At 59.4% G+C, this 48,680-nt stretch carries 45 protein-coding genes and 3 tRNA genes; 28 read left to right on the forward strand and 20 right to left on the reverse strand.

Translation table 11 applies throughout. From position 1 onward, the window contains the following. Positions 1-104 precede the first annotated feature (104 nt). The gene (locus AB5Y76_RS08885; RefSeq protein WP_005335659.1) at positions 105-425 is read right to left on the reverse strand and encodes an SMR family transporter; all 321 of its coding nucleotides are present in this window, start codon (positions 423-425) and stop codon (positions 105-107) included. Then, complete coding sequence (locus AB5Y76_RS08890; protein WP_005335660.1) at positions 422-808, reverse strand: multidrug efflux SMR transporter; 387 nt, start codon at positions 806-808, stop codon at positions 422-424. Before AB5Y76_RS08890 ends, AB5Y76_RS08885 begins: the two co-directional genes overlap by 4 nt. A gap of 157 nt (positions 809-965) precedes the next feature. Here AB5Y76_RS08890 and AB5Y76_RS08895 point away from each other — a divergent pair, with 157 nt between their 5' ends. From AB5Y76_RS08895 to ppa, 3 genes are all read left to right on the forward strand, one after another. Then, positions 966-1,847, forward strand: a complete 882-nt coding sequence (locus AB5Y76_RS08895) for a LysR family transcriptional regulator (protein WP_005354677.1) — start codon at positions 966-968, stop codon at positions 1,845-1,847. Positions 1,848-1,956: 109 nt separating this feature from the next. Beyond that, the gene (locus AB5Y76_RS08900) at positions 1,957-3,537 is read left to right on the forward strand and encodes a DUF3369 domain-containing protein (RefSeq protein ID WP_263718338.1); all 1,581 of its coding nucleotides are present in this window, start codon (positions 1,957-1,959) and stop codon (positions 3,535-3,537) included. Positions 3,538-3,753: 216 nt separating this feature from the next. Then, entirely contained in the window at positions 3,754-4,284 is a 531-nt protein-coding gene (gene ppa, locus AB5Y76_RS08905) for an inorganic diphosphatase (RefSeq protein WP_005335667.1), read from the forward strand. A 28-nt stretch (positions 4,285-4,312) separates the two neighbouring features. Here the strand turns inward: ppa and AB5Y76_RS08910 are convergent, their stop codons facing one another. Further along, positions 4,313-4,660 (reverse strand): hypothetical protein, encoded by a 348-nt coding sequence (locus AB5Y76_RS08910; RefSeq protein ID WP_201904453.1) that lies wholly within the window; start codon positions 4,658-4,660, stop codon positions 4,313-4,315. 139 nt (positions 4,661-4,799) lie between these two features. On the opposite strand from AB5Y76_RS08910, the gene AB5Y76_RS08915 reads away from it, so the two are divergent. From AB5Y76_RS08915 to AB5Y76_RS08965, 11 genes are all read left to right on the forward strand, one after another. After that, positions 4,800-5,690, forward strand: a complete 891-nt coding sequence (locus tag AB5Y76_RS08915; protein WP_005354684.1) for a hypothetical protein — start codon at positions 4,800-4,802, stop codon at positions 5,688-5,690. A gap of 220 nt (positions 5,691-5,910) precedes the next feature. Beyond that, entirely contained in the window at positions 5,911-6,453 is a 543-nt protein-coding gene (locus AB5Y76_RS08920) for a YtfJ family protein (protein WP_005343253.1), read from the forward strand. A 44-nt stretch (positions 6,454-6,497) separates the two neighbouring features. Beyond that, positions 6,498-6,797, forward strand: a complete 300-nt coding sequence (locus AB5Y76_RS08925; protein WP_199427620.1) for a DUF2607 family protein — start codon at positions 6,498-6,500, stop codon at positions 6,795-6,797. Positions 6,798-6,829: 32 nt separating this feature from the next. Continuing rightward, positions 6,830-7,444 (forward strand): DUF2796 domain-containing protein, encoded by a 615-nt coding sequence (locus AB5Y76_RS08930; RefSeq protein ID WP_368177712.1) that lies wholly within the window; start codon positions 6,830-6,832, stop codon positions 7,442-7,444. Positions 7,445-7,448: 4 nt separating this feature from the next. Then, positions 7,449-8,138, forward strand: a complete 690-nt coding sequence (locus tag AB5Y76_RS08935; protein ID WP_005354693.1) for an ABC transporter ATP-binding protein — start codon at positions 7,449-7,451, stop codon at positions 8,136-8,138. Next, positions 8,132-9,379, forward strand: coding sequence for an ABC transporter permease (locus AB5Y76_RS08940; protein ID WP_263718336.1), 1,248 nt, complete (start codon positions 8,132-8,134; stop codon positions 9,377-9,379). Before AB5Y76_RS08935 ends, AB5Y76_RS08940 begins: the two co-directional genes overlap by 7 nt. 32 nt (positions 9,380-9,411) lie before the next feature. Further along, positions 9,412-9,885, forward strand: coding sequence for a DUF3299 domain-containing protein (locus AB5Y76_RS08945; protein WP_026034852.1), 474 nt, complete (start codon positions 9,412-9,414; stop codon positions 9,883-9,885). A 104-nt stretch (positions 9,886-9,989) separates the two neighbouring features. Further along, entirely contained in the window at positions 9,990-10,850 is an 861-nt protein-coding gene (locus AB5Y76_RS08950) for a TIGR03899 family protein (protein WP_042079971.1), read from the forward strand. 276 nt (positions 10,851-11,126) lie between these two features. Continuing rightward, a complete protein-coding gene (locus tag AB5Y76_RS08955) occupies positions 11,127-12,764 on the forward strand; it encodes a PAS domain-containing methyl-accepting chemotaxis protein (protein ID WP_263718335.1) in 1,638 nt (545 codons plus the stop codon). Positions 12,765-13,168: 404 nt separating this feature from the next. Further along, the gene (locus AB5Y76_RS08960) at positions 13,169-13,528 is read left to right on the forward strand and encodes a hypothetical protein (protein WP_216956337.1); all 360 of its coding nucleotides are present in this window, start codon (positions 13,169-13,171) and stop codon (positions 13,526-13,528) included. A 347-nt stretch (positions 13,529-13,875) separates the two neighbouring features. Next, on the forward strand, positions 13,876-14,787 hold the full coding sequence (locus AB5Y76_RS08965; RefSeq protein WP_263718334.1) for a hypothetical protein: 912 nt from the start codon (positions 13,876-13,878) through the stop codon (positions 14,785-14,787). Positions 14,788-15,249: 462 nt separating this feature from the next. Here the strand turns inward: AB5Y76_RS08965 and cysC are convergent, their stop codons facing one another. The 5 genes from cysC to cysG form a co-directional block, all read right to left on the reverse strand. Then, positions 15,250-15,840: an adenylyl-sulfate kinase gene (cysC, locus tag AB5Y76_RS08970; protein ID WP_263718333.1), complete on the reverse strand. Its 591-nt coding sequence runs from the start codon at positions 15,838-15,840 to the stop codon at positions 15,250-15,252. Positions 15,841-15,971: 131 nt separating this feature from the next. Then, the gene (locus tag AB5Y76_RS08975) at positions 15,972-17,696 is read right to left on the reverse strand and encodes an SLC13 family permease (protein ID WP_263718332.1); all 1,725 of its coding nucleotides are present in this window, start codon (positions 17,694-17,696) and stop codon (positions 15,972-15,974) included. A 4-nt stretch (positions 17,697-17,700) separates the two neighbouring features. After that, positions 17,701-19,128 carry a sulfate adenylyltransferase subunit CysN gene (cysN, locus tag AB5Y76_RS08980; protein WP_184235738.1) on the reverse strand — a complete coding sequence of 476 codons (1,428 nt, stop codon included), beginning with the start codon at positions 19,126-19,128 and terminating at the stop codon, positions 17,701-17,703. A 12-nt stretch (positions 19,129-19,140) separates the two neighbouring features. Next, positions 19,141-20,127 carry a sulfate adenylyltransferase subunit CysD gene (gene cysD, locus AB5Y76_RS08985; RefSeq protein ID WP_263718330.1) on the reverse strand — a complete coding sequence of 329 codons (987 nt, stop codon included), beginning with the start codon at positions 20,125-20,127 and terminating at the stop codon, positions 19,141-19,143. An 18-nt stretch (positions 20,128-20,145) separates the two neighbouring features. Continuing rightward, the gene (gene cysG, locus AB5Y76_RS08990) at positions 20,146-21,594 is read right to left on the reverse strand and encodes a siroheme synthase CysG (protein WP_263718329.1); all 1,449 of its coding nucleotides are present in this window, start codon (positions 21,592-21,594) and stop codon (positions 20,146-20,148) included. Between the two features lie 197 nt (positions 21,595-21,791). On the opposite strand from cysG, the gene AB5Y76_RS08995 reads away from it, so the two are divergent. Both AB5Y76_RS08995 and AB5Y76_RS09000 read left to right on the forward strand, forming a co-directional pair. Next, positions 21,792-22,715 carry an SPFH domain-containing protein gene (locus AB5Y76_RS08995; protein WP_005335703.1) on the forward strand — a complete coding sequence of 308 codons (924 nt, stop codon included), beginning with the start codon at positions 21,792-21,794 and terminating at the stop codon, positions 22,713-22,715. Further along, positions 22,712-23,167, forward strand: a complete 456-nt coding sequence (locus AB5Y76_RS09000) for an NfeD family protein (protein WP_179902546.1) — start codon at positions 22,712-22,714, stop codon at positions 23,165-23,167. Before AB5Y76_RS08995 ends, AB5Y76_RS09000 begins: the two co-directional genes overlap by 4 nt. Positions 23,168-23,236: 69 nt before the next feature. Here AB5Y76_RS09000 and AB5Y76_RS09005 read toward each other — a convergent pair whose 3' ends face one another. Continuing rightward, positions 23,237-25,342 carry a methyl-accepting chemotaxis protein gene (locus tag AB5Y76_RS09005; RefSeq protein ID WP_263718328.1) on the reverse strand — a complete coding sequence of 702 codons (2,106 nt, stop codon included), beginning with the start codon at positions 25,340-25,342 and terminating at the stop codon, positions 23,237-23,239. A 140-nt stretch (positions 25,343-25,482) separates the two neighbouring features. On the opposite strand from AB5Y76_RS09005, the gene nadA reads away from it, so the two are divergent. Beyond that, a complete protein-coding gene (gene nadA / locus AB5Y76_RS09010) occupies positions 25,483-26,556 on the forward strand; it encodes a quinolinate synthase NadA (protein WP_263718327.1) in 1,074 nt (357 codons plus the stop codon). 70 nt (positions 26,557-26,626) lie between these two features. Here nadA and AB5Y76_RS09015 read toward each other — a convergent pair whose 3' ends face one another. Continuing rightward, positions 26,627-27,493: a D-hexose-6-phosphate mutarotase gene (locus tag AB5Y76_RS09015; RefSeq protein WP_263718326.1), complete on the reverse strand. Its 867-nt coding sequence runs from the start codon at positions 27,491-27,493 to the stop codon at positions 26,627-26,629. 86 nt (positions 27,494-27,579) lie between these two features. After that, positions 27,580-28,575 (reverse strand): type I glyceraldehyde-3-phosphate dehydrogenase, encoded by a 996-nt coding sequence (gap, locus tag AB5Y76_RS09020; protein ID WP_005335708.1) that lies wholly within the window; start codon positions 28,573-28,575, stop codon positions 27,580-27,582. Between the two features lie 347 nt (positions 28,576-28,922). On the opposite strand from gap, the gene malQ reads away from it, so the two are divergent. From malQ to msrB, 4 genes are all read left to right on the forward strand, one after another. Next, positions 28,923-31,112, forward strand: a complete 2,190-nt coding sequence (gene malQ, locus AB5Y76_RS09025; protein WP_263718325.1) for a 4-alpha-glucanotransferase — start codon at positions 28,923-28,925, stop codon at positions 31,110-31,112. An 82-nt stretch (positions 31,113-31,194) separates the two neighbouring features. Then, a complete protein-coding gene (gene glgB, locus AB5Y76_RS09030; RefSeq protein ID WP_263718324.1) occupies positions 31,195-33,372 on the forward strand; it encodes a 1,4-alpha-glucan branching protein GlgB in 2,178 nt (725 codons plus the stop codon). Beyond that, positions 33,372-35,528 (forward strand): glycogen debranching protein GlgX, encoded by a 2,157-nt coding sequence (gene glgX, locus AB5Y76_RS09035; protein WP_263718322.1) that lies wholly within the window; start codon positions 33,372-33,374, stop codon positions 35,526-35,528. The genes glgB and glgX overlap by 1 nt, the downstream gene beginning before the upstream one ends. A gap of 68 nt (positions 35,529-35,596) precedes the next feature. Beyond that, the gene (gene msrB, locus AB5Y76_RS09040) at positions 35,597-35,983 is read left to right on the forward strand and encodes a peptide-methionine (R)-S-oxide reductase MsrB (protein WP_040068248.1); all 387 of its coding nucleotides are present in this window, start codon (positions 35,597-35,599) and stop codon (positions 35,981-35,983) included. Between the two features lie 73 nt (positions 35,984-36,056). On the opposite strand, the gene chrA is transcribed toward msrB, so the two are convergent. Then, positions 36,057-37,223: a chromate efflux transporter gene (gene chrA / locus AB5Y76_RS09045; protein ID WP_263718321.1), complete on the reverse strand. Its 1,167-nt coding sequence runs from the start codon at positions 37,221-37,223 to the stop codon at positions 36,057-36,059. 67 nt (positions 37,224-37,290) lie between these two features. Further along, on the reverse strand, positions 37,291-37,737 hold the full coding sequence (locus tag AB5Y76_RS09050; protein ID WP_227095266.1) for an NUDIX hydrolase: 447 nt from the start codon (positions 37,735-37,737) through the stop codon (positions 37,291-37,293). A 206-nt stretch (positions 37,738-37,943) separates the two neighbouring features. Here AB5Y76_RS09050 and AB5Y76_RS09055 point away from each other — a divergent pair, with 206 nt between their 5' ends. Together AB5Y76_RS09055 and AB5Y76_RS09060 are read left to right on the forward strand one after the other, a co-directional pair. Next, positions 37,944-38,171, forward strand: coding sequence for a hypothetical protein (locus AB5Y76_RS09055; protein ID WP_040068243.1), 228 nt, complete (start codon positions 37,944-37,946; stop codon positions 38,169-38,171). Between the two features lie 145 nt (positions 38,172-38,316). After that, entirely contained in the window at positions 38,317-38,634 is a 318-nt protein-coding gene (locus AB5Y76_RS09060) for a hypothetical protein (RefSeq protein WP_005343224.1), read from the forward strand. Between the two features lie 131 nt (positions 38,635-38,765). On the opposite strand, the gene AB5Y76_RS09065 is transcribed toward AB5Y76_RS09060, so the two are convergent. Continuing rightward, the gene (locus AB5Y76_RS09065) at positions 38,766-39,242 is read right to left on the reverse strand and encodes an Lrp/AsnC family transcriptional regulator (RefSeq protein WP_005304871.1); all 477 of its coding nucleotides are present in this window, start codon (positions 39,240-39,242) and stop codon (positions 38,766-38,768) included. Between the two features lie 311 nt (positions 39,243-39,553). Then, positions 39,554-40,177 carry a metalloregulator ArsR/SmtB family transcription factor gene (locus AB5Y76_RS09070; protein WP_263718320.1) on the reverse strand — a complete coding sequence of 208 codons (624 nt, stop codon included), beginning with the start codon at positions 40,175-40,177 and terminating at the stop codon, positions 39,554-39,556. Between the two features lie 106 nt (positions 40,178-40,283). Here AB5Y76_RS09070 and AB5Y76_RS09075 point away from each other — a divergent pair, with 106 nt between their 5' ends. Further along, the gene (locus AB5Y76_RS09075; protein ID WP_263718319.1) at positions 40,284-41,513 is read left to right on the forward strand and encodes an MFS transporter; all 1,230 of its coding nucleotides are present in this window, start codon (positions 40,284-40,286) and stop codon (positions 41,511-41,513) included. A 110-nt stretch (positions 41,514-41,623) separates the two neighbouring features. Continuing rightward, positions 41,624-42,442, forward strand: a complete 819-nt coding sequence (locus AB5Y76_RS09080) for a Cof-type HAD-IIB family hydrolase (RefSeq protein ID WP_263718318.1) — start codon at positions 41,624-41,626, stop codon at positions 42,440-42,442. A gap of 51 nt (positions 42,443-42,493) precedes the next feature. Here the strand turns inward: AB5Y76_RS09080 and AB5Y76_RS09085 are convergent, their stop codons facing one another. Further along, complete coding sequence (locus tag AB5Y76_RS09085; protein WP_005362971.1) at positions 42,494-43,057, reverse strand: DUF2799 domain-containing protein; 564 nt, start codon at positions 43,055-43,057, stop codon at positions 42,494-42,496. A 206-nt stretch (positions 43,058-43,263) separates the two neighbouring features. Here AB5Y76_RS09085 and AB5Y76_RS09090 point away from each other — a divergent pair, with 206 nt between their 5' ends. After that, positions 43,264-44,103: an isopenicillin N synthase family oxygenase gene (locus tag AB5Y76_RS09090; protein ID WP_139462040.1), complete on the forward strand. Its 840-nt coding sequence runs from the start codon at positions 43,264-43,266 to the stop codon at positions 44,101-44,103. 211 nt (positions 44,104-44,314) lie between these two features. After that, positions 44,315-45,628 (forward strand): sodium-dependent transporter, encoded by a 1,314-nt coding sequence (locus tag AB5Y76_RS09095; protein ID WP_263718316.1) that lies wholly within the window; start codon positions 44,315-44,317, stop codon positions 45,626-45,628. A gap of 3 nt (positions 45,629-45,631) precedes the next feature. On the opposite strand, the gene AB5Y76_RS09100 is transcribed toward AB5Y76_RS09095, so the two are convergent. Then, entirely contained in the window at positions 45,632-46,351 is a 720-nt protein-coding gene (locus AB5Y76_RS09100; RefSeq protein ID WP_263718315.1) for an ABC transporter substrate-binding protein, read from the reverse strand. A 431-nt stretch (positions 46,352-46,782) separates the two neighbouring features. Between AB5Y76_RS09100 and AB5Y76_RS09105 the strand changes: the two genes are divergently transcribed. Beyond that, the gene (locus AB5Y76_RS09105) at positions 46,783-48,096 is read left to right on the forward strand and encodes a sodium-dependent transporter (protein ID WP_263718314.1); all 1,314 of its coding nucleotides are present in this window, start codon (positions 46,783-46,785) and stop codon (positions 48,094-48,096) included. Between the two features lie 311 nt (positions 48,097-48,407). On the opposite strand, the gene AB5Y76_RS09110 is transcribed toward AB5Y76_RS09105, so the two are convergent. The 3 genes from AB5Y76_RS09110 to AB5Y76_RS09120 form a co-directional block, all read right to left on the reverse strand. After that, positions 48,408-48,483, reverse strand: a tRNA-Val gene (locus AB5Y76_RS09110). Between the two features lie 16 nt (positions 48,484-48,499). Further along, positions 48,500-48,575, reverse strand: a tRNA-Lys gene (locus tag AB5Y76_RS09115). A 24-nt stretch (positions 48,576-48,599) separates the two neighbouring features. After that, positions 48,600-48,675: transfer RNA gene (locus AB5Y76_RS09120), tRNA-Val, on the reverse strand. Between the last annotated feature and the right edge of the window lie 5 nt (positions 48,676-48,680).

Here is a 48,680-nt window from a genome sequence, read left to right on the forward strand (position 1 = left end):
GCGTTGAAATACAGAACCCCCGATGCGGTACATAGGGGGTTCTGAGTAGAGAAATGTTAGTTGAAAATGTGTAAACCTATTTCAGGACTAGACACTTCAGGTTATCAGGCGGTAGTCAGCATAACGACAGCCAGCGCCATCACCATCATGCCAGCCCAGCCGATGGGCTTGAGGCGCTCACCGAAGAAGAGCAAACCGCCCAGCGCCGTACCGACGATGCCGATAGCCCCCCAGGTGGCGTAGGCAACAGCCAGGTCAATCTGGCCGCCACTTACCGCTTCCGAGAGCAGGGTAAAGGCGCCGAGTACCAGCATGATCCCCAGGAAGCCCCACCCCTTGTAACGAAAACCCTTGGAGCGGTTGATAGCCATGTTGGCGCCGATATCGATCAGTGCGGCACCCAGTACAATCACAAACGGACTCATGCTGTGGCCTCCGCTTCTACTGACTTGTCTGCAGGCTCATCATGGGTCTCTCCCATGGTCACCATAACAATCCCCACTATCGCGAGAGCCAGGCCAATCAGCTCCTGAACGGTCACATCGTAACCAAGGAACATGACCGACACTATGGTGATCAGGGTGATCCCGAGCCCCTCCCAGAGCGCAAACGCAATACCAATGGAGATTGTTTTGGCGGCTTTAGCCAGCAACCAGTACGAGAAACCGATCAACAGCCACATCGGGATGTAATTCATCCAGCCAGCTCCCTGCTCGGGGATCATGGCCATGCTGGAGGTACCGGCGACCTCGGTCACGATGGCGCCGGTCAAAAACAGCCGGGCCAGAAACATACGACTTAATAACATATAAGATGCCTTTGTTGCTTCGACGGGAGAGATGGTAAACGGGGAGAAGCAACTCGCGACAATCGCTCAGCGTCGACTATTCCGACGCCACAGGTTTGCCTTGCCTTGGTTCGGCACGCTAAGGTGATGGTGAAAAACTCTGCCATGGCCTGTAAACATGAAGCTATATCAGATAGAACTCTTTGTAGAGTCAGCCAATAGCGGCTCTATTGCCAACACCGCCCGTCGCCTCGGCAAAAGCCGCAGCGCCGTCAGCACCGCCATCGCGGCGCTGGAAGTTGAGCTTGGCGTCGAACTTTTTGAACGAGGCGCCAATCAGAGTCGCCTGACCGAGATCGGCGAGCTGGTGCTTGATGATTGCACTCGCCTGCTGCAGGCAGCCAACAGCCTGCAGCAGAAGTGCAAACATTACGCCTCGGGGGCCGAAGTGGCGCTGCGGGTTGCCCGCGATGACGCGATTCCCGAGCCGGTGTGGCGCGAGATGCTGGCCAGCCTGCACAATCAGTTTCCCGGTACCAGTATCTCGCTGGTGCTCGCCTCCCCACCCGAACTGCCGGCGCTGGTGGAAGAGGGGTTCGTCGATGCCGCTTTTGGCCTTATTACCGAAGATCAGGAACGCAGCGGCCTCAATATCGACGTGCTCAACCCGATCCGCACCCTGATGGTGGTGGCACCCAGCCATCCGCTGGCCGGACTGAAGCGGGTCAAACAGCAGGATCTGACCGATCACACCCAGGTCACCCTCTCGTATGTAGATGAATTTTCGGTAAAAAGCCTGCTACCTGTGGGAGGCCAGCATATCGGCCTCTCCAGCTTCGAGTTGATGCGCAATGCGGTGCTGGACGGACTGGGCTGGGCGGTGCTCCCCTCGCCACTGATCCAGAGCCAGCTGCGACAAGGCTCCCTGCTGACCCTGAAACACAAGTTCAGCCTGCAGTGGCGGGATTACGGGGTCTATCTGGCGGAAAACGCCTATCACGGCAAGGTGTTGGCCTGGTTGAAGAAGTCTATCCAGGGGTATCTGGAACCTTTCGAGTAGCGATAAAGAGGCGGAGCCAGCTCACGATATCTACTTATCCTGATGATCCGAGCGGATGTGATCGTGCATACTGTTCACATACTCATTGAGCGCCGGAGGCGTAACCGATATGAGCAGTGCCCAAGACAAGGACGATATCTTGCTGGACGACGACATCATCGAACTCGATGATGAGGAGGTCGTGGTCCCCAAGGCACTCAACCCATGGCAAGTGCTGATCGTGGATGATGAGCCGGATATCCATCATGCCACCCGCCTGGCCCTCTCCAACATTCACTACAAATCCCGTCCGCTGGAGCTGCTCAATGCCTACAGCGGCGCCGAAGCTGGCCGCATGCTGGAGGCCAATCCCAGGATTGCGCTGATCCTGCTCGATGTGGTGATGGAGACAGAAGACGCAGGTCTGCGGCTGGTGCACCGGATCCGCAACGAAATGCACAACTCGCTGGTGCGGATCGTGCTGCGTACCGGCCAGCCCGGCCAAGCACCCGAGCAGCGGGTGATCCTCGATTACGACATCAATGACTACAAGACCAAGACCGAGCTGACGGTACAAAAGCTCTACACCACTGTCATCGCATCCCTGCGTTCATACGAAACCCTCAGTGCCATCGACAAGAGCCGTCAGGGGCTCGGCAAAATTCTGGAAGGAGCGGGCGATCTCTACCATCTTCATTCACTCAAGGAGTTTGCCTCTGGCGTGCTGAAACAGATCAGCGCCATTCTCGATGTGGGCACCGAAGGGGCTATCTGTGCCGAGCGCCGTCCTGGCGAACAGGGGCTGGAGATCCTCGCCGCCACCGGCGACTACGAGACTCTGCTGGATGATGGCAAGATCACCGACTTTCCCACCCTCAATGACTCGGTCCTGAAGGCACTGGCGGCGCGCAGCAACCGCTTTGAACACCCTCAGGATTCACTCTATATCGCCGCCCAGAATGGTCGCGAGTTCGTGTTGAGTTTTACCCCGACCCAGCCCCTCGATCCTCTCGAGTGCGATCTGCTGGATGTCTTCTGTCAGCGCATATCGGCGGCCTACGACAACCTCTATCTCTACAACCAGTTGCTGCGCGCCCAAGAGGCCACCGTGGTGGCGCTGGCGGCGCTGGCGGAGTTTCGCGACTCCGATACCGGCGAGCATGTCTTACGGGTGCAGAAGCTCTCGGATGCCATCGTGGCCGAATTGAAGCAGATGGCGGCCTATCCCGAGCAGCTGACCCCGGAGTTTGTCGAAATGATCGGTATGGCTTCCATCCTGCACGATGTGGGCAAGGTGGGCACCCCGGATCATATCCTGCACAAGCCGGGGCGTTTCGACCCGGAAGAGCGGGCCATCATGGAGCAGCACGCCGGTATCGGCGCCAATATCCTGCACAAGGCGGGCGAAATGGTGGAGGGAACCAGCTACCTCTCTCTCGGCGCCGAAATCGCTCGGGGCCACCATGAGCACTTCGATGGCAAGGGCTACCCGCATCAGCTGTCTGGTCAGCAGATACCCCTGTCGGCGCGGATTGTGGCGGTAGTCGATGTATTCGATGCCCTGCTCAGCAAGCGCCCCTACAAGGAGCCCTGGACGCTGGCGCAGACCATGGAGTATATCCAGTCCCGCTCCGGCACCCAGTTTGACCCTCATGTAGTGACAGCCCTGTCGCGACTGGTCAACGAATCGAGACTCCCCTACTCGCTCTGACCCCCTTTGCTCGCAACTCCACATGCCCTGCCGGTGACCAAGGTCAGCGGCAGGGCATCAAAACAGCCGTTTTGTTGCATCCCGCACACATCAAAGTGCCGCAAAGCGGAAACATCCCCCTTCTTTGTTAGCGATATCCGCTGAAATATGGTCATTTAACATCACATCGCTATAATATCGGCCTGCAAACCTGATACTAACAACGAAGGAATTATCATGAGCCTGAACCTGGTACCGGCCGGCAAGAGCCTGCCCGACGATATCTATGTCATCATCGAAATCCCGCAGAATGCCGACCCGATCAAATACGAAGTCGACAAGGACAGCGGTGCTATTTTCGTCGATCGCTTCATGTCTACCCCGATGTTCTATCCGTGCAACTACGGCTACGTGAACGCGACCCTCTCTCTGGATGGTGACCCCGTCGACGTACTGGTTCCGACCCCCTACCCGCTGCTGGCCGGTTCCGTCATTCGCTGCCGTCCAGTTGGCGTGCTGAAGATGACCGACGAATCTGGCGAAGATGCCAAGATCGTTGCCGTACCGCACTCCAAGCTGACCAAGCAGTACGACCACATCCAGGATGTGAACGATCTGCCGGAACTGCTGAAAGCCCAGATCCAGCACTTCTTCGAGCGCTACAAAGAGCTGGAAGCGGGCAAATGGGTCAAGGTGGAAGGTTGGGGCGACAAGGCCGCTGCCGAAGCCGAGATCAAGACCTCTGCCGAGCGTTACGCTGCCAAGTAAGCGTCACCCGGTTTGTAAAAAAGGCGTCTTATGGCGCCTTTTTTGTCGGTGTTTGCGGCAGCTGACCGGCTGCATCTTCGGCAGGATTGCCCTGAATGTATATTTCACGGCCATCTTTCTGGTAGGGACGATAGTAATCACCGCCACAGCGATAGCCGCCGCCCGGCTGGCTCATCAGCTCGCAGTTGACCGGCAACACCTCCAGCCACTTGATGGCCTGCTGGTAGCGCAGCCACTCCTGCCATTCGTGCTCGCGTGCCAGCTGATCACGCAGGGCAAAGGTATCCGCAGTGGACATCCCCTTGTTGACGATCACCTGACCCGCCATGGCTGGCAGGCTGAGCAGCCCAAACAGCACTATGATCCAAGGCTTCATAACCCCTCCAGAGTGACTTAATTTCACAATTAAATTAAAAGTCACATCAATCTGTTATCCAGATCACAAAACGAAACATCACCAAAGTGGTGCCGGCTCACCTAGTTGTTAATTATCGTCCACGGCAGGAAGCACCACCATGAAGCTGACCCCCGCGCTGTTGCTCAGCCTCACTCTCAGCACCACCCTTGGCGCCACAAGCAACGCCAGCGAGATCAACATGAGCTGGCAGTGGCAATCCACCGATGGCCAGCGCAAGCACTTCCAGCTGACCACCGACGACCAGGTGATGGCCGCCAGTCGCCACGAGATGAGCCTGCTAAAGGCTTCCCTCACCAATCCGCTGGAGACCCTTTACGCCTACATCAGCCCGCGGCTCTACAACAGCATCAACCTGATCAACCAGAGCAGCCCAGAGACCGCTACCAAATTTCGCAATCTGGAGCAGGCCTTCACCCTGCGGGACGACAGCATGGAGTCGCTGCTGTTTTGGCAAGCCTACCAGCAGTATCAGGAGGATGCCTTCTACCAGATGAGGGTGATCCCCTGCGTCCATCCTGCCAATCGCAAACTGCCTTGCGTGCGACCCGATTACTCCCAGCTCTTCTACCACTTCAAAGGGCATCTCAAGCCACTGGCGCAGCAATTTGCCGCCAAGGATCTCGCCACCAGCGTCAGCCTGCTACAGGAGTGGCTGAACGCCATCCCCACCCAACCGGAGCAGCTGGATCACTTCGCGCCGCCGCTGCAGGCGTTGCAGGATAACAAGGCCGACAGCGACGAGAAGGCGCTGCTGATGGCCAGTCTGCTGGCGGAGCTGGCGCCGCAATATGTGCTCAGCATCATCTATCCGGATATCAGCATCGGCAGCGTCTCCCCTGCCTGGCTGGCCATTACGGCAGACAGCGGCGTACCCGGTGATGTGGTGGTGATCAACAATCAGCGCCATGTGCTGCTGACCGGCTCGTCCCTGCTGGCCCAACAGATGACCATGGCCAAGATCCCCCTCATCAGCGAGTCGCTCTACTGACGCAGACAGCTCAGACCAGCAGCCAATTCATTGATTTTTATCGATGTCATGCCATCCTAGCCGCCCTTGCCAGCCAACCACCTGACTGGCGGGGCGCCGACGCTTCTGAATTGCGATCTTATTTAACACTTTTTAAACAGATCCGATCAGTTTAGGATGAAGCTCGCCCATTCCCTCAATCCGAAACTCGTTATAACATAACAAATGGAGTGTCATCAGGATGAAACATCTCGTACTTACTTTGGCGCTGCTGCCATCTCTGGTCTTTGCTCACAACTTCAAGGATGGCAACCCGGTGCCGCTGGTCAATGTCAGCGACAAGGGTGAGCTGGTACTGAACGGCAAGGATATCGGTTACCAGCCGTGGCAGAGCACCTCGCTCACCGGCAAGGTGTTCCTGATCCAGCATATTGCCGGTCGCTCCAGTGCCAAGGAGCTGAACGCCCCGATGATCGAGGCGATCAAGGCCGCCAAGTTGCCGCAAGACAAGTACCAGACCGTTACCGTCATCAACAGCAATGACGCCATCTGGGGCACCTCCGGCTTCGTGAAGAGCAGTGCCGAGGACAGCAAGAAAGAGTTCCCCTGGTCCGCCATGGTGCTGGATGCCAAGGGCATGGCGCGCAACGCCTGGGATCTGACGCCGGAAAGCTCGGCGATCATCCTGCTGGATAAAGAGGGCAAGGTGCTGTTTGCCAAAGATGGCCAGCTCGATGCCAACAACATTGCTACCGTGATGGGGCTCATCAAGTCCCATCTCTAAGTCAGAGAGAAAGGGCGCTGATGGCGCCCTTTCCATAAGGGTCTATGGGTCGTATCAAGCTGAAAATCTGGATCTTGCTGCTGGGCTGGTTATGGCTGCAGCCTGCCCTTGCCCGGCACCAGTTTGAATCTGCCCTGCCCGGCCACGACGACCATCACTGCCTGGTTTGCGCCCTCCATCTGGATGGCAAACAGGTCATCACCGCCACCCCCTATTGTTTCCCCGGTTCGACCTCTGTTCTGCCCGCAGTTGCAACCATGCAGCGCTCGGCGGATACCGCCACGCTTCACAGCTATGCCATCCGTGCGCCGCCCGCCTCTGTTTTTATCTATCCCTTTGTTTAAGTTCACTATTTGTTTTGAAAAAAGGATTAAAGATGAAAGCAGTTACTCTGTTGCTGGCGGTAGCCACCTTTGGCGCACACGCAAATCACGACGAACACGAGAGCCACAGCCACGGCGCCCACGAGCATGGCCACGGCCACCTCAATCTGGTGGTCGATGGCAACCAGCTGATGATCGAGCTGCAGGCACCCGCAGCCGATCTGGTGGGCTTCGAGCACGCCGCCAAGAGCGATGAAGAGAAGGCGCAGTATGCCAAGGCGGTCGCCCGCCTCCAGCAGCCTGACGCCCTGTTCCGCTTCGACCCGGCCGCTGGCTGCAAACTGACCCAGCAGGAGCTGCAAGCCGCCAAAGAAGAGCATGATCACGACCATGACCATGACCATGACCATGACCATGACCATGACCATGACCATGACAAGGCTGCCAGCGACAAACATGAAGACCACCATGATCATGACGAAGCGGGTCACGCCGATATGGGCGCCATGTACACCTACAGCTGCGCCACGCCAGCCAAACTGACCGGCCTTGAGGCGACCCTGTTCAGCGTCTATCCGAGCCTTGAGAAGCTGAGCGTGCAGGGGATCCTGCCCACTGGCCAGACCGCTGGCGAGCTGACCCCGTCCGCCAACAAGCTGAGCTGGTAACGCCATGAAAAAAGCCGTGGTTGAGATCCGCGATCTGGCCTTTGCTTGGCCAGGTGGCGACGCTGTACTCGATCTGCCCGCCCTCACCATCCGCGAGGGTGAGCGGGTCTTTATCAAGGGCCCGTCAGGCTCCGGCAAGTCGACCCTGCTCGGGTTGCTGGCCGGGATCCAGACCGCCAACCACGGCACCCTGGAGGTGCTGGGCCAACCATTGGCCCGGCTCTCTGGCCGTGCCCGTGACCACTTCCGGGCGGCCAATCTGGGTTATATCTTCCAGCAGTTCAATCTGCTGCCCTTTCTTTCGGTGCAGGACAACGTGACCGCTGCCCTCACCTTTTCGCCCGCCAAACGGGCCCGCCTGCAAGGGAGTCCGGAGCAGGAGGCGCGCCGTCTGCTGGCGGAGCTGCAACTGCCGGATGAGGCGCTGCATCGCCCCGTCCATGCCCTCAGCATTGGCCAGCAGCAGCGGGTTGCCGCCGCACGGGCGCTGATCGGCTCGCCGCCACTGGTGATCGCCGACGAGCCCACCTCGGCACTCGACACCGACAACCGGGCGGCCTTTATCAAGCTGTTGTTCGAGGAGTGCGACAAGCAGGGCTCGACCCTGATCTTCGTCAGTCACGATCCTTACCTCGAACCCCTGTTCCCACGGGTGGAAAACCTGCAACAACTTAACCGGAGGGCTACGTGCTAAAGCTCGCCCTGCAAAGTCTCTGGGCCCGTCGCCTCACCGCCGGGCTCACCCTGCTGGCCGTTGCCATCAGCGTCACCCTGTTGCTCGGGGTGGAACGGGTGCGCACCCAGGCCCGTGAAAGCTTCTCCAACACCGTCTCGGGTACCGATCTCATCGTCGGCGCCCGCTCCGGTCAGGTGAACCTGCTGCTCTACTCGGTGTTTCGCATCGGCAACCCCACCAACAACGTGGGGTGGGACTCCTATCAGGCCATCAAACAGAAACCGGGCGTCGCCTGGACCATCCCGCTTTCGCTTGGTGACTCCCACAAGGGATTTAGGGTGCTCGGCACCAATGGCGACTACTTCACCCACCTGAAGTACGGTCAGCAGCAGTCGCTGCAACTGCGGGAAGGGCGGCCGTTCGAGACGCCGTTTGAAGCTGTACTCGGCGCTCAGGTGGCCGAGAAGCTCGGCTATCACCTCGACCAATCCATCGTCATCGCCCACGGCGCTGGCAACACCTCGTTCAGCCAGCACGACAATCTGCCATTCAAGGTGGTGGGTATTCTGGCGCCGACCGGTACGCCCATCGATCGCACCATCCATGTGCCGCTGGCGGGGATAGAGGCGATCCATCTCGGTTGGGATACCGGCCGTCACAGCAAGAACGTGACGCCGGAGCAGGCGCTGGCGCAGGATCTCACCCCGAAAACCATCACCGCCTTTATGGTGGGACTGAGCAACCGGATCCTGGCGTTCCAGCTGCAGCGCAGCGTCAACACCTATCCCAAAGAGCCGCTGATGGCGATCCTGCCGGGCGCCGCCCTGCAGGAGCTGTGGAGCCTGATGAGCGTGGCGGAAACCGCCCTATCGGTCATCGCCGGTTTTGTGGTAGTCGCGGGCCTGATCGGCATGCTCACTACCCTGCTGGCTGGGCTTAACGAGCGGCGCCGGGAACTCGCTATTTTGCGATCCCTCGGCGCGGGCCCTGCCCACCTGTTCCTGCTGCTGGCGCTGGAGGCCATGACGCTGACCACGGTCGGTATCGCTCTCGGGGTCGCCGTGCTCTATCTGGGGCAGGGGCTTGCCTCGCCCTGGCTGCTCAGCCACTATGGCCTGCAACTGAGTCTGGGGCTGCCGAGCACCTACGAGTGGCAGTTGTTGGGGGTAGTGTGGCTGGCAGGCATGGTGATTGGCCTGCTCCCTGCTGCCCGCGCTTACCGCTACAGCCTGAGCGATGGCATGAGCATTCGCGTCTAGCGAGACGCCCAAAAATAGAAACAGAAGGACAGATGATGAAGTGGAAAATTGTGGCGCTGCTCGCCAGCCTGCTGGTGCTGCCCGCCCTGGCCGCCGATTACAAGACCATCGACTGGGATGTGCTCATCCCGGAAGGGGAGAAACTGCTACCACCGCCCCAGGTCAATCACGAAGATCCCATGTCGGTGCCGCAACCGGTGGGCGGGGTAAACAAGAAGCTGGACAACCAGGATGTGCGCATTCCAGGCTTCGTGGTGCCGCTGGAAGGGGATGCCAAGAAGATCACCGCCTTCCTGCTGGTGCCCTACTTCGGCGCCTGCATCCATGTGCCGCCGCCCCCCACCAATCAGGTGATCTATGTGAGCTACCCCAAGGGTGCGCCGGTGGATGACCTGTGGGATGCCATCTGGGTGAAGGGCAAGATGCGCACTGTCAGCTCCAGCCACGAGATGGCCACCGCCTCCTATTCGATGGAAGCGGTCGAGGTGAGCGTCTACGAGGAGTAATCCTTCCGTTGCAAAAAAAGCGGCCTCCACGGAGGCCGCTTTGTTATCTTGGCATCCAGGTTGGAGTAACATTCAGCTCCAGAACCTGTGCGAATGGAGTCAGCATGGCAGACCTCCCCCCCCCGAAAAAAGAGAGTTCGATCCTGAGCAGCCAGGAGCAGACCCTGCGTCTGGCCCGCAGTCGCGGTATCGACGGCATGCTCACCCGCAATACCGACAGCACCTTCGAACAGCGCGCCACCTTTCGCCATCTGGCGGATCAGGCCGCCCGCCAGCGCAATCTGGAAGCCATCATGGTGATGGCCTCCCGCCACTGTGAAGAGACCGCGGCTGGCGGCGAGATGGACAGCGACTGGCTGACCCGCTTCCTGCAACTGGCGGAAGATATCAGCATGGTGCCGATGCAGCAGCTGTGGGGGCGGATCTTCGCGCTGGAAGTCGCCACCCCGGGCCGCTTCTCCATCCGGGCGCTCGCCACCCTCAAAGAGATGACCCAGCGCGAGGCCCAGCTGTTCCAGCGCATCTGTTCACTGACCTGCCACTACACCGGCAGCGACGAGCAGCGACTGCTGCTGGGGCTGCACAAGGGGGCCACCCTGCTGAGTCGTGCCAAGGCAACCCGCCTTGGCCTTGGCAAATACCGACTGCCCTACAACGCCCTACTGCAACTGTTTGAGCTCGGGCTGCTGCATCGCGCGGAGCTGGAGTCCGGCCCACTGCCCGCCGATGGGGTCGAGCTGGAGTTTGGCAACCAGCGCTGGCGGCTGCAGTGCAAGCAGAACAACATCACCCTCCTCTACTACCGCCTCACCCCGGTGGGCAACGAGCTCGCCCAGCTGCTGCAAGAGTCGCCGCTCGAGGAGTACCTGCAGGATCTGAAAACCGTGCTGGTGCAGGGGATCCAGATTGAAGTGATGCAGCTCGTCAGCACCCCCTCCTCACCCGCTCCCGACCCTCTCCCCTGAGCTCTGGCGGGGCAGCTGATGCCCCGTCGGTTCGTGGTTCCTTCGCATCAAGCTGCTGGCTCCAAGCTTATGGACTTGTCCAGAATTGGTTGCAAATTGCAGATGCCGCAGAGACACACCCCGTCAGATCCGTTGCATATTGCAAACAGCAACGATCTTTTCCTGCCAAAACGACACTAATAACACATCAATCATTAGCTTTTGCCAGCTGGCCCGCCCTTTGCACATGTCTTGATGCAGATCAAAACTTAACCATCACAGCTCGGGAGCAAGGCCATGAGAATCAATCAACCGGTTACCCAAAGAGAACGTCTCTATCCAGACCACCAGAGCCTGATTTCCACCACGGATCTGGAGAGCCGCATCACCTACGCCAACGAGGAGTTCTGCGAGATTGCAGGCTTCTCGCTCGACGAGCTGGTGGGGGAACACCACAATCTGGTGCGTCATCCTGACATGCCGAAACAGGCCTTTGCCGATCTGTGGAACCATATTCGCGAAGGCAAGAGCTGGATGGGGCCGGTGAAAAATCGCTGCAAGAGTGGCGATCACTACTGGGTCAGCGCCTTTGTCACCCCCATCAAGGATGCCAGCGGCCGGGTGGTGGAGTATCAGTCGGTGCGCACCGCCCCGAGCGAGGAGATCAAACAGCGGGCCGAGAAGGTCTATGCCGACCTTCGCAACAACAAGCTGCCGCTGGCGCTCAAGTTGCCCACCTTCTCCCATACCCTGACCATCAACCTCTGTCTGCTGCTGAGCCTGCTCGCCATGTTTGCGCTGGGCTACAACCACGACATGAACTGGCAACTGGCGCTGGTCGCCCTGCCGCTGGCGATAGCGGCCATCACCCTGAATGCCCTCTCCCGCCGCCTCGGCAAGCTCAACAAGATGGCCCGCAGCCGCTTTGACAACCCGCTGATGCAGCTGCTCTACACCAACAAGGTGGACAACATCGCCGCCATCGAACTCTCGATGGTGATGAATCAGGCCGAGTTCAACGCCGTGCTGGCCCGCACCCAGCAGACTTGTAGCAAGATCCTGCAGGCCGCCGAAGGGGATCTGCGCAACGCCGAATCCATCACCGACAACCTGCAACAGCAGCAGGCCGAAACCAATCAGGTAGCCACTGCCGTGACCGAGATGTCGGAATCCATTCGCGAGGTGTCGCAAAGTTCGACAGACTCCTCCAGCCTGCTGGATGAAACGGCCGTGCTGTTCAAGAGCGGCAACAGTAGCGTGGCCGAAACCGTGGCTGCCGTGGCAGGCATGAACAGCGAGCTGACCACCTCCAAGAGCGTGATCAGTGCGCTGGTCGGCCACTGCCGCGATATCGATGGCATCCTCGATGTGATCAACAACATCGCCAACCAGACCAACCTGCTGGCCCTCAACGCCGCCATCGAAGCGGCCCGGGCTGGCGAAGCGGGTCGCGGCTTCTCGGTGGTGGCCGATGAGATCCGCACCCTCGCCATCAAGACCCAATCCTCGACCAGCGAGATCCAGAAGATGATCACCGAGCTGCAAACCAGCGCCGGGGATGCAGAACAGGCGATGGAGAAGGGCTGCCAACTCTCCGAAAGCTGCCAGCAAAAAGCCTCGGCGACCGGCACCATACTCCAGCAGATCAACGATATGCTGCAGCAGGTCGCCTCCGGCAGCAGCCAGATTGCCCAGGCGGTACAGGAGCAGTTCCACGTCACCGCAGAGATCAACCGCAACGTACTCAGCATCAAGACCCTGGCCGATGACTCCAGCGTCGGCAGCCAGCACGCCGTGCACGGCATCACCCAGCTGGTAAACCAGTTGAGCGATCTAGACCGGCTGGTACGCCAGTTCCAGAAGGGCGCTCCGACAAGCCAGAGCCGCTACGAAGTGGCCACCACCCGCGCCGTGCCGGTACGCCAAGCCAGATAACCACTACCCAAACAATCACCGCAGAAAAACCCTATGGGCCCAAGGGCACATAGGGTTTTTTAGTGTCTACCAACAAGAGGCGATACTCCCGCTTTCACCGTCCGATTTTCCCCAGCTCTGATGGACGCATCTGTTGAAAATTCATATCGCCCCCGTAACTGAGTAGTTTGTTGATCTTGCTCAGGAAATTTTCCACATCTACTTTCTTCCGCAGCCCCATTCGGTAACATAGCCGCTTGGCAACCTCTTGCAGGAGTCAGCCATGAGCCAAACCAGTGCCAAAACGCAGGTAACAAGTAGCAGACTGGAGGCTGACATTCAGGGGCGGTAGCGTGGTTTTTGTAAGTTGGCACAGCGCGTAGCAAAGACCAACAGACAAGTTCTTCAGCGTTAAAGGGAAAAATATGGATGTCATTAAGGCTTTAGAAATCATCTCAGCATTGTCAGAAGGTGTTAATCCTGAAACCGGTGAAGAGTTATCTGAAGAAAGCTGCTTCAATCAGCCGAAAGTCATTCGAGCTTTATTTATCGCAAAACAGAGCCTCGAAGCATCAATCATTTCTGAAAAGCGTAAATCTGATTTACCAGAAAATGCTGGGAAGCCGTGGAAGCCAGACGAAGATGAGCTATTGGCAAATAGCTTTGATTCAGGCTTAGGTGTTGATGAATTATCAAGAATCCATAAAAGAACAAAAGGTTCCATTGCCTCCAGGTTAGTTCGTCTAGGTAAAATAAATGAGCGTTCCGATATTTATACTCGGTAGCCTCGCTCTTGTAGGTTGGCGCAGAGCGTAGCGAAGCCCAACAAACGAGCATTATCACCTCAACCAGAGCGGGATAAAGATGGATTGGGCCGATCGAGAACACAAATTTTTAGATACGTTTCGCGATAAACGTTGGGCTTCACTTCGTTCAGCACCAACCTACGCTTTTTAGCCCAACATACGAGATCGTCGATATATGTGTTTACTGGTTTCACTGGCGCATGGCTAAAAACCGAGAATCGCAAGCCTAACAATGCGCTCAACTTCCGTTCACTTCGTTCGCTGGACGTCCAAAAGCTGCGCTTTTGGCCGCCCATTAGCTTAATCGTTAAATAGCCAACAGATTTATGCACATTTACTTAGATCAAAATATTTGGATTGATTTGGCGAAAATTCATCATGGAAAAGATAAACGTCCTGAGTCTGTTCGTCTATTAAGGCTAATCCAGAAAAAACTAGAATCTGGCGATATTGTTTTACCATTGTCAAGTATTCATTATATTGAAACCAGTACTATAGCTAATGCTGGACGCCGTGAGAGATTGGGGAGAGTAATGTTTGATTACTCGAAAGGGGTGACTTTAGCACCTTATAAATCTATCGTGGTATACGAGCTGGATTGTGCATTAAGTAAAATCTTCAATCATGTTAAGCCTCGCAGCTTTAAGTTGTTTGGTAACGGTATTAAGCACGTTTATGGTGATGCACTTGAATTTAAATATCCAACCATGATGGTTCCAGATTTGATCGCGCGTGCAGCATTAACAGGTGAAGAGATTGTTGGTCATCGGATTGGTGGTTTCCACAAAACTGAGCACAACGGAAAATTTCAAGATCATTTACGAAAAGTCAGTGAAATGCGTCAAACGGTTCCTCGAAAAGATTGGGACAATACGTTATATGCCATTGCGTTATCTGACATTATAGATCCGCTATCCGAAGTATTAAATTACTGGAGCATCCCATTTGATGATTTTATTGGTTTGGGAGTAGAAGTTATAACCAGCTTTATTGATAGCATGCCGTCTAGAACGTTAGAAGTTCATATGCATCGACAAGTTCTCAATAATCCAAACTATAACCCTAAACCAACAGATCTTGAAGACTGGGGAGGGGTGGCATTGGCTTCTCAATACTGTGATGTGATTGTTGGAGAGAAACATTTATACGATATGCTGCTACGTAATCGATTTAAAACTAAGGCAGCAGTACTTCGTCGGTTATCTGATTTAGAGCAGTACTTGGAAGAATATATTTAACAAAGCCTTAGAGACGAATTCGCAACAGTTGGCTCGGTTCCGCTTCGCTACACATTTTAGCCAACTATTACTCACCGCTTAAGGTGGGCGTTATGTACTTTTCTTTAGCTTTTAATTTGGGAGATATTAAAAATAAATGACAGAAAGTCAAGTTATTAGCGTGACCGAAGAGTCACCTTCAGTTCAAGCTCATTTAGCCCGTAGGTTCGAATAGCGCAGCGTATTCGGACAATCGCGAATAACTCCACCGCGATTTAAGCAAGGATCGGAAGATCCTCTTGTGGGGTTGCTATCGACCGCTTTGGGGGGGCTTAAGGCTAATCGGTACCACTATAAGCTGGATTTATTGGTTTTCCGCTAATGATCCAAATTTTGCTTATAGTGGCGGCCGCCTGCCCATCTGCGCCAGTGGTGGTCAACTTAACGACCGCCGGGCGCTTGTGATAGGTTCTTCCGATCCAATTACAGATAGTTCCCCTGCCGCAGGGCGGTCAGCAGCTCATCCACCAGCGTATCCACCGGTTTACCGGCATTCAGCAGATGGATTTCCGGCTGCTCCGGTGCCTCATAGGCGGAGTCGATACCGGTAAAATTGCGAATTTCCCCTGCCCGCGCTTTTTTATAGAGCCCTTTCGGGTCGCGCTCTTCACAGATGGCGAGCGGTGCATCGACAAAGACTTCGACAAACTCCCCTTCACCCAAGAGACTGCGCACCAGCTCCCGCTCGGCTCGGAACGGCGAGATAAAGGCGGTGAGCACGATAAGGCCCGCATCCACCATCAGTTTTGCCACCTCGCCGACCCGGCGGATATTCTCCTGCCGCGCGGCATCATCGAAACCGAGATCGCCACAGAGGCCGTGGCGCACATTGTCCCCATCCAGCAGATAGGTGTGCTTGCCCTCAGCGGCCAGCGCCTGCTCCAGCGCCCCCGCCAGAGTCGATTTACCCGCCCCCGACAGCCCGGTAAACCAGATCACCAGCGGTTTTTGCCCTTTAAGCTCGGCCCGGCTCTGTTTGTCGACGGCATGCTTGTGCCACACGATATTGCTCATCCAACACTCCTTAATTGGCGCTCACGCCTCAAAACTTAAACTGTCCGGCACCACGGGGAGCCCGCCTCGGGCTATCAGCCGACAACGTGCTGATGCCATGGCATTGCTTATCCTGCACTCCTTGATACGCCTTAAAACGGAAACAGCAGGGGCACCATCACAATCACCCCGAGGCTATAGGCCAGCGAAACCGGCAGAGCCAGCTTGAGGTAGTCCGGCATCTTGTAGTTGCCCGCGGCATAGACCATCAGGTTGGTCTGGTAGCCGTAGGGCAGGATAAAGCTGGAGCTCGCCCCGAACAGCACCGCCAGAATAAACGGCATGGTCGAGACATCCATGCTGAGCGCCAGCTGGTAACCCATGGGGAAGGCCAGCGCAGCGGCGGCGTTGTTGCTCATCAGCTCGGTCAGCACCAGCGTAAACAGATAGATACCGATAAAGGCGATGATGGGGCTGGCGCCGTTGAACTCCCCCATCAGCCAGTCGGCGATGAGCTTGGCCAGCCCGCTTTTTTCCAGCTGATCGGCGATGGCGAGCGCCCCGCCCACCACCAGCCAGATATCCAGCGGAAAGCGGCGGCGGATCTCGTCCAGGGTCAGAATGCGGGTGAGCAGCAGCGCCACCAGCATCAGCAGCAACCCCTTGAACAGCGGCACCAGATCAAACACAGAGAGCGCCAGCACCCCGAGAAACCCCAGCACCACGGCGGCGCTGCGCTTGCCATCGAGGCGGGTAGAGGCTTCCAGCCCGCTCACCACCACAAACTCCCGCCCCAGCGATTTGTTGCGGGCAAACTGGGGGCCGGGGGCCAGCAGCAGGGTATCACCGGCATGCAACTCAATCTGGCCGAGGCCACCGGTAAGCTGGGTTTCGCCGCGGCGCACCGCCAGCACCACCGCATCGAAGTGGGTGCGAAATTCCGCATCCTTGATGGTCTGACCCACCAGCCGCGAGCTGTGGCTGACGATCACCTCCACCAGATGCTGGCCGTTGAGGCGGTGCTGACCGTAGAGAGCCAGCCCCTTCATCTCCTGCAACACGCCGACACTCTCCACATCGCCGCAAAACAGCAGCACGTCCCCTTCGTGCAGCTCGTGTTCCGGCTGCACCGGGCAGATCACCTGATCGCCGCGAATGATTTCCGCCAGATAGAGGCTTTTCAGGCTGCGCAGGCCGTTCTCCTTGACGCTGCGCCCCGCCAGCGGTGAACCGGCGCCCACCTTGGCTTCGAGAAAATAGCCGGATTCGCGGCTCATCTCGGTATCCTGCTCCGGCAGGTGACGGGCAAACAGCAGCACGGCCACCAGACCGGTCAGCAGGGTACCCGCCCCCACCATAAAGAAGTCGAACATGCCGAGCGGCGGCGCCCCCATCTTGATGAGGAAGCTGTTGACGATAAGGTTGGTGGAGGTGCCGATCAGGGTCAGCACCCCGCCAAAGGTGGCCGCGAAGCACATAGGCAGCAGCAGTCGCGACGGCGCATGGTTGGGGTTGCGTTTGACCGCTCCCAGCATGGAGGCCACCACGGCGGTATTGTTGACGAAGGCCGACAGGAAGGCGGTGGAGAACCACACCTTCACCAGCACCTTGTTGAATGAACCCGTGCCCACCAGATTGGCGAACCAGCTCATGATGCGGGTCTTCTCCACCGCCAGCGACACCAGCAGCAACAGCACCAGCGTCAGCAGGGCACTGTTGGTGTAACCCGCCACCACGGCGTTGATATCCGCCAGCCCGCTCAGGTAGGTGATGAGCACGGCGCCCGAGAAGAGCAGCGCCGGGCGGAGTTTGCCCTGGATCAGCAGGGCCACGAGAGCAGCCAGCAGACCCAGCACCAGGAATTGTTGCCAGGTCATGGGCTTACTCCTTGCTTGTGTCGTTACCGATGGCAAGGGCTTGCCAGTGCGGGAAGTGCTTGCGCACCAGGGCGTTGAGCTCGATCTCAAACTCGCTGTAGTGCCCTTTTACCGCTTTGGCGGCCAAGCCTTCCACTATCATGCCGGCGCCGACGGTGACGTTGGTCAGCCGGTCGATCAGGATAAAGCTGCCGGTATCGCGGATCTCCTGATACGGGTCGAACGCCACCGGGTCGGTGAGGCTCAGCTCGCACAGGCCGATCTCGTTGAGCTTGAGTTCACTCGCGGGCAGCTCGTCGAGCTTGTTGATCTCGATGCGGTGGCGGATGGCCTCCACCTGACCGCGACTCTTCTTGGTGGCCAGTTTGACGTCGTAGACCCGACCCGGTTGCAGGGACTCCTCCCCCATCCAGACGATATGGGCCAGCACATTCTGGGTCACTTGCGGCCGCTTGGCGGCATCCACCAGCAGGTCGCCGCGGCTGATGTCAATCTCGTCGGCGAAGGTGACCGTGATGGCCTGACCCGGCAGAGCGTACTCCAGATCCCCGTCGAAGGTGACGATGCGGGTGACCGTGCTCTCCTTGCCCGACGGCAGCACCGCCAGCTTGTCGCCCACCCGCAGGATACCGGAGGCGAGCGTCCCCGCGAAGCCGCGAAAATCGAGGTTGGGGCGGTTCACATACTGCACCGGCAGGCGTACCGGATGGCGCTCCAGCTCGCGCTCCACTTCCGCAGACTCCAGCAGCGCCAGCAGGGTTTCGCCTTCGTACCAAGCCAGCTTGTCGCTCGGGTTGACCACGTTGTCACCGTCCAGCGCCGAGACCGGCACGATATGGATAGTGTCGACGCTGAGCTTTTTGGCGAACTCGCGGTAATCGGCACTGATACGCTCGAACACCTCCTGACTGAACTCCACCAGATCCATCTTGTTGACCGCCACTACGAACTGCTTGATGCCTAGCAGGCTCGCAATAAAGCTGTGGCGACGGGTCTGATCCAGCACCCCTTTGCGAGCGTCGATCAGAATGATGGCCAGATCGCAGGTGGAGGCGCCGGTCGCCATGTTGCGGGTGTACTGCTCATGGCCAGGGGTATCCGAGATGATAAATTTGCGCTTGGCGGTGGAGAAATAGCGGTAGGCCACGTCGATGGTGATGCCCTGCTCGCGCTCCGCTTGCAGGCCGTCGACCAGCAGTGCCAAGTCCAGCTTCTCGCCGGTGGTGCCGAGCTTCTGGCTGTCGGACTCCAGCGCTTTGAGCTGATCTTCATAAATCTGCTGGGAGTCGTGCAGCAGGCGACCGATAAGGGTGCTCTTGCCGTCATCCACGCTGCCGCAGGTGAGAAAACGCAGCAGACTCTTGTGCTGCTGGGCGTGCAGATAGGCTTCGATGCCCTGTTCGGTGATGGCGGTCTGAATATGGCTGTTCATGCTGACGACTCCTTAGAAATATCCCTGACGCTTCTTCTGCTCCATGGAGCCGGCCTGATCGTGGTCAATCAGCCGCCCTTGCCGCTCGCTCGAGGTGGTGAGCAGCATCTCTTCAATAATTTCCGGCAAGGTGGTGGCATCGGATTCGATGGCCCCGGTGAGCGGATAGCAGCCGAGGGTGCGGAAACGCACCAGCTCCTGCTTCACCTCATCCTCGGCGGTCAGCGGCATGCGCTCGTCATCCACCATGATCTTGATGCCGTTGCGCTCCACCACCGGACGGTAAGCGGCGAAGTAGAGCGGCACTATGTCGATATTCTCGAGGTAGATGTATTGCCAGATATCCAGCTCGGTCCAGTTGGAGAGCGGGAACACCCGGATGCTCTCCCCCTTGTTGACCTGGCTGTTATAGACCCGCCACAGCTCCGGACGCTGGTTCTTCGGATCCCAGCGGTGGGACTTGTCACGGAAGGAGTAGACCCGCTCCTTGGCGCGGGACTTCTCTTCATCGCGGCGCGCGCCACCGAAAGCGGCGTCGAAGCCGTATTTGTTGAGCGCCTGCTTGAGCCCCTCGGTCTTCATGATGTCGGTGTGCTTGCCGCTGCCGTGTACAAAGGGGTTGATGCCCATGGCGAGCCCTTCCGGGTTCTTGTGGACGATGAGATCCAGCCCGTACTTTTTGGCGGTCTCGTCGCGGAACTTGATCATCTCCTTGAACTTCCAGTCGGTGTCGACGTGGAGCAAGGGGAACGGGATCTTGCCCGGATAGAAGGCCTTGCGGGCCAGATGCAGCATGACGGAGGAGTCCTTGCCGATGGAGTACATCATCACCGGGTTTTCAAATTCGGCAGCCACCTCGCGGATGATATGGATGCTCTCGGCTTCCAGCTGCTGCAAGTGGGTCAATCTTTCACGGTCCATGTTGGTCCTCGGGTCATTGCTTATGCGCCTGCTCAAGGCGCTGGGTGGTTCAGTGCGCGGTTGCGCTGGCAACCGCATCAAATATCTCTTTCTCGGTCAGGCCAGCTGCACCAGCTTGAGGTCGCAGCCATCGAGATCCGGGTTAGCGCGCAGCTGCTGGCCGCTATTTTCCCCGCTTGTTTCTCCAAACCAGGCGAGCCGCTCGCGCAGTGCGACCACTTCGCCGATGACGATAAGCGACGGGCTCACCGCCTGTTTGGCCAGCTCGGCCAGATCAGCCAAGGTGCCGGTCAGCACCCGCTGGTGGGATGTGGTGCCGCGCTCGATGATGGCAATGGGGGTGGCAGGGCTTCGGCCGTGATCCACCAGCTGCTGCTGGATATGCTCGGAGCGCATCAGCCCCATGTAGATGACCAGGGTCTGACTGGTGGCGGCCAGCTGCTGCCAGTCGGGCTCCTTGCCCTCTTTCTGGCAATGGCCAGTGATAAAGACGGCGCTCTGGGCGTAATCACGGTGAGTCAGCGGAATGCCGGCATAGGCGGTGGCCCCGGCTGCGGCCGTGATGCCGGGCACCACCGAGAAGGGGATACCTTCGTCGGCCAGCACTTCCAGCTCCTCGCCGCCACGGCCAAACATAAAGGGATCGCCCCCTTTCAGCCGCACTACCCGGTTGCCCGCTTTGGCGTATTCCACCAGCAGGCGATTGGTCTCCTCCTGCGGCACGCTGTGGGCTCCCGCCTTCTTGCCGACCGACACCAGAGTGGCATCGCGGCGCACCAGATCGAGGATCTCGGCGGAGACCAGCTGGTCGTAGAGCACCACTTCAGCCTGTTGAATCTGTTGCAGCGCCTTGAGGGTCAACAGGCCCGGATCACCGGGACCCGCACCGACCAATACCACCTCGCCCACTTCGCTTTTCGCTTGGTCGAGGCCATCGCTCAGCCACTGCTCGGCACCTTGCCAGTCCTCTTTCTCAATCAGGCTGGCGAGAGTGTTGGAGGCAAAAGCGCGCTCCCAGAAGCGGCGGCGATCGGAAATCGATGAGAGCACCCGCTTGGCCTTGTCACGGACCCGACCTGAGAGCTCGGTCAGCCCGCCAAGATGGCGCGGCAGCAGGCTCTCCAGCCGCTCGCGCAGCAGGCGCACCAGCACCGGCGCCTTGCCACCGCTGGAGACCGCCACCATCAGCGGCGAACGATCGATGATCGAGGGAAAGATAAAGCTGGAGCGTTTGGGGTCATCCACCACGTTGACGAACAGACCCAGCTGGTTGGCACTTTGATAAACGAGGGCGTTGACTTCGAGGTTGTCGGTCGCTGCCACCACCAAAATCTGACCTGCCAGATGGGCCGGGGTGAAGCGCTCCGCCAGATGGGTGAAACGACCGGTGAATTCAGCAAATTCCGGTTCAAGCACCGGGGAGACCAGGGTCAGCCGGGCACCGGCCGCCAGCAGCAGGCGCGCCTTGCGCAGGGCAACCTCGCCCCCGCCCACCAGCAGTACCGGGCGGCCTTCCAACTTGGCAAACATAGGTAAATAATCCATTTCGGCCTATCCCTCGGAGCACGACTAATATGGGGCGACTATAGGCAGGGCAGCTTATCCCTCAAAATAATAAAAAATGCTTTTTAATGCGTTTTGGTAATTAGCGAAACCGATTCATGACAAAGGCGTACGAAGTCACTTGTGGTACCTGACGCCAGACCATAGGCTAGGGACTGTGTTTCATAAGGAGCTAAACGATGAATGAATCATTGATTGTGCTAGGGATTTTCGTGTTCCTGGTGCTCGCCACCCTGAGCGCGGGCATCAAGATAGTGCCCCAGGGCTACAACTGGACGGTGGAGCGCTTCGGCCGCTACACCCGCACCCTGACCCCGGGTCTCAACCTGCTGATCCCCTACGTGGATCGGGTCGGCCACAAGATCATCATGATGGAGCAGGTGCTGGATATCCCGGCACAAGAGGTGATCTCCCGCGATAACGCCAACGTCACCATCGACGCCATCAGCTTTGTGCAGGTGGTGGATGCCCGCAAAGCGGGTTACGAGGTCAACGATCTCACCAGCGCCATCCGCAATCTCACCATGACCAATATGCGGACCGTGCTCGGCGCCATGGAGCTGGACGAGATGCTCTCCCAGCGCGACACCATCAACGAGAAACTGCTGCGCACCATGGATGCCGCTACCGCCCCCTGGGGCATCAAGGTGACCCGCATCGAAATTAAAGATGTGCGCCCGCCGCTGGCACTGGTCGAGGCGATGAACGCCCAGATGAAGGCCGAGCGCCAAAAACGGGCCGAGGTACTGGAAGCCGAAGGGGTGCGCCAGTCCAAGATCCTGAAAGCGGAAGGGGAGAAACAGTCCCAGATCCTCAAGGCCGAAGGTGAGCGTCAGGCCGCCTTCCTCGCCGCCGAAGCGCGGGAGCGGGCTGCCGAGGCAGAAGCCAAGGCGACTCACATGGTTTCCCAGGCGATTGCGGAAGGAGACCTGCAGGCCATCAACTACTTCGTGGCTCAGAAATATACCGAAGCACTGGCCCGCATCGGTGAAGGCCCCAACAGCAAGATCATCATGATGCCGCTGGAAGCGGGCAGCCTGATTGGCTCGGTGGCTGGCATGGCCGAGCTGTTCAACAAAGATGGCAAGGGCAGCAAGTCATGACTGCCCTGTTAGAGGGGCTGACCCACTGGCACTGGCTGGGGCTCGGCTTCATTCTGCTGGCCATTGAGGTGCTCGGCTCGGTGGGCTTTTTGCTCTGGACCGGCATCGCCGCGCTGGAAGTGGGCCTGCTGCTGCTGCTCTGGCCCTTTGGCTGGCAGGCGCAGTTGCTGCTGTTTGCGGTGCAATCCCTGCTCACCACTTGGGCCTGGTGGCGCTGGCAGCACCAGCGCGACAACTCGGGTCAGGATGCCGCCAGCACCATCAACGAGCGGATGCAGAGCTATATGGGCCGCGAGCTGACACTGCTGGATGATGTCGCCCAAGGCACCAGCCGGGTACATCTGGACGACACGGTCTGGACAGTGCGCTGTGACGAGTCGCTGCCGGCGGGTAGCAAGGTCAGGGTAGTGGGGGCCGATTCCCACATCCTGCTGGTTGAACCCCGCAACTGACGCAACTCTGCCATCGAGTCATGAAAAAGCCCGCGATCGCTCGCGGGCTTTTGTCTCTCTGGCGGCCACTCAGGTACGCAGCCGCTCGAGCTGACTGGCGAGCGCCGTGGCCGCTTGCTCCAGCGCTTCGCTCAGTTGATGGCTGGAGGTGGCCTCCTGCCCGATCACGTTGGCGGTATCGCCGATCCGCATCAGGTTCTGGTTGATGGTATCGCTCACCGCACTCTGCTGCTCGGCGGCGGTGGCCACCTGACTGATGTGGTCATGGATCTGCTGGATCTGGGCCACCACCCGATTGAGCGCCTCGAACGCCTGCTCGGTGCCCTGCACCGTGGTAGTGGAGCGCTCGATACCGGTATTCATCAGACGCTGACTGCTGCTCACCTCGGTCTGCAGGCTGCCAATCAGCTGGCCGATCTCGTCGGTCGACTCACGGGTCTTGGTCGCCAGCGCCCGCACCTCGTCCGCCACCACCGCAAAGCCGCGGCCCATGTCCCCTGCCCGTGCCGCCTCGATGGCGGCATTGAGGGCCAGCAGGTTGGTCTGCTCGGCAATGGCGCGGATCACATCGAGGATCCGGCTGATATTGGTGCTGCGCTGGGCCACCAGCGCTACCGCCTTGTCCGCCTCATGCATATCGCCGACCAGAGTATGGATCTCGTTGCGGGCATTGCTGAGGGTCTGCTGGGCGGTATTGATGTGGTGGGTCGCTGCTTCCGACTCCTGCGCCGCCTGCTCGGCATAACCTGCCACGCTGACTGCCGTGGTACTCATCTGGTGCATGGCGCTCACCACGCTCTCCAACTCCAGATTCTGCTCGTCCAGACTGTTGCGCATGGTGTCGGCGGTATGTTTCATCTCCCGCGCCTGCTGGTAGACCTGCTGACCGATCCCCTTGCTCATTTGCACCATGCCCCGCAGCTTGCCGAGGAAGGCATTGAGCTGGGACCCCAGATCGATCAGCTCCTGATGGGTGTCGATCTCCATCTGCTGGGTCAGGTCCCCCTCGTTGCTGGAGAGATGGCCCACATGGCGGCTGATAAGGGAAAGCGGCGCTGTGATGGTCTGAATAAACCAGACCAGCAAGCCCAGCACCAACAGGGTGATCCCGCCCATGGCGATGATCTGCTGCCGCTGGGCATCCACCAGCAGGGCGCCCAGTTCATTGCTGATGGCGTGCGCCTTGCCGAGCGCCAGCGCCTTGGGCACCTTGATCATCAACCACCACTGGGTATTGGCTGCCTCAACCCGGATGGGCTGATGAAGAATAAAGTCACTGTCGCTGCTGACAGGCTGACCGTCAGGCAGGGTCAGGCCCACCTCCTTGAGTGGACGGCCCAGCTTGTCGGCATAGCGGTTGCTGCCCACAATCAGCCCCATCTTGCTGACCAGAGTCACATCCGCCTTGTTGTCATAGAGGCTCTTGCCAAGGTTTTCAGCCAGTTGCTGGAAGATGGGCAGGTTCATATCCACCCCGGCCAGCCCGACAAACTTGCCATCACGCAGCACGGGCACCGTCAGACTGGTCATCAGCATCTTGTTGCCCGGGCTGATTTCGTAGAGGTAGGGCTCCATCAGGCAGGGCTGGCGGGTATCGCGACCACAGAGATACCACTCGCTGTTGCGAATGCCAAACTCGTTGAGGGAGGTATCAAACTTGGCCTCGCTGGCAGCGGCGTCCACCGCTTGCTGAGCGACTGCCCCCCCCTGCTCCTTGGTGAAATAGACCTCCAGACTCCCCTTTCCTGCCACCGAGTGGCTGGCCCCGCCCAGCCAGTTGCCATCCTCGCCATCATAGCCATCCGGTTCAAACTGGGCGTAGATGGAGCTGATCCCGCTCGCCTGCTGCAGGCTACTGCCGAGCAGAGACTCCACTTGGGGCCGCGACAAGCGCAGTTCCGGTTTGGCCATCCCGGCTTCAATCTGGGCGGTCACGGTCAGGGGGATCTGATAGGAGTTCTGCATCAGCGAGGCAATCTGGATGGCATAGCGCTCTGCCTGATACTGCAGGCTGCGGGAGACCTCCTCTTCCAGTGCATCGCTGGTCTGGGTCATCACCATGTTGCGAAGGGAGCTGAAAGAGGCCGATTGCAACAGGGTCATGGCCAGCCCGGTCAGCAGAAACAGCCCCATGGTAAGGCACAGCAGCTTGAACTTGAGGGAACGTTGCTTCATGCGACAACTCCTTATGGCAGAATAACAACGAATTACTTGAGTATATTCGCCCACTTGCGCTTCACCCGATTTGTTGATGGGTTTGTGGCAGGCTTCTGGTTATAATTTTTGCCTTCCCGAGCGTTGATGGAACAGTCGCAATGAGCAATGCACTGAGCAGTGTCCCGCCGGTAGTCGCGATGGACTACCCCTTTCCGGCCAAACCTCTTCCCCTGAGTGCCGAGCAGAGAACGACCTTGACCACAGAAATCAAGGCGCTGCTCAAGGAGCGCAAAGCGGTACTGGTTGCCCACTACTACACGGATCCCGAGATCCAGGCGCTGGCCGAAGCCACCGGCGGTTTCGTCGGTGACTCGCTGGAGATGGCCCGCTTTGGCCGCGATCACGAGGCGCAAACCCTGATCGTCGCCGGGGTGCGCTTTATGGGGGAAACCTCCAAGATCCTGAGCCCCCACAAGCGGGTGCTGATGCCGACTCTGGAGGCCGAATGCTCCCTCGATCTGGGCTGTCCCATCGAACAGTTCTCCGCCTTCTGCGATGCCAATCCCGACCATACCGTTGTGGTCTATGCCAATACCTCGGCCGCCGTTAAAGCACGGGCTGACTGGGTGGTGACCTCCAGCATCGCACTCGAGATCGTCGAACACCTCGACAGTCTGGGTCACAAGATCATCTGGGGCCCGGATCGCCATCTGGGCGCCTATATCGAGAAGAAGACCGGGGCGCAGATGCTGCGCTGGCAGGGCCACTGCATCGTCCACGACGAGTTCAAGGCCCGCGCCCTGCGCGAGCTGAAAGAGCAGAATCCGGACGCCGCCGTGCTGGTTCATCCGGAATCCCCCGCCTCGGTGATCGAGCTGGCCGATGCGGTGGGATCCACCAGTCAGCTGATCAAGGCAGCCAAGGAGCTGCCACAGCAGAAGCTGATCGTGGCGACCGATCGGGGCATCTTCTACAAGATGCAGCAGGCCTGTCCGGAGAAAGAGATGGTGGAAGCACCGACCGGTGGCGATGGCGCTACCTGCCGCAGCTGCGCCCACTGCCCCTGGATGGCGATGAACGGTCTGGTGGCGATCAAGGAGGCCCTCACCGATGGTACCGAGCGCCACGAGATCCATGTCGATGAAGCGCTGCGGGTAAAGGCCCTCATCCCGCTCGATCGGATGCTCAATTTCGCCGCCGAACTCAAGCTCAAGACCCAGGGCAACGCCTGATTGCCGCCGTCACGAGATGCAAAGAGGGCTCCCGCGGGAGCCCTCTTTATTTATCTGAACCTCATCCAACTCAGATGATTACGGTGGAGAGACTGTGCTCTTCATCCGGCGCAACGGTCACTCCCGTATCACCGGCGATGGCCGCTTCAACGCAGAGCATGGTGCGATAGCCATCGTCGCTCATGTCGGCCATGGCGGTAGCCCCTTTCAGCCAGGGGGTCCAGACCACCACGCTGTCGTGGTTGCCACTGACAACCCGGGTCTCACGCTCACCATCCTGCACGCTCACCAACGCCTCTGGCTGCCAGTAGACCCGATCCAGCGGCCCGTTCAGGGTCAATGCACCCTGCTGCTTGGCATCCTGTCCGGTCAGCTTGTCGGCATAGGGCTCACCCAGACCGCTCACGCTCACCGCCTCCGGCGCACTGATTTGCAAATAGGTATGCAGCGCACCGCTATAAGTCAGCGGCTGAGCACCTGTGTTGCGAGTGGTCAGCACCAGCGAGAGCTCTTTGCCAACCAGCACGTCCAGCTCCAGTTCGAAGGCGTGATCCCACAGGGCACGGGTCGCATCGCTGTCGCGCAGGGAGAGATGAACAAGCGTGCCGTCAGCGTGATCGGAGACCCCGTCCAGCATCCAGAGGGTGGTACGGGCAAAACCGTGGGAGGGCTTGCCGCTACCGACGCGGGCGGGCGCCGGGCCAAACCAGGGCCAGCAGATCGGGATACCACCGCGAACAGGCTTGCTGCCATCCAGCACCGCCTTGTCGCTCAGCCAGATGGAGGCCGGCTCGCCATGACGCTGATAGCTCAGCACATGGGCGCCAAACAGGCTGATTTCTGCCTTGGCATAGTCGTTGTTGATGGTGAGAACCGGCAGACCGGCCGCATTGTTGGCAAGCTTGCAATTGGCTGTCAGGGGACGAATGGATTGCATGTGGACTCCTGTCATCAGGGGAAACCGAAAAACAAAAAGGCGGCCAATGGCCGCCTTTTTCAAGCTACGCGATTGCGCATCCCAAATTACTTGGAGATGTGAGCGATCAGGTCCAGAACTTTGCTGGAGTAGCCCATTTCGTTGTCGTACCAGGATACAACTTTAACGAATTTGTCGTTCAGCTGGATACCAGCCTTGGCGTCGAATACGGAGGTCTGACGCTCACCCAGGAAGTCGGTAGATACAACTTCGTCTTCGGTGTAGCCCAGAACGCCTTTCATAGCGCCTTCGGAAGCAGCTTTCATCGCTTCGCAGATTTCTGCGTAGGTGGCAGCTTTCTTCAGGTTAACGGTCAGGTCAACAACAGACACGTCCGGAGTCGGAACACGGAAAGCCATACCAGTCAGCAGGCCTTTCAGTTCCGGAATAACTACGCCAACAGCTTTGGCAGCACCGGTAGAGGACGGGATGATGTTCTGAGCCGCACCGCGGCCACCGCGCCAGTCTTTGGCAGACGGACCATCAACGGTCTTCTGGGTAGCAGTGGTAGCGTGAACGGTGGTCATCAGGCCAGACTCGATACCGAAGGTATCGTTCAGAACCTTGGCGATCGGTGCCAGGCAGTTGGTGGTGCAGGAAGCGTTGGAAACGATGTCCTGGCCAGCGTAGGTAGAGTCGTTAACACCCATTACGAACATCGGGGTAGCGTCTTTGGACGGGCCAGTCAGAACAACTTTCTTGGCACCAGCAGCGATGTGCTTACGAGCAGTCTCGTCGGTCAGGAACAGACCGGTAGCTTCAGCAACAACGTCAACACCGATTTCGCCCCACTTCAGGTTGGCCGGGTCACGCTCAGCGGTAACACGTACGGTTTTGCCGTTTACAACCAGGTTGCCGTCTTTAACTTCAACGGTACCGTTGAAACGACCGTGAGTTGAATCGTACTTCAGCATGTAAGCCATGTAGTCAACATCGATCAGGTCGTTGATACCAACAACTTCGATGTCTGCACGCTCGCAAGCCAGACGGAATACGAAACGACCGATACGGCCAAAACCGTTAATACCTACTTTGATAGTCATATTTAGTTACCTAACTGTTCAGTAGTCAAAGAAAATTCCGCTTGTAAATTTACTAGAACTCTCCGGTGAGTCAACCAACATTCTGTCTGAAATTGCGCTATATCATGAAAAACTGTGAAATTAATTTTCTGTTTATGTAACTGATTACCACGTTTTGACGAAAAAAGTGCCAGATCGTGGCATCGCGCAGATATCAACAATAGTGCCTACTCGGTCACACAACCATTCACAGAGATATGTAAAAATGTGCGCGGTTTAGCATGGCCAAAGAGCCACTGTTCAAGTACCACCCCATAAAAATCAAACAAAATAGTATAGATAGAATCCACAGCGGGAATTCTCAAACTATGACCACCCTGATTGAACAGCTGGCTGCCGCAAAAGGCATCGCCAGCGAGTATGTCGATGCCTGGGGCCACCCGGCCCAGGTATCAGAAGAGAGCAAGGCCGCCATGCTGGGCGCAATGGGCTACCGCGTCGATGACGAGGCCGCACTGGTGCAGCAGCTGGAAGAGGAGCATCGCCAGCACTGGCTGCGGGCGCTGGATCCTGTGATGGTGGTTCGCACCGGCGACGCCGTTACCCTTGAGGTTCGCCTCCCCATCGAATTCGTCAACGACGCCCTCACCTGGCAGCTCCAGCAGGAGCAGGGTGCAGTGCTGTCCGGTCAATTCACCCCCATCGAGGGTGAGCTGGTCGGCGTGGCCGAATTTGAAGAGATGGAGTGCCAGGCCTATCGCGTCACGTTGGAGATGGCCCCGGAGCTGGGTTATCACCAGTTGGTGCTGCTGGAAGAGGGCAATGACGAGCCGCTGGCCACCATGCGCCTCATCGTTGCCCCCAAGGCCTGCTACAAGCAGGCGCCAATTGCCGATGGCCGCAAGGTATGGGGTCCGAGTGTGCAGCTTTACTGCCTGCGCAGCCGCCACAACTGGGGTATCGGTGATTTCAGCGATCTGGGCCAGCTGGTCGAGAAAGCCGCCGCCTGGGGTGCCCACTTCGTCGGCCTCAACCCTATCCACGCCCTCTATCCGGCCAATCCGGAGAGCGCCAGTCCCTACAGCCCCTCTTCCCGTCGCTGGCTCAACGTAGCCTATATCAATGTAGAAGCGGTGCCCGAATTCCAGCAGAGCACTCGCCTGAAAGCGGAAGTGGCGAGCCCTGCCTTCCAGCAACATCTGGCCGATCTGCGCGCCAAAGAGAACGTCGATTACACCGGCGTGATCCAGACCAAACTCGGCATGCTGCGTCAGGTGTTCGATGAAGCCACCCTGAGCGCCGAGCGTCAGGCCGCCTTTGATGCCTTCGTGGCCGCCGGTGGCGACAGCCTGCAACAGCAGGCAGCATTTGATGCCCTGCAGGCCCACTTCTATGCCAAAGGCGAAAATGCCTGGGGCTGGCCGGTATGGCCGCAGGAGCTGCGCGATTACCACAATCCTGCCGTTGCCGCCTGGATGGCCGCGCACCCGCAAGATGTCAACTTCTACCTCTATCTGCAGTTCCTGGCCGACGAGCAGCTGGCGCAAGCCGATGCCCGTGCCAAGGCTGCCGGCATGGTGATGGGGATCTACCGGGATCTGGCGGTGGGCGTCTCCGAAGGCTCCACCGAGATCTGGGCCAACCAGGATCTCTACTGCCCGAAAGCCTCGGTCGGTGCGCCGCCCGATATCCTCGGCCCGCTTGGTCAGAACTGGGGCCTGCCCCCTATGAACCCGAACAAGCTGTTCGAAGCGGCCTACCAGCCGATGGTGGACTTGTTCCGTGCCAACATGCGCTCCTGTGGCGCTCTGCGCATCGACCACGTGATGGCCTTGCTGCGCCTGTGGTGGGTACCGCCCGGAGCGTCCGCCGCCAAGGGCGCCTACATCTACTATCCGGTCAACGATCTGCTGGGCATTCTGGCCCTCGAATCCCACCGTAATCAGTGCCTGCTGATCGGCGAGGATCTGGGCACCGTGCCGGAGGGGATCGACGTGACTCTGAAAGAGAACGGCGTCCACTCCTACAAGGTGTTCTTCTTCGAGCGCTCCAAGGAAGATGGCGGCTTTATCTCCCCGGCGCACTACACCGAGCAAGCGATGTCGGCCCTGACTACTCACGACATGCCGACCCTCAAGGGCTTCTGGCACTGCGATGATCTGGCGCTCGGCCGTCAACTGGGTCTGTATCCGGATGAAGATGTTTTGAAGACTCTGTATGCTGATCGCCACCAGGCCAAACAGCGGATCCTCGACAGCCTGCATGCCCACAAGGTCATCTCTGACAACATCAGTCATGACGTGAACTGGGTCGGCATGAACACCGAACTCAATCACGGTCTGCAGATCCACATGGCCCGCGGCAGCTGCGCCCTGTTCAGTACCCAGCTGGAAGACTGGCTGGAGATGGACAAGCCGGTCAACGTACCGGGCACCAGTTACGAATACCCCAACTGGCGCCGCAAGCTTTCCGCTGATCTGGAAGATATTTTTGCCAATGAGGCACTCAAGGCACTGGCTGGCAAGATGAGCCAAGCCCGTGATGAGGCCAGTCGTTGAGACGCGGTCTCCCACAGCGCTCTCACCTAAATCCACTCCGGCTTCGGCCGGAGTGGATGCTCTGTCATGAAAGGAAATCTCGATGCTCGTTGAACGTTTGGTTGCTGCCCGCTGTTCCGATCCCTTCTCTCACTTAGGCCTGCAGGCCAATCCGGATGGGCCCGGCCTCAAACTGACCGCCTGGTTGCCTGATGCCCTCGAAGTCCGCGTCAAGGATCTCAAGTCGGGCAAAGTCGTTGCCACCCTGGCGCCCACCGATGAATCGGGTCTTTTTGAAACTGTTTTCACCCGCCGCAAAAACGCCTTCCCCTATCAGCTGATCGCCAGCTACCAAGATGCCACCACCGAGGTCATCGACCCCTATCAGTTTCAGGATGCCGCCTGGGCAGGCCTGGCCGAACTGACCGCCCAACCGGAAAACCTCTACCACACCCTTGGCGCCCAGTTGCGCACCGTGGAGCATCTTGGCCAGCAGGTGGAAGGGGTACGTTTTGCGGTCTATGCACCGAGCGCCACCGCAGTGAGCCTCATCGGCGATTTCAACTTCTGGGATGGCCGCCGCCATCCGATGCAGCGCAGCCTGTGCGGTCACTGGGTGCTGTTTGTGCCGGGCCTCAAGGCCGGGGATCGCTACAAGTTCGAGCTCAAGGACCCCATGGGCAACCGGCTGCCCCACAAGAGCGACCCTGTAGGTTTCTACAGTGAGCAGTATCCGTCGTTCGCCTCCGTGGTCTATGACCACGCCCAGTACCAGTGGCAGGATGCCGAGTGGATTGCCAGCCAGCACAACGATAAACGCGAGCAGCCGCTCTCCATCTATGAGCTGCACGTCGGCTCCTGGAAGCGCCACCCCAACGGCGACAGCCTGAGCTGGCGCGAGCTGGCAGTGGAGCTGGTCGCCTACGTCAAGGAGATGGAGTACACCCACATCGAGCTGCTGCCTGTCTCCGAGCACCCCTTCAGCGGCTCCTGGGGCTACCAGCCGGTGGGCATGTTCTCCCCCACCAGCCGCTACGGCACCGCTGATGATTTCAAATACTTCGTCGACCAGTGCCACCAGGCCGGCATCGGCATCATTCTGGACTGGGTGCCCGCCCACTTCCCGTCCGATGCCCACGGACTGGCCCGTTTCGACGGCACCCCGCTCTACGAATATGAAGATCCGCGCCGTGGCTGGCACCCGGACTGGAACTCCTACATCTATGACTTTGGCCGCTACACAGTGCGCCAGTTCCTGGTAGCGAGCGCCCTGTTCTGGCTCGACAAGTTCCATATCGACGGCCTGCGGGTGGATGCGGTCGCCTCCATGCTCTATCTGGACTACTCCCGCAACGCCGGTGAATGGGTACCGAACATCGATGGCGGCAACCACAACTACGAGGCGATTAGCCTGCTCAAGTGGACCAACGAGGAGGTCTACGGCAAGTATCCCCACGCCATGACCATAGCCGAAGAGTCCACTGCCTTTGCCGGTGTCTCCCGCCCCACCTTCCTCGGTGGCCTCGGCTTTGGCTTCAAGTGGAATATGGGCTGGATGCACGACACCCTCACCTATATGCAGAAAGAGCCGATCCACCGTCGCTACCACCACAACGACATGACCTTCTCCATGGTTTACCACTATGACGAGAACTTCATCCTGTCGCTCTCCCACGACGAGGTGGTGCACGGCAAGCACTCCATGCTCTACAAGATGCCGGGCGACGAGTGGCAGCAAGCCGCCAACCTGCGGGCCTACATGGGCTTCATGTACGCCCATCCGGGCAAGAAGCTCAATTTCATGGGCACCGAGATCGCCCAGAGCAACGAGTGGAACCACGATGCCCAGCTGCCGTGGCATCTGCTGCAATATCCCAAGCATGCCGGTCAGCAACGGCTGATCCACGATCTTAACCACCTCTACCGTCATGAGCCTGCCTTGTATCAGGCCGATTATGAGCAGACCGGCTTCCGCTGGCTGGATCACAACGATGCCGACAACAGCATCTTTGCCTGGCTGCGGGCGGACAAAGAGGGCAAGCAGGCTATTGTGGTGGCTTGCAACTTCACCCCGGTGCCCCGTATCGAATATCGGATCGGCGTCCCTGCGGCGGGCCACTATCGGGTGGTGCTCAACACCGACAGCGAGTATTACTGGGGCAGTAACTATGATGTAGGTCTGGTGTTCGCTGCCGAGCCAACCCCCTGGCAGGGGATGGCGCATAGCATAGTGCTGGATCTGCCGCCGCTGGCGACCTTGTTTATCAAACAGGAGTCTTGATGCTTGTAATGGAAAAAGGGGTGGGCCACCCGCTGGGGGCCCGCCTTGACGAGAACGGTTGCCACTTCTGCGTCTGGGCCCCCCAGTCGGACAAGGTGGAGATCTGCCTGTACGACGAGCAGGAGCAGGAGCTGATGCGGCTGGAGTTGCCCGGCCGCCGTGGCCAGTATCGCTTTGGCTACGTGCGCGGTGTAAAGGCCGGTCAGCGCTACGGCTATCGGGTCTATGGCACCCCGCAGGAGGGGATGCTGTTCGATCCGCAAAAACTGCTGATTGACCCCTACGCCAAGGCGCTCAGTCGTCCCACCTACTGGGATGAAGCCCTCTATCAGGGTGACAGTGCCGGGATGATTGCCAAGTCGGTGGTAGTGGATGACAGTTTTGACTGGCAAGGGGTTGGCAAACCCGGGATCAGCCCGGCCCGCACCATTATCTACGAGACCCACGTCAAGGGCTTTACCAAGCAGCATCCGGGGATCCCAAAAGCGCTGCAGGGCACCTACCTTGGCATCTGTCACCCGCTGGTTATCGAGCACATGAAGAGCCTCGGTATCACCTCGGTGCAGCTGATGCCGGTGGCCGCCTTCATGTCGGAACCGCGACTGGAGCAGCTGGGACTCACCAACTACTGGGGCTACAACCCCATCGCCTTCTTCGCCCCGGAGCCGCGTTACAGCACCCGAGCAGACGAGGCGGTGACCGAGTTCAAGACCATGGTGCGCGAGCTGCACCGGGCCGGGCTCGAGGTGATCCTGGATGTGGTCTACAACCACACTGCCGCCTCTGGCTTCGACGGCCCTACCCTCTCGTTCAAGGGCTTTGACAACGCCGGTTACTACGCCTTCGAAGCGGGTCCCCACGGCCCGGACTACACCCGTCATGCCAACGTGACCGGTTGTGGCAACAGCGTCAATCTGGATCACCCCAACACCCTGCGGCTGGTGCTCGATGCCCTGCGCTACTGGGTCACCGAAATGCAGGTGGACGGCTTCCGTTTCGATCTGGCGGTGACGCTGGCGCGGGAAGCGGGGGAGTTCGAGCCCATGGGGGCCTTCTTCAAGGCAGTGATGGCCGACCCTGTGCTGTCACAGGTCAAGCTCATCGCCGAGCCCTGGGATATCGGCCCCTTCGGCTACCGGCTGGGTCAATTCCCGAGCCAGTGGCAGGAGATCAATGACCGCTACCGCGATACGGTGCGCGCCTTCTGGCGCGGTGATGCGGGCAAGATGGGGGACTTTGCCACCCGTCTGGTGGGTTCGCGGGATATCTTCCCGAAGAACTGGCGCTCCCCCCACACCAGCGTCAACTACCTCTGCTATCACGACGGTTTCACCCTGGAGGATCTGGTCTCCTACAACCAGCGCCACAATCAGGCCAACGGTGAAGACAATCGGGATGGTCACGGCAACAACCTCTCCTATAACCACGGGGTAGAGGGGCCGACCCTGGATCCGCGGGTCAACAGCCTGCGCCAGCAGCAGAAGCGCAATCTGATTGCCACCCTGCTGCTGTCGCAAGGGACACCGCACTTTCTTGCCGGGGACGAGATGGGCCGCAGCCAGCTTGGCAACAACAACGCCTACTGCCAGGACAACCAGATCAGCTGGGTCAACTGGCAGTGGCGACCGGAGGATGAGCGGCTGTTCGCCTTCACCCAGCAGATGATGGCGCTGCGGGCGGAGTCCTGCGTCTTCTCCAACCTGCAACTGAGCGACGACAGCTGGAATGGCACCCCATCCAGCTGCCATCAGGTCAACTGGTATCACCCGGACGGCCACCAGCTCACCGATCAGGATTGGCACGCCCCCATGGGGCAGGCGTTCGCCATGGATATCGGCATGATCAACTGTGTAGGCGAGCGCTGGTACGTGCTGTTCAACGCCAGCGATTATGACATCCAGTTCCGCCTGCCACCGCCGGGAGAAGGGCTGGAGTGGATCCAGACCATCGACACCGCCACCAACGATGGGCTGCCCTTCCTGCCCGATGACATCAAACGGCAGGTAGCGGTCGGCCGGGCCCACTCCCTCAAACTGCTGGAGCGGGTGGCATTGTCCAGCACGGCGGAGGATGCCCAGCCACCGCAGCAGGAAATTCTCCCTGCATCCGGTGAGGAGATGGTTGCCACCTCGATCACAGATACAGGCAAAGCATAAGAGGCATGCTGGAGTCAGCTTTACGGAGCCGCTATGCTGGGCTCCGGTATGGATGGCAAGGAGTCGGTATGAGCAGTAATAATCCGGAACAGTGGCGCAGCAAACTGACCGCCGAGCAGTTTCACGTCTGTTGGGAGAAGGGCACCGAGCGCCCCTACAGCGGCGCCCTGCTCCACAATCGCAAGAGCGGCGACTACCTCTGTGTCTGCTGCAAGAGCGTGCTGTTTCACTCAGGAGCCAAGTTTGATTCCGGCTGCGGCTGGCCCTCGTTCGACAAGGCCATCGAGGGGACGGTGGAGTACACCGAAGACAACAGCCACGGCATGAAGCGGGTGGAGATCACCTGCCGCCAGTGCGGCTCTCACCTCGGTCACGTCTTCCCAGATGGACCGACCGAGACAGGCCAGCGCTACTGTGTCAACAGCCTGAGTCTGGATTTCGATCCCGACGCTTAAGCGGCTGACCCATTGCAATAAAAACGGCGCCTCCATCACGGAGGCGCCGTTTTTTATCGGGATTTCACCGCATTCACGCCAGCAGGATAGCAGCCATCACCAACAGGGCCGCGATGGCCGGTATCGGCAGCTTCACCACCCGCAGCAGATAAAAGCCGATGGCCGCCAGCGCCAGATCGGTCGGCGCCAGCACGGCGCTCTGCCATACCGGCTGATAGAGGGCCGCCAGCAACAAGCCCACTACGGCGGCGTTAATACCAGTGACGGCCCCCGCCAGACGGGGCTGAGCCAGCCACTGTTGCCAGCAGGGGCCCACCGCCCAGAGCAGCAGAAAACCGGGTGCAAAGAGCGCCAGGGTCGCCAACAGGGCCCCGAACATCGGCATTTCTGGCTGCAACTGGGCGCCAAGATAGGTGGCAAGGGTAAACATGGGGCCCGGCACCAACTGGGCCAGGCTGTAACCAGTCAGAAACTGCTGCTCGTTGAGAGTGTGGCCCACGCTCTCTTGCAGCAGCGGCAGCACCACATGGCCACCGCCAAACACCAGACTGCCGGCGCGATAGAAGTCGGCAGCCAGCTGGCCAAGCGGGCTGCCGAGCAGCGGCAGGCCGATAAAAAGGATACCAAACAGCAGCAGGGTCGGCCAATGAGGCTGACTGCTGGCGGCAGAAGGCAGCTCGGCGGAGGCTGGCACACTACCCGCCCCGCGCTGGCTGCGGGCGCAGATCAGCGCCGCTCCAGCCAGCATCAACAGTTGAGTCATCAGACCGGGCTGCCACCAGAGTGCAGCAGCGGTCACCACCATGATCCCTTGGGTCATTCCCGTGGCACAGAACTGACGACTCATGGTGAGCACCGCATCGGCCACCACGATGAGCGCCAACAGCTTGAGGCCGTGCAGCGCAGCATCGAGCCACAGATTGCTGCCCAGCTGGCCGATGCCGATCGCAGCCCCCAGTAGCAGAAGAAATGAGGGCAGCGTGAAGCCAACAAAAGCAGAGAGCGCCCCACCCAGACCGGCGCGATGACGACCGATGGCGAAACCAAGCTGGCTGGAGGCGGGCCCCGGCAGCAGTTGGCACAGCGCCAGCAAGCGGGCAAATTCGGCCTGTGTCAGCCAGCAGAGCCGCTGGACGAAGGTGCGCTGGAAATAGCCGATATGAGCGGCCGGACCACCAAAGCTGATGCATCCCAGCCATAAAAACTGAATAAATACCTGTCCCACGCTCTTCTCCCTCATCCCTCTTCTCCCGATGGAGAGGGGATATTATGACAGCGCGATGATCGTTTTATGACAATCAGACTGATTAGGCCGACACCATGGGCACATCACCCGGCAGATAGCAGCGTCCCGCCAGCCAGCAGGCGATGGACTGACGGCTGGCGTCGAAATGGGGCTCGGGCAGCGCGCGCGGATCGCACCAGACCCAGCCTTCGCACTTCTCCGGCTCCAGCAGCTGCGGCTCACCATCGGCCTTAGCGTGCAGCGTCACCGAGATATAGTGCAGCCCGCTCTCGCGCCAGGTCTCCAGATTGTTGGTCACCGCCACCACCTCGGGCCCGTGGATCTCAAGTCCCGTCTCCTCGGCCACCTCGCGGATCGCCGCCGACTCGAAGCTCTCCCCCAACTCCAGATGACCACCCGGGATCGACCAGTAGGGGGCATGGCTCCCTTTGCGCTTGCCAAGCAGCACCTGGCCTTGGGCGTTGGTCAGAATGACGCCGACCCCGACGCGGGGATAGAGAGTGGACATGAAAACGCTCCTTCAATCAGGCAGTAAAACGGCCCCACCTTAGGCCCAAGGAGGGCACAGGGCAAGCCCCGGCTGCACGGCACCTGCGCCTGTCGGTGACCCCTCCCCTTGCCCCTTAACCGGTTATCACTGATGCTGGGGAGTGAAGCCCGGATGGAGAGGTCATCCCAATCCTCTCAGTCCCCCATCACCCCGAGGAGTCCGCCATGAAAAAATTGCTCCCCCTGTGCGCTCTGCTGCTCACGGCTTGCCAAACCACGCCGTCCCCCAACTCGCTCGCCATCGATGATGCCGACGCCTGGCAGGCCATTTGCAAAGATGGCACCCGGGTTCGCGCCGTGGTGGCAGAGGGGATCTGTGGGGATCATCGCGGGGTAGCCATGTGGACGAATAAGCCAAGAGCTGAACGGATGGCAGAAGAAGCCGCCAAATAGTGTGATCCAGGCACCATAAAATGACACTGCCGGCCAATTGACCGGATTTTTTCGCGATCTCGCCAGCACTTTGCCACCTTGTTCATGGTGCGCTCAGTTTTCTGTTCCCATACTGGCCCTACAGTTCCAAAAGAGGAGAGACAAGATGCAAACATCCATCGTCGGGCTCTCCATTCTGTGGGGGCTAGCCAGTTTTGGTGTTCAGGGGGATTTCATCGAGAGCCGTGATTCCGTTGCGCCATCCTGGCAAGCCGAATCCAGAGTGGAGATGGAGGGTTATCTGATTGAATCGCTTGGCGAAGATCGCTGGCTGTTCGACAACGGCAGCGAGAGCCTGTTGGTCTCCCTGCCCGAGGGGCAGTGGGTGCCGACCGGCGAGCGGCTGCGGGTCAGCGGCGAACCGCAGCAGGAGCAGAGCGGCTGGCTGCTGCAGGTGGAAGACATCAGCCAGGTCAGCGTCTGACCACAGCTGTCGCCCCGTCACCGCGACAGCTAATCCAGACCCGATAACCACGACCGAATAACCAAGAGCGAATAGCAAAAGAGGAGGCCACTGGCCTCCTCTTTCTGTTTATATGAGCGGTTTGCGCAGCCTTAACCCAGATGGTTGAGCGGCAGCGCCGTCTTGTGCTTGATGCGGCGCAGCACGAAGCTGGAGCGCACTCCGGTCACCCCCGGAATATGGGTCAGCTTGTCCAGCAGGAAGTGCTGGTAGTGCTCCATGTCGCGCACCACCACCTTGAGCTGGTAGTCGGCATCGTTGCCGGTGATGAGGTCACACTCCAGCACTTCGGGCAGTTCGCTGATGGCGCGATCGAAGTTTTCGAACCGCTCGGGCGTGTGTCTGTCCATGGAAATGTGAATGTAGGCGGTGAGGGTGAGGCCAAGCTGGCGGGCGTTGAGCAGAGTAACGTGGGTGTCGATGAGACCGGCATCCTCCAGCGCCTTGACCCGGCGGGAGCAGGGGGACGGCGAGAGCCCGACCAACTCGGCCAGTTCCAGATTGCTGATGCGGCCATTCTCCTGCATCAGCTCGAGAATATGTCTGTCTATGCGATCAAGTTTCAGCATTTACCCTTCCTCGTTGCAATGACTAATCCACTTTTCCTAGATTAAGGGTGAACTATTGCAAAAACAACCGAAATAAGTGGTTGCTTTGCAACCACTCACCGGCACGGGAGGGATACTATGGTTACATCTTCCGGTGGCAAAGCAGATACCTGACCGGGTCTCTGCGGTGAAGGACCTTACCGGGTCAAGAGCCCCATCAGCCGTCTTACCTTATCGGGAAACGACGGGCTGGAACGAGAGAACCCCCTCCCCGAAGGCAACAAAGCAGGCATCCCGGCGCCTGCTTTGTTGTTTTTGGGCGTTTGACGAAATCAGAGCGCGGGCGGCGTGATGCGATAGAGGCAGCGATGCGCCCCCTCCAGCAGATATTGCTCCCGCTCCACCGTCGCCGGCGCCAGCAGCTGGCGAAACAGCACCAGTTCGCTGCGACAGAAACCGCGGCAGGTGCGCGCCGCCGCACAGATGGGACAGTGGCTCTCCCACAGCAGCCAGCTGCCATCCTCTTCGCGGCGGATCTCCGCCATATAGCCCTCGCGAGTACGCAGCTCCCTGAGCACCGCCAGCCGGCCAGAGAGACCATGGGACCCCAGCGCCTCCTGATAGCGAGCAAGCATCTGCTGCTCCCGCTGCTGGAGCAGCCGTTCCATCCCCTCCTCGCCAAACAGCTCGCGCACGTTGTCGATCAGCTGCACGGTCAGGTCGCTATGGCTATCGGGGAAGCGCTGCCAGGCCTGCTCGGTGAGCTGCCACAGTCGCACGGGACGACCGCGCCCGCGCGCCTCGTCGCTGAATGTGACCCACCCCTCCTGCTCCAGTGCGAGCAGGTGCTGGCGGGCGCCCATGGAGGTCATCTGCAACTGCTCCCCCAGCGCGGCGGCGCTCTGCGGGCCATGGCTCTTGAGCAGAAACAGGATCTTGTCGGTGCTTGCGTTCATGATCTCATTATGGGGAGCGCCCTTTATTAAATCAACAATTCACTTTACTTAATCCCATCTATGAATCAGCATAAATAAACCAATAACTTTATTTAATGGGTGCAACATGGAGAAACACGGGCACAAAAATCCCCTCTGGGTGCTGGTCATGACGGTCACGCTGGCAGTTGCAGGTTTCAGTCTCCCCTCCCCGGTGTTGGCACCCTTGCTGCTGGATCCGGCCCACGGCATGCTGACGCCGGAAGCCTCCGATTGGAGCCGCAAGGTGTGGCTGGGGGTCATCATGGGGCTCTATCCCCTGTTCCAGCTGGTGGGCAGTCCCTGGCTTGGTCGCCTCTCCGACCGCTATGGCCGCAAGCCACTGCTGTTGCTCTCGCTGGCGGGGGTACTGGCAGGCTATGCCCTGATGGCACTCGGTATCGCCTGGCGCTCCCTCCCCCTGTTGCTGCTCAGCCGGATTGTGGAGGGGCTGTGCAACGGCAACATCGCCATCGTGCAGGCGATGGCGGCGGATCTCGCCGGCAAGGAGCACAAGGCGCGCAGCTTCGCCTGGATCAACATCGGCATGAATCTGGGCTGGGTCGTGGGGCCGGTGATCGGGGGCTACGCCGCGGTGATCTCGGGGGATTACAGTCTGGCGGCCTGGCTGGCCGTCGCGATGACCCTGCTCAACCTGCTGCTGGTGCTCTGGCTGATCCCCTATCGTCCGCCGGTAGCGGCCACCCTTCAGGCCGCGACACTCTCCAGCCGCCAGCTGTTGCTGCAACCGGCCCTGCTGCCCTACTTCGCACTCACCCTGATCAGCTATGGCGCCGTGCAGCTCTATTTCACCTACTTCAACATCTGGCTGGTAGAGCGGCTGGCGTGGGATCCGGCCCAGCTGGCGCAGGCGGCGGTGCTGGTGAGCCTGCCCATGATGGCGGGCTCCTGGCTCGGCTCTCGCATCGCCCGCCACTGGCGCGGCAGCTCCCTCGGGATTGTCGGCCATCTGGTGATGGCGAGCGGCATGCTGCTCTTTATCCTGCCCGTGCACTGGTGGGGACTGGCGCTTACCTTCGTTCCCGCTGGCATCGGAATGAGTCTGGGAGAGCTGGCCACTTCGGTGGCGATCTCCAACCGCAGTCACCCGGAGCAACAGGGGCAGGCGATGGGGCTCTACCGCGCCCTCGCCGTAGGCAGCGAGATCCTGGCGGTGCTGCTCGGCAGTCTGGTGCTGCTGGCCGGTACCGAGTGGCCCTTCTATCTCGCCACCCTCTGCTCCCTTGCCAGTGCCGCCGGTTTCTATCTGCTGCGCCGCCGTGCCGACCGTCGTCAACAACTGGCCAGCTGCACCTGAGCCACGAAGGGATCACAGTTCGGCGCTTCGGCCACGGGCAAGACTTGCATCGGAGCGCCGGGTCTGGGACGGTAAAGCTCTTTGCGGATTTGTTCGATGCTGGAGGAGCTATGAGTGAGTACAAGGCCATCGCGCTCGATATGGATGGCACCCTGCTGACCCGGGATCACAAGATCTCGTCGGCCACCCGGGCAGCCCTGGCGCAGGCCCGCGCCCACGGCATCAAGGTGCTGCTGGTCACGGGACGCCACTATATGACGGCACGCCCCTTCCACCACGAGCTGGCCCTCGATACCCCTCTCATCTGCAGCAATGGCGCCTATCTCTATGATCCGGTGCAGAACCGGATCCTAAGTGGCGACCCGCTGGCGGCCGCCCCGCTTACCGAGCTGTTGGCCGCGGTCGAGGCACAACAGATGGGCGCCCTGTTCCACCTGAGCGAAGGGATCGGCTACATCGGCTGCGAAGAGCATGTCACCCGCATCCGCCACTGGTCGGCCAATCAGCCGGACCACCTCAAGATCGCCATCCATCCGGTTGAGGAGCTGGCAGGCTGGCTCGACAACCCGGTCTGGAAACTGGAGCTGTTCAATCAGGATCCGGCACGCCTGCACACCTTTATGGGCGAGGTGGTCGAACAGATGCCCTTTACCCGTGACTGGGCGGCCCCCTATGCGGTGGAGCTGGTACAGCCCGGTTGCAGCAAGGGCAACCGGCTGGCCCAGTGGGCCGCCAGTGAAGGGATTGCAATGGAGCAGGTGGTGGCGTTTGGGGATAACAACAACGACATCAGCATGTTCGAGCAGGTGGGGCTGGCGGTGGCCATGGGCAATGCGGCCCCGCAGATCCAGGGCCATGCCCATCGGGTCACGGCCGACCACAACGAAGATGGTATCGCGCTGGCGCTGCAACGCTGGGTACTGGCCTGATCTGACAAGATGCAACATGGCCAGCACGCGGGCTGGCCATGAAGAGAGGGATTAACCGCCGAAGGAGAACTGGATCACCCGATCCGGATAGCGCAGACGGTTGTACTCCCGGCGCAGGGATTCGTAGTGGCGAATGGCCCGATCGCGCTTGGCGCGGTAGTAGTCGCGCTGTTCCGTGTTGGTTTCGTTGCGGATGCTGCGCTCCAGCGTATCGATATCACGCTCGGTACGCTCCAGCTCGTCGCTGATCTCCCGCAGGCGGGCAGCCAGTTTGTACTCTTCGTAGCCACGCTGATACTGCTTGAGGAAGCTGGCGTCATTGGGGCATACCCCCAGATAGGCCTGCCCCTCCTTGCCCTTGCTGTAAGCCAGCTCGGGAATGCAGTAGAGCTCCAGCCCCTTGTCGTAGCCCCGTTTCCACTCGGCTTCATCCACTTTGAGGCCATATTCGCTGCAAGACGAAACGTAATCGCGGGTCGCCTGACGGGTTTTGCCTTCCGATCCATCCTGATAACCCAGGTTGTACCAGCTCATGGTGCGGCACTCATCTTCTGACAGGGCACTGCATCCCGCCAGCAATACCGGCAGGGTCAGCAACAGGATTTTGGGGGACATGAACAGACTCCGGAAAAGATAGTGACCGGCATTCTAGAGAGGATAAAAGGCCATAACAAGGGATGCGCTCCCGTGCGGTCTGGCGCGGTTTATTTGATGTTTTTGTCACTATTCAACGCCGTGCCAGACGGGCGGCCAACCCGCTTTCCTTGTTATCAGGCGCAAGGTAAACTGCGCCATCTTTTAACTGGCGCGCAACAAAAACAATGAAAGTCCTGACCGTCGATTACCGCTCACCCGATGCGGCCCAACGCTTCACCGAATCCCTGCGAACCACCGGCTTTGGCGTGTTGACCAACCACCCCATTCCGAAAGAGCTGGTGCAGTCCATCTACGACAACTGGTATCGCTTCTTCATGAGTGAACAGAAGCAGGATTTCCTGTTCAACCGCGAAACCCAGGATGGCTACTTCCCGCCGTCGGTCTCCGAGGTGGCCAAGGGCCATAGCCAGAAAGACATCAAGGAGTACTTTCACATCTACCCCTGGGGCCAGATGCCGGAAGAGCTGAAAGAGCAGGCGATGGAGTACTACCGCCTCGCCAACGGTCTGGCCGCCGAGCTGTTGGGCTGGGTCGAGCAGTACACCCCGGCCGATATCGCCGCCAACTACAGCTGCCCCCTCTCCTCGATGATAGAAGAGAGCCAGAAGACCCTGCTGCGGGTGCTGCACTACCCGCCGTTCGATGGTACCGAGGAGCCGGGCGCCATCCGCGCCGCCGCCCACGAAGATATCAACCTGCTCACCATTCTGCCCGCCGCCAACGAGCCAGGGCTGCAGGTGAAGGGTTCCGATGGCGAATGGATGGATGTGCCGTGTGACTTTGGCACCCTCATCATCAATATCGGCGACATGCTGCAGGAGGCCTCTCGCGGCTACTACCCTTCCACCACTCACCGCGTCATCAACCCGACCGGTGGCAATGCCGCCAAGTCGCGCATCTCGCTGCCGCTGTTCCTCCATCCGCGCCCGGATGTGGTGCTCTCCGAGCGCCATACCGCCCACAGCTACCTGATGGAGCGGCTGCGGGAGCTCGGGGTGATCTAGTCCACCGACGAGCCGTTGTCAGAGACCAAACCGGAGCAATCTCGCTCCGGTTTTTATTTGGTGGCAGGATTGGGCAAAAAACAGAATTAAATTAGCCAATCGTGCCAATAAATCGCATTTATGCCTGATAACCGTCGTAGTGATTGCGCCGTGACCTCCGTAACATGAGCGCCATTCTGCCCCCGACAAGGGGCGCTCGATTGGAGTTCTTATGAAGCAGTCCCAATGGTCATCCCGACTCGGCTACATCCTCGCCGCAGCGGGTTCCGCGGTCGGTATCGGCGCAATCTGGAAATTCCCCTATGTCACAGCCGTCAACGGCGGCGGCGCCTTCCTGCTGGTCTTTCTGCTGTTCAGCTTCACCCTGGGGGTGGCGGTACTGATGGGGGAGACCCTGCTCGGCAGCATGAGTCGCCGCGGGGTAGTGGGTGCCTTCTCCGATCTGCTCGGCAAACAGTGGCGATGGGTGGGGGTAATGGGGGTGATCTCTACCCTGCTCATCTACTGCTTCTACAGCGTGGTGGGCGGCTGGACCCTGGGTTATACCGGCATGGCCATCTCAGGCCAGCTCAACCATGGGGATGCGGCGGCCCTCACCGCCCGCTTCAATGACTATGTCAGCGGCGACGTCTGGCCCATTCTCACCCATCTGCTGTTTGCCGCCCTCACCTGGATGGTGGTGCAAGGAGGCATTCAGAAAGGGGTGGAGCGCACCCTGCGATGGATGATGCCGGCCCTGTTCCTGATGATCCTGATGCTGGTCGTCTTTGGCCTCACCCTGCCCAATGCGATGGCGGGAGTACGTCACTTCCTGATGCCCGACTTCAGCAAGCTGGGGATGTCCGGCGTGCTCGATGCCATGGGGCTGGCCTTCTTCTCCCTCTCCATCGGTCTGGGCATCCACACCACCTACGGTGCCTATCTGCCGACCAGCGAAGGGGTTGGTCGCTCCAGCCTCTGGGTGGTGCTGCTGGCCAGCATGGTGGCAGTACTGGCGGGGCTGATGATCTTCCCGGTGCTGGCCTCGACCGGTATCGACCCGGCCTCCGGCCCCGGTCTCACCTTTATGACCATGCCGGCGGTGTTTCAGCTGCTGCCCTTCGGTCAGGTGCTTGAGGTGATCTTCTTCGCCCTGCTGGTCTTTGCGGCGCTCTCCTCGGCCATCTCCCTGCTGGAGCATTTGCAGTGCTTCCTGTGCGAGACCTGGGGTTGGTCACGCCGCACGGCCTGCAGCGCCATCACTGGATTCGTCATGGTTAGCGGTGTTCCGGTCAGCCTGTCGTTTGGCCCGCTGCAACACGCAACCCTGTTTGGCAAAACCATCTTCGAGCTGCTGGACTTTGTCACCTCCAACCTGATGATGCCGCTGTTCGGCCTGATGCTGACGCTGCTGCTGGGCTGGAAGCTGGGACGCAAGGCGCTGCCGCAGGGGATTGCCAGCCACTGGCATCACTTGCTGATGAACTGCTGGCGCTGGATTGCCCCCTTGCTGATCGGCGGGATCTTGATTCGCGGTCTGGTGTGACGGTTACTCTTCGCGGGTGGGCTCATCGGCCCGCCCCTGGGCGGCTCTGACGGCCTCCAGGGCATGCTGCCAGCGGGTGATCTCGGCATCATCCGTTCCCTTGGAGAAGACGATATAGAGACCGGCCTGATGGAGCAGCACTCCACTGTTGACGATGCTGCGCCGGGATAACCCCATCTTGTCGAGGGTGGCCTCCATCACCAGCTCCGCCATCGGCAAGGCATCGATCTTGCCCAGCATCAGCCGCTCTATCGCCTCCCCGACCGTCTTGTAGCGCACCAGATTGGTGTAGCCCTCATGGGTCAGCCGCACATCATCGGCGTTACCCAGCACTACCCCCACTCTGGGCAGGTCTCGCAGCTGTGCCAGCGAGGTCAGCGGGTGGCGACTATCCGGCGCCTGATAGATAAAGACCCGATTGATAAAGAGCGGGCCAACCCATTTGAAATGGGACTCCCGCTCCGGGAGCCGCTGCACCACGAACAGTCCATAGCCGGGCTCGACCCGTGCCAGCGCCAGCGCCCGTTTGAGCGGGTAAATCCGCACCGGATAGCGGGTGCCAAGCTCCTCCTGCACCTCATCAATCAAACGAATGGCGAATCCGTCGAGCTTGCCGTCGCGGTATTCGGTAAAGGGGGGTAAGTCGTGACTCAGCAGGGTTAATCCGGGCTGCGCCGACACACTCAGGCTGATCAGTAACCAGGGCAACACCATCCATCTCATACGACATCCTGTCTCATCGTTGTTCCCGTCAGCGCCATGTAGCGGTCACTAGTTCCAGAAGAAGCTACGTCGATTATCGCCCAGTAAATAGCCACAAGGTAGAAAAGATACGGCCCGGCGAGGTTTTCCCCCACTGAGTTGTACGTATAGCCAGAGTGGTGACAGCGGCACACAAAAAAATTTTTGATTTTATGTGTCAATTATTCTTTCCATGGTTTAGGCTGTTCCCTCATTCATTAGTCAGGTTGCCACCTCATGTCTGCCATTCTCGTGCTGTTTGGTCGATTTTTTAGCTCGCAAGAGAGGTGACCTTGCACGCACAGTTTTTCTGAATGTTCATTGCAAAGGTCGCCTCAGGCGGCCTTTTTTATGGTCTGTCGTTTATTGCTACTCAGGAGTATTGCTTCGATGTCGTGTTACCCGGAGGTTGTATGAGCCAGGTTCAGTGGTCTTCCCGTCTCGGTCATGTGCTGGCCGCAGCAGGCACAGCGATTGGCCTTGGTGCCATCTGGAAGTTTCCCTATGTGACCGCCACCAATGGCGGTGGCGCCTTTCTGCTGGTGTTTCTGTTGTTCAGCTTCACCTTGGGGGTAGCGGTACAGGTCGGCGAAACCCTGCTCGGCAGCCATAGCCAGCGCGGGGTGCTCGGCGCTTTTCGCAAACTGGTAGGGCCGAACTGGCGCTGGATGGGGTATATTGGGATCGCCTGCGGCTTCTTTATCTACAGCTTCTACAGCGTGGTGGGCGGCTGGACCGTGGGTTACGCCGCGCTGGCGATGGCTGGCAAGCTCAACCTGAGCGAGGGGAGCGCCCTCACCGCCCTGTTCAACGGCTATGTCAGCAACCCCTGGTGGCCGGTGCTGACCCATCTGATCTTCGCAGGCCTGACCTGGTGGTTCGTGCAGGGGGGTATTCAGAAAGGGGTTGAGCGGGCACTGCGCTGGATGATGCCCGCGCTCTTCATCATGATGTTGCTGCTGGTGGGGGTCGGTCTCTCCATGCCGGGCTCCATGGCGGGTGTACGCCAGCTGCTGCTGCCGGACTTCTCCATGCTGACCGGCCAGAGCGTGCTGGACGCGTTGGGACTGGCCTTCTTCTCCCTCTCCATCGGGCTCGGAGTACACACTACCTATGGCGCCTACCTGCCCAATAGCGAAGGGGTACTGCGCTCCGGGGTCTGGGTGGTCACTCTGGCAAGCCTTATCTCGGTGCTGGCGGGCTTGATGATCTTCCCGGCGCTGGCCTCCACCGGCATCGATCCCACCGCGGGCCCAGGGCTCACCTTTATGACCATGCCTGCCGTGTTCAGTCATCTGCCGTTCGGTCAGGGGCTGGGGGTGATCTTCTTCCTGTTGCTGCTGGTCGCCGCGCTCTCCTCCTCCATCTCCATGCTGGAGCATCTGGTGCGCTTCACCACCGAGGAGTGGGGCTGGTCGCGTCGTGGCGCCTGCCGGGTGTTGACCCTGCTTATCATGGCCTCCGGCATTCCGGTGAGCCTGTCGTTCGGCCCCTGGAGTGACCTGACCCTGTTTGGCAAGACCATCTTCGAGTTGCTCGACTATCTGACCTCCAACCTGATGATGCCGCTGTTTGGTCTGGTACTGACCCTGCTGCTGGGCTGGCGATTGGGTGATGCCATATTGCCTGCGGGCCTGTCACCCACCCTGCGTCTGGCGCTACTCTGGTGCTGGCGCGTGGTGGCGCCGCTGCTGATCAGCGGGATCTTGATCCGCGGGATCATGTAGCACCTTGCGCATCTTTGCGGGCAGGCCTTGGCCTGCCCTTTTTATTGCTGGCGTTCATATAAGCAGCATCACGATGGACAGGAGTGCAGTCGGGCAATCTCGGCAGAGCAGAGTAGAGGATGTGCGAAATGACAGAGTGGCAGAGTGGCAGAGTGGCAGAGTGGCAGAGTGGCACAATAAGAGGTGGCGTTCGGCTCGCCACACCGGCAACAGAAGAAGTTGAAGTACTGAATTGCGGGCAAAAAAAATCCCCATCTGAGTGGGGACTTTCTCTGCAACTGAAGCTGATATCTCAGCCTCGCTTGCGAATATGGTGGTCGTTACTGGGATCGAACCAGTGACCCCCTCCTTGTAAGGGAGGTGCTCTCCCAGCTGAGCTAAACGACCTGGGATTCTGAAATGATGGTGGGTCGTGCTGGATTCGAACCAGCGACCAATTGATTAAAAGTCAACTGCTCTACCGACTGAGCTAACGACCCATCTAAATCATTTTTTCTACAAACTGGTGGTCGTTACTGGGATCGAACCAGTGACCCCCTCCTTGTAAGGGAGGTGCTCTCCCAGCTGAGCTAAACGACCTGGGA

It is taken from the genome of Aeromonas sp. R1-2 (assembly GCF_040908505.1).
Taxonomy (GTDB): Bacteria; Pseudomonadota; Gammaproteobacteria; order Enterobacterales; family Aeromonadaceae; genus Aeromonas; species Aeromonas veronii.

Bases quoted from the DNA above. Each gene is read 5' to 3' on its own strand.
- malQ (WP_263718325.1), top strand. From the start codon at position 28,923: ATGACCACCCTGATTGAACAGCTGGCTGCCGCAAAAGGCATCGCCAGC.
- AB5Y76_RS09060 (WP_005343224.1), top strand. From the start codon at position 38,317: ATGCAAACATCCATCGTCGGGCTCTCCATTCTGTGGGGGCTAGCCAGT.
- AB5Y76_RS08910 (WP_201904453.1), bottom strand. From the start codon at position 4,660: ATGAAGCCTTGGATCATAGTGCTGTTTGGGCTGCTCAGCCTGCCAGCC.
- AB5Y76_RS08915 (WP_005354684.1), top strand. From the start codon at position 4,800: ATGAAGCTGACCCCCGCGCTGTTGCTCAGCCTCACTCTCAGCACCACC.
- AB5Y76_RS08895 (WP_005354677.1), top strand. From the start codon at position 966: ATGAAGCTATATCAGATAGAACTCTTTGTAGAGTCAGCCAATAGCGGC.
- AB5Y76_RS08890 (WP_005335660.1), bottom strand. From the start codon at position 808: ATGTTATTAAGTCGTATGTTTCTGGCCCGGCTGTTTTTGACCGGCGCC.
- AB5Y76_RS08955 (WP_263718335.1), top strand. From the start codon at position 11,127: ATGAGAATCAATCAACCGGTTACCCAAAGAGAACGTCTCTATCCAGAC.
- AB5Y76_RS09070 (WP_263718320.1), bottom strand. From the start codon at position 40,177: ATGAACGCAAGCACCGACAAGATCCTGTTTCTGCTCAAGAGCCATGGC.
- nadA (WP_263718327.1), top strand. From the start codon at position 25,483: ATGAGCAATGCACTGAGCAGTGTCCCGCCGGTAGTCGCGATGGACTAC.
- glgB (WP_263718324.1), top strand. From the start codon at position 31,195: ATGCTCGTTGAACGTTTGGTTGCTGCCCGCTGTTCCGATCCCTTCTCT.
- cysD (WP_263718330.1), bottom strand. From the start codon at position 20,127: ATGCGGTTGCCAGCGCAACCGCGCACTGAACCACCCAGCGCCTTGAGC.
- AB5Y76_RS08975 (WP_263718332.1), bottom strand. From the start codon at position 17,696: ATGACCTGGCAACAATTCCTGGTGCTGGGTCTGCTGGCTGCTCTCGTG.
- AB5Y76_RS09100 (WP_263718315.1), bottom strand. From the start codon at position 46,351: ATGAGATGGATGGTGTTGCCCTGGTTACTGATCAGCCTGAGTGTGTCG.
- cysN (WP_184235738.1), bottom strand. From the start codon at position 19,128: ATGAACAGCCATATTCAGACCGCCATCACCGAACAGGGCATCGAAGCC.
- AB5Y76_RS09105 (WP_263718314.1), top strand. From the start codon at position 46,783: ATGAGCCAGGTTCAGTGGTCTTCCCGTCTCGGTCATGTGCTGGCCGCA.
- AB5Y76_RS08925 (WP_199427620.1), top strand. From the start codon at position 6,498: ATGGGTCGTATCAAGCTGAAAATCTGGATCTTGCTGCTGGGCTGGTTA.
- cysG (WP_263718329.1), bottom strand. From the start codon at position 21,594: ATGGATTATTTACCTATGTTTGCCAAGTTGGAAGGCCGCCCGGTACTG.
- AB5Y76_RS09080 (WP_263718318.1), top strand. From the start codon at position 41,624: ATGAGTGAGTACAAGGCCATCGCGCTCGATATGGATGGCACCCTGCTG.
- AB5Y76_RS08920 (WP_005343253.1), top strand. From the start codon at position 5,911: ATGAAACATCTCGTACTTACTTTGGCGCTGCTGCCATCTCTGGTCTTT.
- AB5Y76_RS08965 (WP_263718334.1), top strand. From the start codon at position 13,876: ATGCACATTTACTTAGATCAAAATATTTGGATTGATTTGGCGAAAATT.
- cysC (WP_263718333.1), bottom strand. From the start codon at position 15,840: ATGAGCAATATCGTGTGGCACAAGCATGCCGTCGACAAACAGAGCCGG.
- AB5Y76_RS08950 (WP_042079971.1), top strand. From the start codon at position 9,990: ATGGCAGACCTCCCCCCCCCGAAAAAAGAGAGTTCGATCCTGAGCAGC.
- AB5Y76_RS08930 (WP_368177712.1), top strand. From the start codon at position 6,830: ATGAAAGCAGTTACTCTGTTGCTGGCGGTAGCCACCTTTGGCGCACAC.
- chrA (WP_263718321.1), bottom strand. From the start codon at position 37,223: ATGAGGGAGAAGAGCGTGGGACAGGTATTTATTCAGTTTTTATGGCTG.
- AB5Y76_RS09065 (WP_005304871.1), bottom strand. From the start codon at position 39,242: ATGCTGAAACTTGATCGCATAGACAGACATATTCTCGAGCTGATGCAG.
- AB5Y76_RS08945 (WP_026034852.1), top strand. From the start codon at position 9,412: ATGATGAAGTGGAAAATTGTGGCGCTGCTCGCCAGCCTGCTGGTGCTG.
- AB5Y76_RS09015 (WP_263718326.1), bottom strand. From the start codon at position 27,493: ATGCAATCCATTCGTCCCCTGACAGCCAATTGCAAGCTTGCCAACAAT.
- AB5Y76_RS09085 (WP_005362971.1), bottom strand. From the start codon at position 43,057: ATGTCCCCCAAAATCCTGTTGCTGACCCTGCCGGTATTGCTGGCGGGA.
- AB5Y76_RS08995 (WP_005335703.1), top strand. From the start codon at position 21,792: ATGAATGAATCATTGATTGTGCTAGGGATTTTCGTGTTCCTGGTGCTC.
- AB5Y76_RS08935 (WP_005354693.1), top strand. From the start codon at position 7,449: ATGAAAAAAGCCGTGGTTGAGATCCGCGATCTGGCCTTTGCTTGGCCA.
- msrB (WP_040068248.1), top strand. From the start codon at position 35,597: ATGAGCAGTAATAATCCGGAACAGTGGCGCAGCAAACTGACCGCCGAG.
- AB5Y76_RS09000 (WP_179902546.1), top strand. From the start codon at position 22,712: ATGACTGCCCTGTTAGAGGGGCTGACCCACTGGCACTGGCTGGGGCTC.
- AB5Y76_RS09005 (WP_263718328.1), bottom strand. From the start codon at position 25,342: ATGAAGCAACGTTCCCTCAAGTTCAAGCTGCTGTGCCTTACCATGGGG.
- AB5Y76_RS09090 (WP_139462040.1), top strand. From the start codon at position 43,264: ATGAAAGTCCTGACCGTCGATTACCGCTCACCCGATGCGGCCCAACGC.
- AB5Y76_RS08960 (WP_216956337.1), top strand. From the start codon at position 13,169: ATGGATGTCATTAAGGCTTTAGAAATCATCTCAGCATTGTCAGAAGGT.
- AB5Y76_RS08900 (WP_263718338.1), top strand. From the start codon at position 1,957: ATGAGCAGTGCCCAAGACAAGGACGATATCTTGCTGGACGACGACATC.
- AB5Y76_RS09055 (WP_040068243.1), top strand. From the start codon at position 37,944: ATGAAAAAATTGCTCCCCCTGTGCGCTCTGCTGCTCACGGCTTGCCAA.
- gap (WP_005335708.1), bottom strand. From the start codon at position 28,575: ATGACTATCAAAGTAGGTATTAACGGTTTTGGCCGTATCGGTCGTTTC.
- ppa (WP_005335667.1), top strand. From the start codon at position 3,754: ATGAGCCTGAACCTGGTACCGGCCGGCAAGAGCCTGCCCGACGATATC.
- AB5Y76_RS09050 (WP_227095266.1), bottom strand. From the start codon at position 37,737: ATGTCCACTCTCTATCCCCGCGTCGGGGTCGGCGTCATTCTGACCAAC.
- AB5Y76_RS08885 (WP_005335659.1), bottom strand. From the start codon at position 425: ATGAGTCCGTTTGTGATTGTACTGGGTGCCGCACTGATCGATATCGGC.
- glgX (WP_263718322.1), top strand. From the start codon at position 33,372: ATGCTTGTAATGGAAAAAGGGGTGGGCCACCCGCTGGGGGCCCGCCTT.
- AB5Y76_RS09095 (WP_263718316.1), top strand. From the start codon at position 44,315: ATGAAGCAGTCCCAATGGTCATCCCGACTCGGCTACATCCTCGCCGCA.
- AB5Y76_RS09075 (WP_263718319.1), top strand. From the start codon at position 40,284: ATGGAGAAACACGGGCACAAAAATCCCCTCTGGGTGCTGGTCATGACG.